Annotated in this window: 52 protein-coding genes and 2 tRNA genes (2 of these 54 running past the window's edge); 22 read left to right on the forward strand and 32 right to left on the reverse strand. The window is 65.5% G+C overall.

What is annotated here, in order from left to right; translation table 11 throughout:
* Nucleotides 1–84, forward strand: partial view of a glycerol kinase gene (locus Q9K01_RS03050; RefSeq protein ID WP_305928729.1) — the end only. 1,380 nt of this gene lie to the left of the window's left edge; only the last 84 of its 1,464 coding nucleotides appear in the window; the start codon falls outside the window, past its left edge; the stop codon is at nucleotides 82–84.
* Between the two features lie 6 nt (nucleotides 85–90).
* Here the strand turns inward: Q9K01_RS03050 and Q9K01_RS03055 are convergent, their stop codons facing one another.
* Nucleotides 91–564 carry a DUF1465 family protein gene (locus tag Q9K01_RS03055; RefSeq protein WP_305928730.1) on the reverse strand — a complete coding sequence of 158 codons (474 nt, stop codon included), beginning with the start codon at nucleotides 562–564 and terminating at the stop codon, nucleotides 91–93.
* Between the two features lie 102 nt (nucleotides 565–666).
* Nucleotides 667–864: a YdcH family protein gene (locus tag Q9K01_RS03060; protein ID WP_305928731.1), complete on the reverse strand. Its 198-nt coding sequence runs from the start codon at nucleotides 862–864 to the stop codon at nucleotides 667–669.
* A 175-nt stretch (nucleotides 865–1,039) separates the two neighbouring features.
* Here Q9K01_RS03060 and Q9K01_RS03065 point away from each other — a divergent pair, with 175 nt between their 5' ends.
* From Q9K01_RS03065 to tilS, 5 genes are all read left to right on the forward strand, one after another.
* Nucleotides 1,040–1,195: a YdcH family protein gene (locus Q9K01_RS03065; RefSeq protein ID WP_305928732.1), complete on the forward strand. Its 156-nt coding sequence runs from the start codon at nucleotides 1,040–1,042 to the stop codon at nucleotides 1,193–1,195.
* 68 nt (nucleotides 1,196–1,263) lie between these two features.
* Nucleotides 1,264–3,534, forward strand: a complete 2,271-nt coding sequence (gene ptsP, locus Q9K01_RS03070; protein ID WP_305928733.1) for a phosphoenolpyruvate--protein phosphotransferase — start codon at nucleotides 1,264–1,266, stop codon at nucleotides 3,532–3,534.
* Between the two features lie 130 nt (nucleotides 3,535–3,664).
* Nucleotides 3,665–4,507, forward strand: coding sequence for a helix-turn-helix domain-containing protein (locus tag Q9K01_RS03075; protein ID WP_305928734.1), 843 nt, complete (start codon nucleotides 3,665–3,667; stop codon nucleotides 4,505–4,507).
* A 120-nt stretch (nucleotides 4,508–4,627) separates the two neighbouring features.
* Nucleotides 4,628–5,611 carry a tetratricopeptide repeat protein gene (locus Q9K01_RS03080; RefSeq protein ID WP_305928735.1) on the forward strand — a complete coding sequence of 328 codons (984 nt, stop codon included), beginning with the start codon at nucleotides 4,628–4,630 and terminating at the stop codon, nucleotides 5,609–5,611.
* Nucleotides 5,612–5,702: 91 nt separating this feature from the next.
* The gene (gene tilS, locus Q9K01_RS03085) at nucleotides 5,703–6,584 is read left to right on the forward strand and encodes a tRNA lysidine(34) synthetase TilS (RefSeq protein ID WP_305929165.1); all 882 of its coding nucleotides are present in this window, start codon (nucleotides 5,703–5,705) and stop codon (nucleotides 6,582–6,584) included.
* Here the strand turns inward: tilS and Q9K01_RS03090 are convergent.
* The 8 genes from Q9K01_RS03090 to rimO all read right to left on the reverse strand — a co-directional run bounded on the left by Q9K01_RS03090 (nucleotide 6,581) and on the right by rimO (nucleotide 17,330).
* Complete coding sequence (locus Q9K01_RS03090; protein ID WP_305928736.1) at nucleotides 6,581–7,258, reverse strand: L,D-transpeptidase family protein; 678 nt, start codon at nucleotides 7,256–7,258, stop codon at nucleotides 6,581–6,583. The two genes, tilS and Q9K01_RS03090, sit on opposite strands and share 4 nt — an antisense overlap.
* Before the next feature lie 91 nt (nucleotides 7,259–7,349).
* Nucleotides 7,350–10,142, reverse strand: a complete 2,793-nt coding sequence (locus tag Q9K01_RS03095; RefSeq protein ID WP_305928737.1) for a phosphoenolpyruvate carboxylase — start codon at nucleotides 10,140–10,142, stop codon at nucleotides 7,350–7,352.
* On the reverse strand, nucleotides 10,139–10,732 hold the full coding sequence (gene eda, locus Q9K01_RS03100; protein ID WP_305929166.1) for a bifunctional 4-hydroxy-2-oxoglutarate aldolase/2-dehydro-3-deoxy-phosphogluconate aldolase: 594 nt from the start codon (nucleotides 10,730–10,732) through the stop codon (nucleotides 10,139–10,141). The genes Q9K01_RS03095 and eda overlap by 4 nt, the downstream gene beginning before the upstream one ends.
* A 17-nt stretch (nucleotides 10,733–10,749) precedes the next feature.
* Entirely contained in the window at nucleotides 10,750–11,736 is a 987-nt protein-coding gene (gene glk, locus Q9K01_RS03105) for a glucokinase (protein WP_305928738.1), read from the reverse strand.
* A gap of 31 nt (nucleotides 11,737–11,767) precedes the next feature.
* Nucleotides 11,768–13,585, reverse strand: a complete 1,818-nt coding sequence (gene edd / locus Q9K01_RS03110) for a phosphogluconate dehydratase (RefSeq protein WP_305928739.1) — start codon at nucleotides 13,583–13,585, stop codon at nucleotides 11,768–11,770.
* A complete protein-coding gene (zwf, locus tag Q9K01_RS03115; protein ID WP_305928740.1) occupies nucleotides 13,575–15,017 on the reverse strand; it encodes a glucose-6-phosphate dehydrogenase in 1,443 nt (480 codons plus the stop codon). Before zwf ends, edd begins: the two co-directional genes overlap by 11 nt.
* Nucleotides 15,018–15,097: 80 nt before the next feature.
* A complete protein-coding gene (locus Q9K01_RS03120; RefSeq protein WP_305928741.1) occupies nucleotides 15,098–15,898 on the reverse strand; it encodes a transglutaminase-like domain-containing protein in 801 nt (266 codons plus the stop codon).
* Between the two features lie 58 nt (nucleotides 15,899–15,956).
* A complete protein-coding gene (gene rimO, locus Q9K01_RS03125) occupies nucleotides 15,957–17,330 on the reverse strand; it encodes a 30S ribosomal protein S12 methylthiotransferase RimO (RefSeq protein ID WP_305928742.1) in 1,374 nt (457 codons plus the stop codon).
* 107 nt (nucleotides 17,331–17,437) lie between these two features.
* On the opposite strand from rimO, the gene Q9K01_RS03130 reads away from it, so the two are divergent.
* Nucleotides 17,438–17,836 carry a DUF1761 domain-containing protein gene (locus Q9K01_RS03130; RefSeq protein WP_305928743.1) on the forward strand — a complete coding sequence of 133 codons (399 nt, stop codon included), beginning with the start codon at nucleotides 17,438–17,440 and terminating at the stop codon, nucleotides 17,834–17,836.
* An 18-nt stretch (nucleotides 17,837–17,854) separates the two neighbouring features.
* Here the strand turns inward: Q9K01_RS03130 and Q9K01_RS03135 are convergent, their stop codons facing one another.
* The 3 genes from Q9K01_RS03135 to serS are packed head-to-tail and all read right to left on the reverse strand — an operon-like array spanning nucleotide 17,855 to nucleotide 21,184.
* Nucleotides 17,855–18,964 carry a potassium channel family protein gene (locus Q9K01_RS03135; protein WP_305928744.1) on the reverse strand — a complete coding sequence of 370 codons (1,110 nt, stop codon included), beginning with the start codon at nucleotides 18,962–18,964 and terminating at the stop codon, nucleotides 17,855–17,857.
* Nucleotides 18,965–18,977: 13 nt separating this feature from the next.
* Nucleotides 18,978–19,742: a 5'/3'-nucleotidase SurE gene (gene surE / locus Q9K01_RS03140; RefSeq protein ID WP_305928745.1), complete on the reverse strand. Its 765-nt coding sequence runs from the start codon at nucleotides 19,740–19,742 to the stop codon at nucleotides 18,978–18,980.
* Nucleotides 19,739–21,184 (reverse strand): serine--tRNA ligase, encoded by a 1,446-nt coding sequence (serS, locus tag Q9K01_RS03145; RefSeq protein ID WP_305928746.1) that lies wholly within the window; start codon nucleotides 21,182–21,184, stop codon nucleotides 19,739–19,741. The genes surE and serS overlap by 4 nt, the downstream gene beginning before the upstream one ends.
* Before the next feature lie 200 nt (nucleotides 21,185–21,384).
* On the opposite strand from serS, the gene Q9K01_RS03150 reads away from it, so the two are divergent.
* Nucleotides 21,385–22,692 carry a sulfotransferase family protein gene (locus tag Q9K01_RS03150; RefSeq protein ID WP_305928747.1) on the forward strand — a complete coding sequence of 436 codons (1,308 nt, stop codon included), beginning with the start codon at nucleotides 21,385–21,387 and terminating at the stop codon, nucleotides 22,690–22,692.
* A 63-nt stretch (nucleotides 22,693–22,755) separates the two neighbouring features.
* Here Q9K01_RS03150 and Q9K01_RS03155 read toward each other — a convergent pair whose 3' ends face one another.
* A complete protein-coding gene (locus tag Q9K01_RS03155) occupies nucleotides 22,756–25,119 on the reverse strand; it encodes a TonB-dependent receptor (protein WP_305928748.1) in 2,364 nt (787 codons plus the stop codon).
* A 152-nt stretch (nucleotides 25,120–25,271) separates the two neighbouring features.
* Here Q9K01_RS03155 and Q9K01_RS03160 point away from each other — a divergent pair, with 152 nt between their 5' ends.
* Nucleotides 25,272–25,901, forward strand: coding sequence for a TetR/AcrR family transcriptional regulator (locus Q9K01_RS03160; protein WP_305928749.1), 630 nt, complete (start codon nucleotides 25,272–25,274; stop codon nucleotides 25,899–25,901).
* Nucleotides 25,902–25,959: 58 nt separating this feature from the next.
* On the forward strand, nucleotides 25,960–26,184 hold the full coding sequence (locus Q9K01_RS03165) for a hypothetical protein (protein ID WP_305928750.1): 225 nt from the start codon (nucleotides 25,960–25,962) through the stop codon (nucleotides 26,182–26,184).
* A gap of 151 nt (nucleotides 26,185–26,335) precedes the next feature.
* On the opposite strand, the gene Q9K01_RS03170 is transcribed toward Q9K01_RS03165, so the two are convergent.
* Both Q9K01_RS03170 and Q9K01_RS03175 read right to left on the reverse strand, forming a co-directional pair.
* Nucleotides 26,336–26,677 (reverse strand): hypothetical protein, encoded by a 342-nt coding sequence (locus Q9K01_RS03170; protein WP_305928751.1) that lies wholly within the window; start codon nucleotides 26,675–26,677, stop codon nucleotides 26,336–26,338.
* A gap of 175 nt (nucleotides 26,678–26,852) precedes the next feature.
* On the reverse strand, nucleotides 26,853–26,984 hold the full coding sequence (locus Q9K01_RS03175; protein ID WP_305928752.1) for a hypothetical protein: 132 nt from the start codon (nucleotides 26,982–26,984) through the stop codon (nucleotides 26,853–26,855).
* A 338-nt stretch (nucleotides 26,985–27,322) separates the two neighbouring features.
* Between Q9K01_RS03175 and Q9K01_RS03180 the strand changes: the two genes are divergently transcribed.
* A complete protein-coding gene (locus tag Q9K01_RS03180) occupies nucleotides 27,323–29,185 on the forward strand; it encodes a copper resistance system multicopper oxidase (protein WP_305928753.1) in 1,863 nt (620 codons plus the stop codon).
* Nucleotides 29,182–30,267: a copper resistance protein B gene (locus Q9K01_RS03185; protein ID WP_305928754.1), complete on the forward strand. Its 1,086-nt coding sequence runs from the start codon at nucleotides 29,182–29,184 to the stop codon at nucleotides 30,265–30,267. The genes Q9K01_RS03180 and Q9K01_RS03185 overlap by 4 nt, the downstream gene beginning before the upstream one ends.
* A 229-nt stretch (nucleotides 30,268–30,496) precedes the next feature.
* Here Q9K01_RS03185 and Q9K01_RS03190 read toward each other — a convergent pair.
* Together Q9K01_RS03190 and sppA are read right to left on the reverse strand one after the other, a co-directional pair.
* Nucleotides 30,497–30,571: transfer RNA gene (locus tag Q9K01_RS03190), tRNA-Val, on the reverse strand.
* A gap of 93 nt (nucleotides 30,572–30,664) precedes the next feature.
* Nucleotides 30,665–32,545, reverse strand: coding sequence for a signal peptide peptidase SppA (gene sppA, locus Q9K01_RS03195; protein ID WP_305928755.1), 1,881 nt, complete (start codon nucleotides 32,543–32,545; stop codon nucleotides 30,665–30,667).
* A gap of 106 nt (nucleotides 32,546–32,651) precedes the next feature.
* Here sppA and Q9K01_RS03200 point away from each other — a divergent pair, with 106 nt between their 5' ends.
* Together Q9K01_RS03200 and Q9K01_RS03205 are read left to right on the forward strand one after the other, a co-directional pair.
* Complete coding sequence (locus tag Q9K01_RS03200) at nucleotides 32,652–33,671, forward strand: aspartate carbamoyltransferase catalytic subunit (RefSeq protein WP_305928756.1); 1,020 nt, start codon at nucleotides 32,652–32,654, stop codon at nucleotides 33,669–33,671.
* Nucleotides 33,668–34,900, forward strand: coding sequence for a dihydroorotase (locus Q9K01_RS03205; protein ID WP_305928757.1), 1,233 nt, complete (start codon nucleotides 33,668–33,670; stop codon nucleotides 34,898–34,900). The genes Q9K01_RS03200 and Q9K01_RS03205 overlap by 4 nt, the downstream gene beginning before the upstream one ends.
* 61 nt (nucleotides 34,901–34,961) lie before the next feature.
* Here Q9K01_RS03205 and Q9K01_RS03210 read toward each other — a convergent pair whose 3' ends face one another.
* Genes Q9K01_RS03210 through Q9K01_RS03220 form a run of 3 tightly spaced genes read right to left on the reverse strand, consistent with a single transcriptional unit; the run spans nucleotide 34,962 to nucleotide 37,688 of the window.
* Nucleotides 34,962–36,341 carry an SPOR domain-containing protein gene (locus Q9K01_RS03210; RefSeq protein WP_305928758.1) on the reverse strand — a complete coding sequence of 460 codons (1,380 nt, stop codon included), beginning with the start codon at nucleotides 36,339–36,341 and terminating at the stop codon, nucleotides 34,962–34,964.
* Nucleotides 36,342–36,377: 36 nt separating this feature from the next.
* The gene (locus tag Q9K01_RS03215; RefSeq protein WP_305928759.1) at nucleotides 36,378–36,947 is read right to left on the reverse strand and encodes a hypothetical protein; all 570 of its coding nucleotides are present in this window, start codon (nucleotides 36,945–36,947) and stop codon (nucleotides 36,378–36,380) included.
* Nucleotides 36,948–36,971: 24 nt separating this feature from the next.
* On the reverse strand, nucleotides 36,972–37,688 hold the full coding sequence (locus tag Q9K01_RS03220) for a ParA family protein (protein WP_305928760.1): 717 nt from the start codon (nucleotides 37,686–37,688) through the stop codon (nucleotides 36,972–36,974).
* Nucleotides 37,689–37,913: 225 nt separating this feature from the next.
* On the opposite strand from Q9K01_RS03220, the gene Q9K01_RS03225 reads away from it, so the two are divergent.
* Together Q9K01_RS03225 and Q9K01_RS03230 are read left to right on the forward strand one after the other, a co-directional pair.
* On the forward strand, nucleotides 37,914–39,020 hold the full coding sequence (locus tag Q9K01_RS03225; protein WP_305928761.1) for an SPOR domain-containing protein: 1,107 nt from the start codon (nucleotides 37,914–37,916) through the stop codon (nucleotides 39,018–39,020).
* Nucleotides 39,021–39,084: 64 nt separating this feature from the next.
* Nucleotides 39,085–40,368 carry a DUF418 domain-containing protein gene (locus Q9K01_RS03230; RefSeq protein WP_305928762.1) on the forward strand — a complete coding sequence of 428 codons (1,284 nt, stop codon included), beginning with the start codon at nucleotides 39,085–39,087 and terminating at the stop codon, nucleotides 40,366–40,368.
* An 8-nt stretch (nucleotides 40,369–40,376) separates the two neighbouring features.
* On the opposite strand, the gene Q9K01_RS03235 is transcribed toward Q9K01_RS03230, so the two are convergent.
* Nucleotides 40,377–40,868, reverse strand: a complete 492-nt coding sequence (locus Q9K01_RS03235) for a DUF2721 domain-containing protein (RefSeq protein WP_305928763.1) — start codon at nucleotides 40,866–40,868, stop codon at nucleotides 40,377–40,379.
* A 10-nt stretch (nucleotides 40,869–40,878) separates the two neighbouring features.
* Nucleotides 40,879–42,276 (reverse strand): ribosome biogenesis GTPase Der, encoded by a 1,398-nt coding sequence (der, locus tag Q9K01_RS03240; protein ID WP_305928764.1) that lies wholly within the window; start codon nucleotides 42,274–42,276, stop codon nucleotides 40,879–40,881.
* A 135-nt stretch (nucleotides 42,277–42,411) separates the two neighbouring features.
* Between der and Q9K01_RS03245 the strand changes: the two genes are divergently transcribed.
* Nucleotides 42,412–43,029, forward strand: a complete 618-nt coding sequence (locus Q9K01_RS03245; RefSeq protein ID WP_305928765.1) for a CHAP domain-containing protein — start codon at nucleotides 42,412–42,414, stop codon at nucleotides 43,027–43,029.
* Nucleotides 43,030–43,054: 25 nt separating this feature from the next.
* Here the strand turns inward: Q9K01_RS03245 and Q9K01_RS03250 are convergent, their stop codons facing one another.
* From Q9K01_RS03250 to Q9K01_RS03260, 3 genes are all read right to left on the reverse strand, one after another.
* Nucleotides 43,055–43,339, reverse strand: a complete 285-nt coding sequence (locus Q9K01_RS03250; RefSeq protein ID WP_305928766.1) for a DUF3297 family protein — start codon at nucleotides 43,337–43,339, stop codon at nucleotides 43,055–43,057.
* Between the two features lie 109 nt (nucleotides 43,340–43,448).
* On the reverse strand, nucleotides 43,449–43,613 hold the full coding sequence (locus Q9K01_RS03255) for a hypothetical protein (RefSeq protein ID WP_305928767.1): 165 nt from the start codon (nucleotides 43,611–43,613) through the stop codon (nucleotides 43,449–43,451).
* An 11-nt stretch (nucleotides 43,614–43,624) separates the two neighbouring features.
* On the reverse strand, nucleotides 43,625–43,876 hold the full coding sequence (locus Q9K01_RS03260; protein WP_305928768.1) for a hypothetical protein: 252 nt from the start codon (nucleotides 43,874–43,876) through the stop codon (nucleotides 43,625–43,627).
* Between the two features lie 146 nt (nucleotides 43,877–44,022).
* On the opposite strand from Q9K01_RS03260, the gene Q9K01_RS03265 reads away from it, so the two are divergent.
* Both Q9K01_RS03265 and tig read left to right on the forward strand, forming a co-directional pair.
* Nucleotides 44,023–44,107, forward strand: a tRNA-Leu gene (locus Q9K01_RS03265).
* A gap of 59 nt (nucleotides 44,108–44,166) precedes the next feature.
* A complete protein-coding gene (gene tig, locus Q9K01_RS03270) occupies nucleotides 44,167–45,780 on the forward strand; it encodes a trigger factor (protein WP_305928769.1) in 1,614 nt (537 codons plus the stop codon).
* A 96-nt stretch (nucleotides 45,781–45,876) separates the two neighbouring features.
* Here the strand turns inward: tig and Q9K01_RS03275 are convergent, their stop codons facing one another.
* Nucleotides 45,877–47,238 carry a cation:proton antiporter gene (locus Q9K01_RS03275; protein WP_305928770.1) on the reverse strand — a complete coding sequence of 454 codons (1,362 nt, stop codon included), beginning with the start codon at nucleotides 47,236–47,238 and terminating at the stop codon, nucleotides 45,877–45,879.
* Nucleotides 47,239–47,431: 193 nt separating this feature from the next.
* The gene (locus Q9K01_RS03280) at nucleotides 47,432–49,525 is read right to left on the reverse strand and encodes a TonB-dependent receptor plug domain-containing protein (protein WP_305928771.1); all 2,094 of its coding nucleotides are present in this window, start codon (nucleotides 49,523–49,525) and stop codon (nucleotides 47,432–47,434) included.
* 237 nt (nucleotides 49,526–49,762) lie between these two features.
* On the opposite strand from Q9K01_RS03280, the gene Q9K01_RS03285 reads away from it, so the two are divergent.
* From Q9K01_RS03285 to Q9K01_RS03295, 3 genes are all read left to right on the forward strand, one after another.
* Nucleotides 49,763–50,467 (forward strand): ATP-dependent Clp protease proteolytic subunit, encoded by a 705-nt coding sequence (locus Q9K01_RS03285; RefSeq protein ID WP_305928772.1) that lies wholly within the window; start codon nucleotides 49,763–49,765, stop codon nucleotides 50,465–50,467.
* A gap of 161 nt (nucleotides 50,468–50,628) precedes the next feature.
* Nucleotides 50,629–51,894, forward strand: a complete 1,266-nt coding sequence (gene clpX / locus Q9K01_RS03290) for an ATP-dependent Clp protease ATP-binding subunit ClpX (protein ID WP_305928773.1) — start codon at nucleotides 50,629–50,631, stop codon at nucleotides 51,892–51,894.
* A gap of 2 nt (nucleotides 51,895–51,896) precedes the next feature.
* Nucleotides 51,897–52,241 carry a hypothetical protein gene (locus tag Q9K01_RS03295; protein ID WP_305928774.1) on the forward strand — a complete coding sequence of 115 codons (345 nt, stop codon included), beginning with the start codon at nucleotides 51,897–51,899 and terminating at the stop codon, nucleotides 52,239–52,241.
* 15 nt (nucleotides 52,242–52,256) lie between these two features.
* On the opposite strand, the gene Q9K01_RS03300 is transcribed toward Q9K01_RS03295, so the two are convergent.
* The 4 genes from Q9K01_RS03300 to Q9K01_RS03315 all read right to left on the reverse strand — a co-directional run.
* On the reverse strand, nucleotides 52,257–53,177 hold the full coding sequence (locus Q9K01_RS03300; protein WP_305928775.1) for a cation diffusion facilitator family transporter: 921 nt from the start codon (nucleotides 53,175–53,177) through the stop codon (nucleotides 52,257–52,259).
* Between the two features lie 5 nt (nucleotides 53,178–53,182).
* A complete protein-coding gene (mtgA, locus tag Q9K01_RS03305) occupies nucleotides 53,183–53,854 on the reverse strand; it encodes a monofunctional biosynthetic peptidoglycan transglycosylase (protein WP_305928776.1) in 672 nt (223 codons plus the stop codon).
* A 103-nt stretch (nucleotides 53,855–53,957) separates the two neighbouring features.
* Nucleotides 53,958–54,896: an RNA polymerase sigma factor RpoH gene (gene rpoH / locus Q9K01_RS03310; protein ID WP_422785279.1), complete on the reverse strand. Its 939-nt coding sequence runs from the start codon at nucleotides 54,894–54,896 to the stop codon at nucleotides 53,958–53,960.
* Between the two features lie 90 nt (nucleotides 54,897–54,986).
* On the reverse strand, nucleotides 54,987–55,650 hold the 3' portion of the coding sequence (locus Q9K01_RS03315) for an RluA family pseudouridine synthase (protein WP_305928778.1). The gene runs 281 nt beyond the window's last position; only the last 664 of its 945 coding nucleotides appear in the window; its start codon lies beyond the right edge, outside the window; the stop codon is at nucleotides 54,987–54,989.

Genomic DNA, 55,650 nt, shown 5'->3' on the forward strand with positions numbered 1-55,650 from the left:
GCGCGAAGCTTTACCCCCAGTTCGACCGATGCGGTCCGACAGGAACGGCTGACGCGCTGGCGCAAGGCCCTCGCCGCCGCCTGAAGACGGTTAGCCTGCGAGCGATTGCGGCGCGAACGCCTCGGCGATGCGGTTGCGCATCGCGTCGACGGCATTGTCCTCGACCGGCTGCACTCGCGGCCAGTCGCGGTCGAGCCGAGCGACCCGTGCGTGCAGCCGCTCGCTTTCGCGGACCAGATGGCGGGTTTCGGGCAGGAGTTTCTCCATCATCCCGGGCATCGAGGGGCGTTCGGCGGGCAGCCGGCCGTGCCGGCGCAGCTGGTGCTCGTCGAGCTCGCCCGCCAGGAAGGCGCGCTGGTTGAGCAGCCAGGCGAGCACGTGCATCAGCCGCGTGGTAGTCCTCAGGCCTTCGATCGAGAGGGCGATCCGCGCTTCGTTGCGACTGCTGCCGGGCGCCATCTCGCCGCGCTGGTCGAAGGCGTCGCGGGCTTCGTCCGCCAACATCAGGGCCTCGGTGTAAAGGTCTTCGATGATGGTGCGGCGGGCGGTGGTAGTGGCTGTCATGGGACCGGTGGCTAGCGGCCCCCGGACCTCCGCTCCAGCGCGACGAACGCAGTGTCCCAATTCCGAACCACGGCCGCTTCGGGCGTCCCTCCGGGCGATCCGTCAGGCGATGATGTCGGGCAGGAGATTGTCCTCGAGATCGGCGATCTGGTCGCGGATCCGCAATTTGCGCTTCTTGAGCCGCGCGATCTGCAATTGATCGGTCGATCCCGATTGCGTCAGCGCATGGATCGCCGCATCGAGATCGCGATGTTCGCTGCGCACAACTTCCAGCCGCTTCCTCAGCTCCTGCTCGGTCACGCATCCATCCTGCCTGATGCGACGAATCCACTCGCCGCGATTACGATCCGCCCGACCGCTAAAGCAAATCGGGCTCTTCGCAAATGCAAGCGAATATGTTTCATTGCTGTGACGCGGTTCGCCCGCGCTGGCGAGTCGCTCGTTCGGGGTTATCCACCTCCTAGGAGAAAGCCTTATGCAATCACCTCATGTTGAAGCGCTTCGTACCAGGCATGCCGGGCTCGAGGCCCGCTTGCGCAAGGAACAGTCCCGCCCCGCGCCCGACGATGGGACGATCAAGCAGATCAAACGCCAGAAGCTTCAACTGAAGGAAGAAATCGCCCGCTGCTGAGCGGAAACGGGCGGATACGGGCGCTGCGGCGGCTTTGCAGTTTGGCCGGTCTGCGATAGACCGCCCCGATGACCGCCGCCGCCAGCGCCCGCCTGATCCTGACCCGCCTGCACGAGGTGATGGCCTCGCGCCTGCACGCGCAGGCCAAGCTCGATCAGGTGGTCGAAATCATCGGCGAGAGCCTGACCAGCGAGGTGTGCTCGATCTACCTTCTGCGCGAAGGCGCACTCGAGCTGTTCGCCACCCGCGGGCTCAATGCGGATGCGGTCCACGTCACGCGGCTCGGGCTGGGCGAGGGGCTGATCGGCACCATCGCCAAGAACATCGAGACGCTCAACCTCGCCGAGGCCAAGGCGCATCCCGAATTCCTCTATCATCCCGAGACCGGCGAAGAGAAATTCCACTCCTTCGCGGGAGTGCCGATCGTCTATCGCGAACGCGCGGTGGGGGCACTCAGCGTCCAGCATGTCGATCCGCGCCGCTACGAGGATGTCGAGATCGAGGCGCTGCAGACCACGGCGATGATTCTGTCCGAACTGATCGCGCACAAGGAGCTGGTCGACCTCGATCATCCTCTCGACCTCGCCGAGGCGCCGAGCGGGCCGGAGCTGATCGACGGGTTGGCGCTGGTCAAGGGCCTGTCCGAAGGGGTGGCGGTGTTCCACCAGCCGCGGGTCGAGATCGATCAGGTGGTCGCCGAAGACACCGAAGCCGAGCGCCAGCGGGTCTATCGCGCCTTCGACAAGATGCGCGACCAGATCGATGCGATGGGCAAGGAGCCCGAATTCGGCAAAGGGGGCGAGCATGACGACGTGCTCGAGACCTACAAGATGTTCGCCTATGACGAAGGCTGGAGCCGGCGGATCAACGAGGCCATCGATTCCGGCCTGACCGCCGAGGCGGCGATCGAACGCGTCCAGCAGCGCACGAGGATGCGGATGCGCGAGATCGACGATCCGCTGCTGGCCGACCGGATGCACGATCTGGAGGACCTCTCGAACCGGCTGCTGCGGATCGTCTCGGGCCAGCTGGGCACCGCGGCGCGGCAGGGCCTGCGCCGCGACACGATCCTGGTGGCGCGCAATCTGGGCCCGGCCGAACTCCTCGAATACGACCGTCGACGGTTGAAGGGCGTGGTGCTCGAGGAAGGCTCGCTGACTGCGCATATGGTGATCGTAGCGCGGGCGATGGACATCCCGGTGCTCGGCCGCGCCAAGGGGGTGCTGCGCCGCGTCAACGAGGGCGACGAGGTGCTGCTCGATGCCGACAAAGGCAGCGTCACGCTGCGCCCGAGCCCGCCGATGCGCGAGGCCTTCGACGCCCGCTTCGCCAAGAAACGCGAGCGCCAGGCCGCCTATGCCGAATTGCGCGATGTCGAGCCCTTCACCCGCTGCGGCACCCGCATCGGGGTGATGATGAATGCCGGCCTGCGAGACGATATGAGCGCGCTGGCGATGTCGGGGGCGGACGGGGTCGGGCTGTTCCGGACCGAGTTCCAGTTCCTCGTCTCCTCCACCCTGCCGCAGCGCGAGCGCCAGACCCGGCTCTATCGCGACGTACTCGACGCAGCGGGCGACAAGCCGGTGATCTTCCGCACCGTCGATATCGGCGGCGACAAGGCGGTGCCCTATATCGAGGCCTCGATGAGCGAGCGCGAGGAGAACCCCGCAATGGGCTGGCGGGCGCTGCGCCTGTCGCTCGAACGCGGCGGTCTGCTCAAAGCGCAGGCGCGCGCGCTGCTCGAAGCTGCGTCCGGGCGGACGCTCAACGTGATGTTCCCGATGGTCAGCGAGCCATGGGAATTCGATGCGGCCAAGGAGGTGTTCGACGAACAGCTCGCCTGGCTCAGGGACCGCCGCAAGCGGTTGCCCGAGGAAATCCGCTACGGCGCCATGCTCGAAGTGCCCGCGCTGGCGGAAGCGCTCGATCTGATCCTGCCCAAGCTGTCGTTCCTCTCCGTAGGAACCAACGACCTCACCCAGTTCCTGTTCGCTGCCGACCGCGCCAATCCCAAGCTCGCCGAACGCTACGACTGGCTGAGCCCGTCGATCCTGCGGTTTCTGCAGCGGATAGCCCAGGGCGTCGTCGGCCATCCCGTCGATCTGAGCGTCTGCGGCGAGATGGGCGGGCGGCGGCTGGAAGCGCTTGCGCTGCTGGGCATCGGCTATCGCCGGCTTTCGATCACCCCGGCCTCGGTCGGCCCGATCAAGGAACTCGTGCGCAAGATCGATCTGGGAGAATTGAGCGGCGCGATGCAGGGTTGGCTGGCCTCGCCACCCCTCGACATGCGCGCCGCGCTTCAGGATTGGGCGAGCGAGCGGGACATCGAGACGGACTGAATCTGACCGCTTGTCAGGACCGCTTCGGCGATCCTGTCGTTGGAGCAGCGGGGCCAGGCGGTTGACTTCGGCGCAAGCTGTCGCTTTCGTACATAGTATCGGACCGGACCCGACCGGTATTGGGGATTTGATGGAAGAAGAACCGCTCGTCGAAGAAGAAACGCACGCCCCCGCTCTTACCGTGGGCGAACGCCTGCAGGCCGCGCGCCGGGCCAAGGGGATCGAATTGTCGCAGATTGCGGCCGAGACCCGCATTCCCCAGCGCCACCTCGTCGCCATCGAAAACAGCGATTATGCGCAGCTTCCCTCGCGTACCTATGCGATCGGTTTCACCCGCACCTATGCGCGGGTGCTCGAACTCGAAGAACGCGAGCTGCTCGACCAGCTGCGCGCCGAGCTTGGCGACGATCGCAGCCGTCTGAACACCGCGCCCGCGCGCTTCGAGCCTGGCGATCCGGCGCGCGTCCCGTCGCGCAAACTGGCATGGTTCGGCGCGCTGGCTGCGGTCTTGCTGCTGGTTGGCGGCTTCGCCTTCTATCGCACCTATTTCGCACCCGGCCTCGGCCCGGCACCCCTGCAGGAGGAGCGCGCACCGGTCATCGCCGAGGTGGATCGCACCCCATCGACAGACGGGACCCCCGCGATCGACCCCGATGTCGAAGTGGTCTTCACTTCCGAAATGAACGACACCTGGGTCAAATTCTACGACGCCAGCGGCGAACGGCTCTACGAGGCGCAGATGGCGCAGGGCGAGAGCTACACCATTCCCGCCGATGCCGAAGGGCCGCAGGTCTGGACCGGCAGGCCCTATGCGCTCGCGATCACGATCGACGGCCGCCCGGTGCCCAAGCTGTCCGAGGAAGACGAGATCGTGCGCGACGTCCCCGTGACCGCCGAGGCGTTGCTGGCAAGGAGCGAACCCTCGGCAACGCCCGGCAGCGATGCCTCCACCGGCGACCTCACGGTAAACTGACGCGGCAAATTCGCCGCAGCGGCTGCGATCCGCTGGGTAAACTTGCGCTTCATCCTCTCGACAGCCAAGCATGGTTAAGGCATCGCCACGCCAACACTCGCCCGAAGGAGCCATGCGATAATGACGGTTCGGACTGCCCGGATTGCCGGGTCAAGCAATTGGGGGCTGCGGTTCGTCGGAGTCGGCGGCGCCGCGCTCGCGCTGTTGGCGATTGCTCCGCCCGCACTGGCCCAAAGCAGCAATGACGAAGCGCGCGTGCGCAAGCTGGAAGCCGAAGTGCGCGCGCTGCAGCGGCGCGTGTTCCCCGGCGGCGACGGGCGCTATTTCGAGCCCGAGATCACCGGCCAGCCGCAGGCCAGCACCACGGTTTCCCAGCCGTCGACCACCGCCGTCACCGATATTCTCGCGCGGCTCGATGCGATGGAAACCCAGATCCAGCGGCTGACCGAACAGACCGAGCAGAACACCTTCGCCCTGCGCACGCTTGGCGAACGGGTCGAGGCGCTCGAAACCCTCGATGCCGGTGCGGTGCAGGGCGATGCGCCGACCGGAGGTTCAAGCGGCCTTACCAGCGGCACTCCGGCTCGCGGCCCGGCCACGACAGCAACAGCAACGCCGACGGCAACATCCACACCCACCTCCACACCCGCAGCCGCGGCACCCGATCCCGAACGGCTCGCCGCCGTCTCGGCGATCGCGAAGCCGCAGACCGAGGATCCCGCGGATGACGAATATTCCTATGGTTTCCGGCTGTGGGAGGCGGGTTTCTATCCCGAAGCGCAGCAGCAACTGACCCTGTTCGTCGAGCAGAACCCGCAACATTGGCGCGCCACCTATGGGCGCAATCTGCTCGGCCGGGCCTATCTCGACGACAGCAAGCCGCGCGAGGCGGCGCCGTGGTTCCTGCGCAATTACCAGGCGGACAAGACCGCGGCGCGCGCGGGCGACAGCCTGTTGTTCCTCGCCGAGGCGATGATCGCGCTGGACGACACCAGCCGCGCCTGCATCGCGCTGGCCGAATTCGCCGAGACCTACCCGGCGCTCGCCGCCGGGCGGTTGCTCGACCAGTACGAGCGCAACCGGGCGCGGGTGACCTGCAATTGACGCGGCGGTCGATCCGCAACTGATCGCGCGATTCCGCCGCGATCTTGCGGCGGTCTGGCCTGAGACACACGATCGACCGCAAAAGCTCGCAATCGCGGTTTCGGGCGGGCCTGACAGCATCGGATTGCTGCTGCTGGCCAATGCGGCGCGACCCGGCGCAATCGAGGCCGCGACAGTCGATCACGGCTTGCGCCCGGAAAGCGCCGCCGAGGCGCAATGGGTGGCGAGGCTTTGCGAGACGCTTGGCGTGCCGCATGAGACGCTGCGGGTCGAGGTTGCCCCGGGCAATCTCCAGAGCAGGGCGCGCGCGGCGCGCTATCATGCGCTCGACCAGTGGATGGGGCAACGCAGCCTCCACGCCGTGGCGACGGCGCATCACGCCGACGACCAGGCGGAGACGCTGCTGATGCGGCTCAACCGCGGCAGCGGCTTGCCCGGGCTTGCCGGAGTGCGACCCAGCGGCGTGGTGCCGGGAGGCAGGGGGCTGCTGGTGCGGCCGCTGCTCGGCTGGCGCAAGGCTGAGCTCGAAGCGCTGGTGCGTACAGCCGGGATCGAACGCATCGCGGATCCCTCCAATCGCGACACGCGGTTCGATCGTGTGAGAATGAGGCGGACGCTAGCCGGGGCGGACTGGCTCGATCCGCTGGCGCTGGCACGCAGCGCGGCGCTGCTGGGCGAGGCCGAGGCGGCGCTGCAGTCCGTGGTCGAGGCGACCTGGCGCGACGGCGTGACACGCCGGCACGATGGCTGGCGCTTCGCCGTGTCGCAGACCGACTATATCAGGATCGAAGTGGTGGGACGCATTCTCGCCGAGATGAATGCCCCGGCACCACGCTCGGAGATCGCGCGACTTGTCGCGCGGTTGGCGGGTGGCGACAATGCTTCGCTGGCGGGGGTTCTCGCCACGCCCTCGCAGGAAAGCGGTGCCGAGTTGTGGACCTTCCGGCCCGAGCCGCCGCGACGGTCCGGCTAGAGCAGGCTGTCGCCCATTCCGATCTGCCGGCCCTTGGTGATTACCACCAGATCGCCCTTATGCGCCGCCTCGTACAATTTGTCGGCGAAGGGATCGGGTACCGCGATGCAGCCGTGACTGGCATAGCCGTTCTCGACCACCGAGCCGCCATGGATCGCGATACCGTCCCAGGTCAGCCGCAAGGTCCAGGGCATCGGCGCATTGCCGTATTTTTCCGAGACGTTGTGGCGTTCCTTGGTCAGGATCGGGAAATTGCCGGTGGGGGTGGGGTGCTCGTCGGTGCCTAGCATCGCCACCGCCGCACCGATCTCATACCCATCGCGGAAGACCGAGACGACCCGCGCTTCGAGATCGACGGTAACGACCAGCTTGCCATCCTGCGGCACGCCGTCGGTGTCCCAATGCCATTCGCCGTATTTCATCGGCCCTTCGATCGGCAGCACGCGCTTGATCGTGAACCGCTCGGCGGCGCGGCGTTGCGCATCGGCGGCGACCCTGGCCTCGATCGCCGGGCGCGGATCGATCGGCGGCTGCACCTCGGCAACGCCCGCCATCTCGACCGCGTCGTCGGCGGCGGCGCTCTCGGCCATCAGCCCGCCCCCGGTGGCCAGCCCGCCAAGGACCAGCAAAACCGCAAGCGTCGCGCCGCCAATCCATTTGAGGGTCGGATCCATGGCCGGGAGAATAGCGATTTCGTCCAGGAAAGCCAGCGGCCGGGCGTCGCCCGTCCCGTTGGGGGACCACCCGCAAGCCGCAGGTTAATCGCTAGCCATGCGCGCCGAACAGATTGGCGATGGCGGTGCCGATCCGCAGATTGAGCGCCTGCGCGCGCTCGATCGGGTCGATATAGTCGCGCCCGATCTGCGAATATCCCTCGCCCGCGCCATCGGGATAGTCGCTCGGCTCCGCAACCGAGAAATCCGCCAGCTGCGGGAAGCTGGTGGGATAGGCACGGCGCATCTGCGCCAGGGCCTCGTCGACGCGTAGCGTGAAGACCATCTCGAGCACATCGTCGCGGTCGATATCGTTGGCGCGGCTGAAGGCGGGTATCGAGACCGCTTTAAGAAACATGTGCTTGAGCAGCGCCAGCCGCAGCGCCTGCAGCGCGCCGATGGTGCGGCGGATCTCCTCGCGACCCTCGAGCGGAGCCTCGTCGGGCAACAGCCCGAACAGGCGGTGCAGCTTGAGCGCATCGACTCGCAACCTCGAGGTCAGCCGGCGGAACACGCCGTTGCGATCGTCGCCGGTGAGATACTCGGCCAGAGTTTCGCAGGCGGGGGCGAGATGCTGTTCCATCCCGCGATAGGGGCGGCTGGCCCAATAGGCCGAATTGAACAGCTCGCCATAGGCGGCGACCGTCTTGATGCTGGCCAGCGCGTTGGAGGCGCGTACCAGCCGCATCATCTGCCGCCCGCGCGCGCTCTCCTGGAGCAGCGCGGCAATGTCCTCGTAATTGCCTTCCGCGGCGCTGCCGATCCCGGAGATGATGTTCACCGGATAGCCGAGCTGCTGGAGTATCGCGTTGTGCGGAATTGCGCGAATCTGGCGCAGGCTCATCTCGCGATCGCCCGAGAGGTCGCCCTGCCGGCGCGAGACGCGGCTGCCTGTGGTGTTGAGCAGACCCAGCCCGAAAGCGGTCACCGCGCGCGCGTAGGTGCGGCTCTCGAGATGGTCGCGCTGGTGGCTGCGGACCGCGCGGTAGAAATCCAGGCTCAGATCGGTTCGGCGGTAGAAGGGATCGGGTTCTTCGCCCGATTTGTCGCCCCGGTCGGGACCGTCGGGGCTCAGATCGGCGATGCGCGACAAGGTCGCCAGCGCCAGTTCGGGGGTGGCGAAGAACAGATAGCCGTCGCCGCCCTGAAAGCTCGCCTCGGGTTCGAGCGCGATCCCTTCGCGGGCGAAGCGGCGCCGCGCCCAGGGGCTCAGCGGCCAGGCGAGCCGGTCGGCGAAACCGCCGGGATGCGCGCCGCGCCCCATGCCTTCGCCATGGGTGTTGAAGATCAGCGCCGCGACATCGCCGAGCCCGTTGTTCGCCATCGCTCCGGCGAGACGCCCCTGCAGTCTTTCGATCGCGAGGCTGGCGGGAATCTGGCCGATGAACCGCCCGGCGTCGGAATAGCCGGTCTGAATACAGACCCGCCCGCGTTGCCGCGCGTAAGCGCGGTAGGCCGGTTCGGCGCAGAGCGCATCGAGGAAGCGCCCGCCATGTTCGAGTGCATTCTCGGTCTCGAACAAGGGCGAGACATCCACCTTGCCGGCGATCCCGAACAGTCTCGCGAAATAGAGCGCCGCCAGCACGGTCGAGGGCTGTTCGCATTCGGCGACCAGCATCCGGATCGGGGCATCGCCATCGATGTGCTGGAGGATCTGCGCCATCACCAGGAACTGGCGGATGGCGGTGCTGCTTTCGATCGCCAGCGCGGCGAAATTGGTTCGCAGCGGCTGCACCCGTTCGAGAATATCGCGCAATACCGCCATCGCGCCCTTGCTGGCGAGATCGAGCGTATTGTCCGGGTCGATCCTGCGGCGGATCGCGTTGTGCAACTGGCTGGCGTTGACGCGGAAATGGACCCCGCCCATGCCCAGCCCGTCGGCGCGCATCGCCGCGGCAAGCGTCTTGCGGGCCATCGCGTTGTCGCTCCCGCCGGAGATCGTATCGGCGGCCTCGCTATCGAGCGCTTCGACGATGGCGGAGAGGCTGGTGAGCTTGTCGGGATGATCGGCGGTGAGGCGATTGGCGGCGGCCGACAGCGCTTCGGGATCGGTGAGGTCGCCTGCGAAATCCTCGGCCCGGGCTGCGGCGAAGGCGGCGGCGCGGCGAAGCGGGTCGAGCAGCGCATGATCGGGCGCGAAACCTGCCAGCGTCTCGGCATAGCGTTCGAGCCGCTGGGCCTTCTCGGAGAGGCGGAAGCCGATCGAATGGTACCATTTGATATCGGTCCGCCCGTCCATGTCGTAACCGACCCAGGTCGCGAAGCGGAACGGCAGCGGCGACAGCGATTGCCAGCGCTCGGGCCAGCGCTGCTGCGCCTCGCCCAGAACCCGGGTGACGATGGCGTCGCGTGCATCCTGCGCCCGCGCGATCGCTTCCATCGCGCGCCGGTGCTCGTAGGCCAGCGTGATAGCCGGGCGCTCTCCTGCGTCGGCGCAGGCTCGTTCGTCGACGGGTCGCCCGCCGCTCGCCGCCTCGGCGATCGCCTCGCTCTGGCGGGGGGTGAGCAGGAAGGTGGGGTGTGCGGTGAAGACCGCATGCAACGCGGGCGTTTCCCAGCGAGCGCGGAAGCTTGCGAAATTCTCGTCGCCGCTGGCCAGTGCAATCAGATTGTCGTCGCGGGACACGGGTGCGACCAGCGATCGCAAGCGCTCGGCGCGGCTCTGGAACGAGACGCATTCCAGTTCTTCGACCAGCGCGGCGCAATCCTCGAGCGTCATGTCGCCCGATTCGAGCTGCCGCGACAGATCGAGCGAGAGCTGGAAGACCGGGTTGAACAGTGGCGTCTCGCGGATCCGTTCGTGAAGCTGGGCGAGACGGGCGGAGAGATCGGCGGCGGTCTTCATCGGGTCAGTCCGGCGGCTTCGCGGGAGAGGCGGGTGATCGTATCGCGGTCCACCGGGCCGCGCGGCGCGACCCAGCTACCCCCGACGCACAGCACGGACTCGAGCGCCAGCCAATCGCCGGCATCCCCGGGACCGATCCCGCCGGTGGGGCAGAAGCGGCATTGCGCAAAGGGCGCGGCGAGCGCCTTGAGCGCCGGGATGCCGCCCGCGGCGACTGCGGGGAAGAATTTGAAGTGGGTCAGGCCGAGATCGAGCCCGCGCATGATGTCGCCTGCGGTGGCGATGCCCGGCAGAAACGGGATACCCTCGCGTGAAGCCGCGCGCGCCAGCGGCTCGGTCAGTCCGGGCGATACCACGAATTGCGCGCCGGCTTCGAGCGCATCGGCCAGTTCCCGCTGGCCGGTCACCGTGCCGGCGCCGACGACCGCGCCCTCGACCTTGCGCATCGCCCGGATCGCATCGAGCGCAACCGGGGTGCGCAAGGTGACCTCGAGCGCGGTGAGCCCGCCGGCCACCAGTGCCTCGGCCAGCGGACGCGCGTGTTCCAGTTCGTCGATGACGATCACCGGGATCACCGGAGCGGCTTGCATGATGGCGGCGATACTCGTCACGGTCGGGTCTCCAGATGCTCGCAGGCGAAGGCGGCAGCGGCGCCGAACAGCCCGGGCTGCGGATGGGTTATGAGCTTGACCGGGATCGTGGCCATCAGCTCCTCGTAGCGACCCTTGAGCACGAAGCGGCGCGCGAAGCCCGAGCCGCGCAGCGTCTCGCGGATGCGATAGCCCAGCCCACCGGCGATGACGACGCCGCCGAACCCGCCCTGGACCAGCGCGATATCCCCCGCCAAGCTGCCGAGCGCGAGGCAGAACCGCTCGATCGCCGCGACCGCCAGATCGTCTTCGCCCGATAGCCCGCCCTGCCAGATCGCGACGTCGTCGAGCTCCGGAGGGTCGCGTCCTTCCAGCTCGGCGAGGGTGCGGTAGATGGAGACGATGCCCGGTCCCGAGACCACCCGCTCCACCGAAACGCGGCCCAGGCGTTCGCGCAGCCGGGCGAGGATCGCGTCCTCGACCGCGTCGAGCGGGGCAAAGCCGATATGGCCGCCCTCGGTCGCGTGGACCCGGTAGCCGGAACCGGCGGAGCGCGCGAGATGAGCCACTCCCAGCCCGGTTCCCGGCCCCAGAATGCTCACCATGCCGTGCGAGGGCAGCGGGTGGTCGGGCCCGGCCAGATGGAGGAAGTGCTCCTGGTCGGCGCGCGCGACCGCATGGCCGACCGCCTCGAAATCATTGACCACGGTCAGCCGCGAGACGCCCAATCGTTCTTCCAGCCCGGAGAGCCGGACATGCCAGGAATTGTTGGTCAGCTGGATCTTGTCGCTCGCTACCGGACCGGCGAAAGCAAGCGCGGCGGCAGGGGGTAGGGGACGGTCCATCCGGGCGCGGTAGGTCTCCCACGCGGCGTCGAGGCTGGGGTGTTCGCTGGTGCGCAGCGTTTCGACTTCGCCCAGCGCGATTGCGCCATCCGCGCCGATCTTGGCGAGCGCAAAGCGGGCATGCGTTCCGCCGATATCGGCCGCGACGAGATCGGTCATGATGGTCGGCCTCCCAAGTGCTCCAGCCGCATCACAGCCCCGACAGCGCGAGCATCGAGGAGCCGCCGCGTTCCGCTTCGTCCGCATGTGCGCGAAACATCGCAAACAGTTCGCGTCCCACACCCAGTTCGGCCTGTGGATCGGGAGAGGGCTCGCGCGCAGCGAGATCGGCACTGGTCGAAAGCTCGCCGGTCACGGCGCAGACGCGCACCCTGTCGCCATCGCGCAGCAGCGCCAGCGGCCCGCCGCCGCGCGCCTCGGGGCTGCAGTGGATCGCCGCCGGGACCTTGCCGCTCGCCCCCGACATCCGCCCGTCGGTGACGAGCGCCACGCGGTAGCCGCGATCCTGCAGGACTCCGAGTACGGGGGTGAGCTTGTGCAATTCGGGCATGCCGTTGGCCCGCGGGCCCTGGAAGCGGACCACCACCACCACGTCGCGGTCGAGCTCGCCTTGCGCAAAAGCTTCGGCCACAGCGTGCTGGGTGGCGAACACGCGACAGGGCGCCTCCACCGTCCATCGTTCGCGCTCGACCGCTGAAGATTTGAAACAGGCGCGGCCGAGATTGCCCTGCAGCAGCCGCATCCCGCCATCGGGCTGGAACGGCTCGCTGGCCGGACGCAGCATCTCGGCATCGCCGCTGGGCCCCGGGTCGCGCCAGTTGAGGATCTCGTCGTTCTCGAACGGTTCGCGCGCATAGGCCGGGACGCCGCCGTCCCACACGGTCAGCAGGTCGGGATGCGCCAGCCCTTCGTCGAGCAGCGTGCCGATGACATAGGCCATCCCGCCGGCGGCGTGGAAATGGTTCACGTCGCCCGCACCATTGGGATAGACCCGCGCGACCAGCGGGACCGCGCTCGACAGTTCGGCCAGGTCGTTCCAGTCGAAGGCGATCCCCGCCGCGCGCGCCATCGCCGGGATGTGGATCGCGTGATTGGTCGAACCGCCGGTGGCGAGCAGGCCGATGGCGGCGTTGACGATCGCCTTTTCGTCGATGACGCGTGCTAGCGGGCGGAAATCGTCGCTTTCTCTACCGATTGCGGCGAGCCGGTGGACCGCAGCGCGGGTCAGCTCCTGCCGCAGCTTCTTACCGGGTTGGACGAAGGCCGCGCCGGGCACGTGCACGCCCATCATCTCCATCATCATCTGGTTGGAATTGGCGGTGCCGTAGAAGGTGCAGGTGCCCGGCGAATGATAGCTCTGCATTTCGCTTTCGAGCAATTGCGCGCGATCCGCCTTGCCTTCGGCATAGAGCTGGCGGACCGCCTGCTTCTGCTTGTTGGGGATGCCGCTGGGCATCGGGCCGGCTGGCACGAAAATGGCCGGCAGGTGGCCGAAGCGCAGCGCCCCGATCATCAGTCCCGGCACGATCTTGTCGCAAATCCCGAGCAACGCCATGCCGTCGTACATCTGGTGGCTGAGCGCGACTGCGGTAGACAGTGCGATGACGTCGCGGCTGAACAGCGACAGCTCCATCCCGTCCTCGCCCTGCGTCACGCCGTCGCACATCGCCGGGGTGCCGCCCGCCACCTGAACGGTCGCGCCGACCTCGCGCGCCCAGATCTTCATCCGCTCGGGGTAGCGGTAATAGGGCTGATGCGCGGAGAGCATGTCGTTATAGGCGGTGACGATGGCGAGGTTGGGGCCGGTGGACGCCCTGAGCGCCTGCTGGTCCTCGTCCGCGCCGGCATAGGCATGCGCGAGATTGGAGCAGGAGACCTGCGAGCGTTCGGGCATCCGCTCCCTCTCGCGCTCCATCAGTTCGAGGTAGCGCGAACGCCCGTCGCGCGAATTGGCGATTACCCGCTGGGTGACGCGGTGGATGGTGTCGTTGAGGGGCTTATTCGTCATGCCAGCTCACTCCGTCGCGTTCGACCAGCGCGATCGCCGCGCTCGGCCCCCAGCTGCCTGCGGTGTAGGGCCTCGGCGTGCCGCCCCTGGCCTGCCATTGCGCGCGGACCGCATCGATCCATTCCCATTGCGCCTCGACCTCGTCGCGGCGTACGAACAGGGTCTGGTCGCCTTCGACCAGATCGAGCAGCAGCCGTTCGTAGGCGATCCGGCGGACGGTGTCTGAGAAGGCATCGGGCATGGTCACGTCGAGCGGGACCTCGCGCAGCCGCAGCCCCTCGCGGTCGAGACCGGGCAGCTTGGCCATCAGCGAGAACTGGATGTTCTCCTCGGGCTGGATGCCGATGACGAGCCGGTTCGGCCTCGTGGTCGCGCCGCGCGCCTCGAAGATCGAATGCGGGATGCAGCGGAACTGGACGATGATCTCGGTCACCCGTTCGGGCAGGCGCTTGCCGGTGCGCAGGTAGAAGGGCACGCCCTTCCAGCGCCAATTGTCGACATGCGCCTTGATCGCGACGAAGGTCTCGGTGGCGCTGTCCTCGCCCAGCTCCTCGTCATAGCCCGGCACCGCCTTGCCCGCGACCGCACCAGCGCGATATTGCCCCGTGACGGTCTCGCCCTCGCTGGCCGGACGCAGCGCGCGCAGCACCTTGACCTTTTCGTCGCGGACCGCGGTGGCATCGAAGCTGGTCGGCGGCTCCATCGCCACCAGCGCCAGCAGCTGGAGCATGTGGTTCTGGACCATGTCCCGCAAAGCGCCGGTCTCGTCGTAGAAGCCCGCGCGGCCTTCGAGCCCCACTGTCTCTGCAACGGTGATCTGGACATGGTCGATATAGGTGGAATTCCACACCGGCTCGAACAGCAGATTGGCGAAGCGCAGCGCCAGCAGGTTCTGCACCGTCTCCTTGCCGAGATAGTGATCGATGCGGAAGATGCGGTCTTCGCCGAATTCGCGTGCGACCGCGTCGTTGATCTCGCAGCTCGAGCCGAGATCGGTGCCGAGCGGCTTTTCCAGGCCGATCCGCGTGCGCGGGCCGGTCAGCCCGGCATGCGCCAGCCCTTCGATGGTCGCCTCGAACAGTTTGGGCGCGGTGGAGAGGAAGATCGCGAGCCCGTCGCAATCCTCGCCGACCCGCTCGGCCAGCCGTTTGTAACCATCCAGCGTGGTCGCATCGACCGCTTCATAGACCAGCCGATCGAGGAACTCCGCCACCCCGTCGCGGCGCGCAACGGGCAGATATTCTTCCAGCGCCTCGCGCGCGAAATCGCGGAACTCGTCGTCGGACATCTCGGTGCGTGCGGTGCCGACGATTGTGAGGTCGGGGGCCAGCAACCCGTCGGAATGCAGCGCACACAGCGAGGGGAGCAGCATCCGCTGCGCGAGGTCGCCCGTCGCGCCGAACAGCAGCAGCCGGTCCGCAGTGAAGCTCATCGCGGTGTCGTATCCTCCTTCGTTCAGTTTGCCTTTGCTGGCGTAACACCCTGCAAAGGGTCATGCCAACACGCGTGCTCCTAGTCGGTCCGGGTAACGCTGACCGAACTGCGGCGGAACTCGTTGGGTCCGAAGCTGGTCAGAAAACTGACATCGGCGGCATCGCGGCCGACGCCGATCTTCACGGTCTCGGCGGGATCGGCCATGTTCGTGGCATCGACCAACTGCCAGGTGCCGCCACCGGGCTTCTCGGGATCCTTGAGGAAAACTTCGGCGACGGCGTGGAAATCGGGCGGCTCCACCCCGGGAGCGTAGCAGGCGACGAAGCGCGCCGGGATGGTGCTGGCGCGCGCCAGCGCCACCAGAACATGCGCATAGTCGCGACAGATTCCGCGCCTTTCGACGAAGCTGTCGAGCGCAGTCGTGCGCGAATCCGAAGTGCCCGGCTCGTAGCTGAAGTGATCGGCGATCCAGTCGCGGATCGCTGCGATCCGCGCGCCGCCCTGCGTGTCGCCGAATTCGGAGTTCACGAAGGGCTGGAACTTGTCCGCCTGGCAATAGCGCGAGTCGAACAGATATTGCACCGCCTCGCCGGGCATATCGTGCGGATCGACCCGACCGAGGCTGCCGAGCTCGGGCAGTTGGCGCTGCGGACGGACAAGCGCGGTGTATTCCACCTCGAAATCGCCCTCGGCGCGTAGCCAGATACGCTCGCCGATCGCGTCCTGTGCCGGAACCCTCGCGCAATGCTCGGCCTCGCTCATCCGCGTGGCGCTTTCGACGATCTCCTGCTCGGGGATCGCTGCCGCCTCGAACTGGAGCAGGACGTCGGCCGGCCGGTCGAGCGTGAAGGCAAAGCTGGTGGCAATTTTTATGGACATGCGGCTTGGCAACGCCCCCCGAAGACGCGGGTTTCTGACATTGCGAAATATAGTCCGATCAGGCGGGGACGCCGAACAGATCGTGCGCATCGGCATCCTCGATCTCGACCTCGATCACCGCGCCCGACGCCAGCGTCGCCGGGACGTTGCGCAGATAGACCTGGCCATCGATCTCGGGCGCATCGGCCTGGCTGCGCGCGGTGGCGCCGATATCACCATCTTCGTCGGGCTCGCCCACTTCGTCGACGATCACCGGGATGCGCCTGCCGATCTTGGCGGCGAGCCGCTCGGTGCTGATCCGCTCGGTCACTTCCATCAGCCGCGCGTAGCGTTCTTCCTTGAGTTCCTCGGGGACGTGATCGGGCAGCGCATTGGCGCGTGCGCCCTCGACCTGTTCGAAGCGGAAGCCGCCGACCCGGTCGAGCCGCGCTTCCTCAAGCCAGTCGAGGAGATAGCGGAAATCTTCTTCGGTCTCGCCGGGGAAGCCGACCACAAAGGAGGAGCGGATCGCGATCTCGGGGCAGATTTCGCGCCATGCCTTGAGCCGTTCGAGGACCTTGGCCTCGTTGGCGGGGCGGCGCATCGCCTTGAGCACTCTGGGGCTGGCATGCTGGAACGGGATGTCGAGATAGGGGGTCAGCAGCCCCTCGGCCATCAGCGGGATCACCGCATCGACATGCGGATAGGGGTAGACGTAATGCAGCCGCACCCAGGGGACCTGCCCGTCCGGCGTGCGCAATCCGCCCAGCTCGCGCGCCAGATCGGTCATGTGCGCGCGCACTTCCCGCCCCTTCCACTCGCGCGTCTCATGGCGGGTGTCGACCCCGTAGGCCGAGGTGTCCTGACTGATCACCAGCAGCTCGCGCGTCCCCGCCGCGACCAGCTTCTCCGCCTCGCGCAGCACCGCGTCGATCCGCCGGCTCGCTAGCTTGCCGCGCAATTGCGGGATGATGCAGAAGGCGCAGGAATGGTTGCAGCCCTCGGAAATCTTGAGATAGCTGTAGTGCCGCGGGGTCAGCTTGATGTCGGGTTGGGGGATCAGATCGACATAGGGACCCTGACTCGGCGGAGCGTGGGTGTGAACCGCCTCGACCACCGATTCGTATTGATGCGCACCAGTGATCGCCAGCACCGCCGGATGCGCGGCGCGGATGGTCTCTGCCTCCTCGCCCATGCAGCCGGTCACGATCACGCGCCCGTTCTCGGCGATCGCCTCGCCGATCGCCTGCAGGCTTTCCTCCTTCGCGCTGTCGAGGAAGCCGCAGGTGTTGACCAGAACCACATCGGCGCCGGCGTAATCGGGGCTCATGGCATAGCCGTCGGCGCGCAGCCGCGTGAGGATGCGTTCGGAATCGACCAGCGCCTTGGGGCAACCCAGGCTGACCATGCCGATCTTCTTCTGGTCGGGAAGGATGGTGGTGGCGGTGTTCATGATTGCGCGCGCCCCTACACCTGTCCGGGCAATTGCGCTAGCGTCGCGCGCTTATGCGCTTCCGAGGGGCGCATATCGGGCGCGCAACTCGCAGCATGGGGTTCGGCATGAACGAAATGAATTTTTTCGCGGTGCTGCTGGGGGCGCTGGCTTTCTTCGTGGTCGGGATGCTGTGGTACGGTGTGCTGTTCGGCAAGGTCTGGCAGAGAGCCGCGCGTCTGAGCGACGAGACGGTGCGTTCGGGCAATATGCCGCTGATCTTCGGGCTGACCTTCCTGTTCGAACTGCTGATCGCCTCGACGCTGTGGCACGGGATTGCGCGCAGCGGCGCCAGCGATCGCGCGACGATGATGATGGCGATCGGCTTCGGTGCGACGGTGATGGTCCCGGCGCTGGGGATCCACTATCTCTATCTGCGCAAGACCCTGACGCTGTTCCTCATCGATTCCGGCCATATCGTGACCGGAATGACGGCAATGGGCGGAGTCTTCCTCCTGTTCCGCTAGGCAGGCCAGCGCCCGGGTCTATTCGCCCGGCTGGGGGCGACCGTCGCCCTTTGTCTCTCCGTTGGGGGTGGGCACGATCTCGACCAGGATGTCGCCCTGCTGCAGGATCTGGCAGGCCTCTTCCCAGAACCCGAGCGCCTGACCGTTGCGATAGACGCGCAGGCCCCGCCCGCCGGTCTTCAGATCACTCAGTGCGATCCCATCCTCTTCGGCGGTGATTGCGCGCTCGACCAGCTGGACCCGGCCCGCGACCGAAGCCAGATCCGCGAGATAATCGGCGATATGCTCGCCCTTGGCAGAGCCCGCGAGCAATAGCCCGGTGAAGCGGACCGGATTGATGACATTGTTCGCGCCCGCCTGCAGCGCGAGCGATTCATTGTCGTTCGCCCGTACCACAACGCTGATCGGCACCTCGGGCGCCATTGCGCGCACGGTCAGCGTTATCAGGATCGTAGTGTCGTCGCGCCCGGCCGAGATCAGCACGTTCTGCGCCTGGTCGATCCGCACCGCCTTGAGCGTCTCGTCGCGCGATGCATCGGCGGCCATGATGTTGCACCCCAGCGCTTCGGCATCGGCCAGCCGCTCCTCGCTGGGGTCGATGACAACGATGCAATTGGGGTCGGTTCCGCGATCGATCAGTTCCGCGACCGCTTCCGAGCCGGAGACACCGTAGCCCAGCACCACGATGTGGTTCGAGAGTTGCTCCTGGATACGAGCCATGCGCCATTTCTCCCAGCTGCGTTTCATGATGAAATTGTAAGCCGTCCCAACGAAGATGAAGAACACCGCGAACCGGATCGGCGTGACGATCACCGCCTCGACCAGGCGCGCCCGATCGCTGATCGGGGCGATATCGCCAAAGCCCGTGGTGGTGATCGAGATCATGGTGAAATAGACCACGTCGAGAAAGCTGACTTCGCCGTCGAGATTGTCGACCAGTCCCTCGCGGTCCCACCAGTGGATCATCACCACGATGAAGATCAGGAACAGCGCCAACCCGAGCCTGATGCCCAGGTCGCCCCAGACCGGAATCTTTACCGCTCGCCGCAGAGGCGTATGGCGCGCGCCGCGATAGACCCGCCCGGCTTCGGTCGGTGTGAGCGTATCGAGTTGCTTCTTGTCGCTCATCCGACCGTGTTTCTCACGGCTGGTAGCGATCGGCAAGCGCGCCCAGCGACGAATGGTGGGTCAGGTCGAGCTGGAGTGGGGTGACCGAGATGAAGCCGTCGTCGATGGCTTCCAGATCGGTGCCGTGGTCGAGCGTGTGCTCGATCGGCTCGAGCCCGAACCAATAGTACTGGAACCCCCGCGGATCGCGGCCCTCGACCACCGTCCCGCGGGCGTAGTCGTGGAAACCCTGCCGCACCGCGCGGATGCCGGCGACCTTGGCGCTTGGCAAAGCGGGGAAGTTGACATTGACCAGCGTCCGCTTGGGCAGCGGTGTATCCAGCAGCGGGCCGAGTACCTTGGCACCCCAGCCGCGCGCCGCATCGAAGGTATCGGCTCCGGCCTCGCCGCTGCGGCTGGTGACTTGGCTCAGCGCGATCGAGCGAATACCCGCCAGCGCGCCTTCGATCGCCGCCGAGACGGTACCCGAATAGGTGACGTCGTCGCCCAGATTGGCGCCCCGGTTGACTCCCGAGAGGATCACGTCGGGCGCTCCGTCCATCACCTTGCGCAGGCCCAGCGTGACCGAATCGGTCGGCGTGCCGGTGACCGAGAAGCGCCGTTTGCCATGCTGGCGCAGCCGCACCGGGCGGGTGAGGGTGAGCGCATGACCCATCCCCGACTGCTCCTCGTCGGGAGCGCAGATCCAGATGTCGTCGGTGAATTCGCGCGCGATCTCCTCGAGAACCTCGAGCCCGGGCGCGTGGACGCCGTCGTCATTGGTGAGGAGGATCTTCACGAGAGCGGCTCCAGTTTCGTGACGCCCGCCATATAGGGGGCGAGGACCTCGGGCACCGCAACGCTGCCGTCTTCCTGCTGGTAATTCTCCAGCACCGCCACCAGCGTGCGTCCGACCGCGAGGCCCGAGCCGTTGAGCGTGTGGACGAACTGGGTCTTCTTCTCGGCTTCGGGGCGGTAGCGCGCATTCATCCGCCGCGCCTGAAAGTCGCCGCAGTTCGAGCACGAGCTGATCTCGCGATAGGCGCCCTGGCCGGGCAGCCAGACCTCGAGATCGTAGGTCCGCCGCGCGGTGAAGCCCATATCGCCGGTGCACAGCAGCATCTTGCGATAGGGCAGGTCGAGCGCCTGCAGCACGCCCTCGGCGGCCTGCGTCATGCGCTCGTGCTCGGCCTCGCTGTCTTCGGGACGGGCAATGCTGACCAGTTCGACCTTCTCGAACTGGTGCTGGCGGATGAAGCCGCGGGTGTCGCGCCCGGCGGCGCCCGCCTCGGAGCGGAAACACTGCGTGAGCGCGGTCATCCTGAGCGGCAGCGCGCCCTCGTCGAGGATCTGCTCGCGCACCGCATTGGTCAGGCTGACCTCGGCGGTGGGGATCAGCCAGCGGCGTGTTTTCGGGCTATCTTCTGAGACCTTCTTCCAAGCGGCCATCGCCTGCTCAATCGTCACTGCCTTTAGCTCTTTGGCTTCGAAGTCTTTCGGATCTTCTTGACGTTCTTCGTCGCTCAAGCGCGCAACTTCTTCGAATACCGACCGCATATAGCCATCGAGGTTCAATTCCGTGCGAAACAGATCATCGGCGAACTTTGGTAACTGACCAGTACCAAAGACGGCCTCATCGCGCACCAGCAGCGGCGGCGCGCACTCGGTGTAGCCGTTCTCGCCGGTCTGGCGGTCGAGCATGAACTGACCCAGCGCACGGTGCAGCCGCGCCATATCGCCGCGCAGGAAGGTGAAGCGCGCGCCCGCGATGGCTGCGCCGGTCTCGAAATCGAGCCCCAGCGGCGGTCCGAGATCGGCGTGTTCCCGCGGCGTGAAGGCGAACTCGCGCGGAGTGCCCCAGCGCGCCAGCTCGACGTTCGCCGCCTCGTCGGCGCCGTCGGGGACATCCTCTGCGGGGAGATTGGGGAGCGCGGCAAGCAAATCGTGGAGTTCGGCGCCGAGCTTGCGGTCTTCCTCCTCGAGCGCTGGCATCGCCTGCTTGATCTCGGAGACTTCGGATTTGAGGCTGTCGGCGGTGTCCTTGTCGCCCTTGCCCATCGCCTGACCGATCGCCTTGGATGCTTCGTTGCGGCGGCTCTGCGCCTCCTGCAGCCTTGTGGTGATTTCGCGGCGGCGGGCGTCGAGCGCCAGGATGCGATCCGCAGCGGGCTCGGCGCCGCGGCGCTGGAGCCCCGCATCGAATTCACCCGGATGCTTACGGATAAAGGCAATGTCGTGCATGGCCAGCGCCTATGCCCGCTCGGTCCCCGCTTGGCCAGAGGGCTTGGCCGGAGGAGGGCCTGGACACAGGAACGCTGCCCGCGAAGGGGCCTGCGAAAGATCGCCGGGCACTCCCGCGCGCGTCGGCAGTTGAGCCATCTATGGCATCGGTGCTGTTGCGGCGCTGCCGTATCGAAACCGCAGCTCAAGGCCGACAAGACGTGCAAACCATTCCCGACAACCCGCCGCGCCGCACCCGCTTTATCGACGGTCTCAACCTCGCGATCCGCGCAGGTCGCGCTGTCGGAGCGGTGGCCCCGGCGCGACTGGAAAAGGATATCCTGCTCGACGAAGCGGTAGACGCGACGGGCCTAACCGATTTCGGCGATCGCTGGTTCGAGAGGCCGATGGAGGTACTGCTCGATTCGATACGCACGGAGGCGCGCCTCAATCCGGCGGGCGAATTCGCGGCGACGAACCAGTTTCGCCATGTGCTGCGCGATCGGCTGCGGACCCAATGGTGGTTCGAGCGCCATCCGGAGATACTGACGCGCCCGATCCGCAGGCCGGTGGTCATCGTCGGGCCGATGCGCTCCGGCACCACGCGGCTGCACCGGCTGCTCGCCAGCGACCGGCGGTTCAGCCATCTGCGCAGCTTCGAGACGATCAGCCCGGTTCCGCGCCCCGGCTATGAAGAGGTGCTGGCGGGCAAAAAGGACGATTTCCGGCCGATCCTGGCGGAGCGGATCATGAAGGTCGCCCGGCTCGCCAATCCGCGGACGCTGACCATCCACCCGACGGGTCCGTATGAGCCCGAAGAGGAGCTCGGTCTGCTGGTCGCGAGCATGTGGGGGATGAAGCACGAGGCGCAGTGGCATGTGCCGACCTATGGTCGTTGGTGCGAGCGCCAGGACGCCGCGCCCGCCTATCGCCATATGGCGGACCTGCTGCGGCTGGTCGGCTGGTCGCAGCAGAGCAGTTCGCTGCGCCCCTGGATACTCAAGACCCCGCAGCACATGCTCGATCTGCCCGCACTGCTGGAGGTTTTTCCCGACGCGCGGCTGATCTTCACCCACCGCGACCCCCGGCAGGTGGTCGGGAGCGCTGCCTCGCTCGCCTGGAACCAGACGGTGATCTATTCCGATCATGTCGATCCGCGCGGCGTGGGCGAGGAATGGCTGCGCAAGACCCGGCTGCAGATCGAGCGGATGCGCGCCGCGCGCGATGCGATCCCGCCCGATCGCATGATCGATGTGCATTACAGCGCGATGGACGACGACTGGCGCGGCACGATGGCGCGGATCTATCGCTTTCTCGATCTCGAGATGGAACCGGCGGTCCCGGGGATGGAGCATTTCATCGACCGCTCACGCCGCTTGAAGCAGCGGCCGCATCGCTACAGTCTGGAACAGTTCGGCCTGTCGCCGCAGCAGGTGAACGAGCAATTGGGCGACTACGTGCGGCAGTACGACATCCAGGTCGAAGGTGCCGATCGGCAAGCCACGGGCGCGGCGGTTGCCATGAACTGATTCCCGGAAAAACGGGGCCGCGGCAGCGCCCGGCCCCGTTTTCCTCGATGGACTGGTATGGTCCTAGAACTTGACCTCGGCGGTCACGAAGAAGCGCCGCGGATCGCCGTAGAAACCGGTCAGCGTCCCCTCGCGCCCCAGCGTCGGGGTGAAGGGCACATCGCGGCCATTTCCGGCCACAAAATTATAGCCGGCCACGATGTAGCGCTTGTCGAACAGGTTCTTGGCATGGGCGCCGATCGAGAAGCGGTCGCTGTCGTCGGTGTAGACGATCGATGCGTCCACCAGCGCGAAGCCGTCCTGGTCGAGGAAGTCGTTGGCCACCTCGAACTGGCTGGCGTCCGAGCGCAGCGAGATCGAACCGAGGAAGTCGACGATCCCGCTGGCGACCGGCAGGCCCAGGTTGATGCCCATATGCGCGGTGATGTCGGGGGTGTTCTGAAACACCCGCTGGTCGGCGACATCGACGCCGAGAGCATCGATGAAAGTGTTGTATTGGGCATCGAGCAAGCCGAGCGACCAATTGAAGCCGAAGCGGCTGCCCAATCCGGCGAAATCGCGCCCGACCACAGCGTTGCCTTCAAATTCCACGCCGTTGACATCGGCGCTGGCGGCGTTCGACGTGATGCCGATGAAGGTCTCGTTGACGCCGTCGCCATTGGCGTCGATCCCAACCGATCCGGGAATCTGGACATCGCTGTAATCGCCCTTGAAGACGGCGAGCGAGAGGAACAGCCGGTCGTCGAGCAGCGAGGCCTTGTAGCCCAGTTCGTAGCTGTCGACTGTTTCGGGGGCGAAGCGCAGGAAGGCGAACTCGTCGTCGTAGTCGATATCGCCGTCGTCATCGAGATCGGGCGCCGCCGAGGTCTGTCCGCGCGGGTCGAAGCCGCCGCCCTTGAAGCCCTTGGAATATGTGAAATAGAGCGTGTGATTGCGCGACGGTTTGTAGGCGATCGAGGCACGCGGAGTGAATTCCTCGAAGGTTTCCTCGCCGCGGAAATCGCTAGTGACCGCGATCGGGATCGCGGCAGTCGGGCCGAACAAATCCGAATAACCGCCGATGAAGGTGGTGCGCAACACACGGCTGTCGCGCGTATCCCAGGTATAGCGACCGCCCAGCGAGACGCTGAGCTTGTCGGTGAGATCGTAGGTGAAATCGCCGAACACCGAATAGGTCTCGGTGCCGACATCGCCCAGGGTCTGCGCATTGAGCCCCGGGAGGCCGAGCAGCGCGCCGGTCGTGAAAATCGCCACATCAAAGGCGGTGAAGGCGTTGGCACTGAGATAATAGGCGCCCAGAACGCCGTTCAGACGATCGCCTTGATAGAGCAGCTGCAGTTCCTGGCTGAACTGGTCGTTCTCGTAAATCGCCGGCACATCGAGATCGGCAGCCGGGAGGCTATCGAAGTCGATCGGCGATGTCGAAGTGTCTTCTCGATAGCCAGTGATCGACTTCAGCGTGAGAGTGTCGGAAACCTCGAGTTCGACCGTGAGGCCACCGCCATAGGCTTCGACTTCCTGATCGACCACGTCGAGCCCGGCGCGAGTGTCGTAGGGATCGTCGAGCACCGGGGCGCCGGTGACGAGGCTGGGGATCAGTCGGCTGCCCTGGCGGGCCTCGCTCTGGTCCTTCACATAGTCGCCCGAGAGCCGGACGAACAGCGGGCCGTTGTCGAATTCGATCGTCCCGCGCGCCGCCCAGACGTCCTTATTGTAGTTTTCGGTGCCGAGCGTGAGATTGTCGCCGAAGCCGCCGCGTGACAGGCGGGCTCCGCTTGCCCCGATGCTCAGATTGTCGCTCAGGGGGGTCGATGCAGTGACGATAAGATCGGCCTGATCATAGGAGCCATAGGTGCCGCGCAGCTTCAAGCTGGTTTCATTCGGCAGGCGCGCGGTCACATACTTGATCGCACCGCCGATGGTGTTGCGACCGTAAAGCGTACCCTGCGGCCCGCGCAGCACCTCGATGCGCTCGACATCGTAGATATCGAGCACGGAGGCCTGTGGCCGATTGAGATAGACGTCGTCGACATAAAGCCCGACCCCCGCTTCGAACCCGGCGACCGGATCCTGCTGACCGACACCGCGGATGAAAGCGGTGAGGGTGGTGTTGGTGCCGCGGCTGACCTCGAGCGTCAGATTGGGCACTTCCTGGGCGATCTCGGTGAGGTCCTGGGTGCCGCTGCGTAGCAAATCTTCGCCGGAAAGAGCGGTCACCGAAAGCGGGACGTCGATCAGACGTTCCTCGCGTCGCCGCGCGGTGACGATGATGACGCCATCGTCGCCGGGAACCGCTTCTTGCGTCGCGGTCGCCTCGGGCTCGGCCGTTGCAGGAATGGTGGTCTGCGCCAGGGCAGGCGCGGCACAGGCCAGCGCGGCGCCACTTGCCAACAGGCCGGCACAGATACGCGAACGGTTGAAACTCATCGACTCTCTCCCCTCTGGAACTCTCTCGCATGTCGCAATAATGAAACCTGAACCACCTTTCAAGTTTGTTCTTGCGCGGGCCCACTTTCGATGCGAGATCGGTCGCTATCGGCACGGGATCGGCATCGTAAGAGCGAGGGAAAGGGGCTGAGATGGAAACCGCAACGCGCGACAGCGACAAGGCGCCGCGGACCGAGCGTGGCCGCCGTACCTTGCGCAAGCTGCTCGATGCGGCGGCGAGCGAATTCGGCGAGCGGGGTTTTCACGAAGCTTCGATCAGCACCATCACCCGCAGGGCGGGGGTCGCGCTGGGCAGCTTCTACACCTATTTCGACAGCAAGGATGCGATCTTCCGGGCGCTGGTGAGCGATATGAGCGATGCCGTCAAAATGGCGGCACGCGAAGCGATCTCGCCCGACATGCCGCCGCTCGAGATCGAGCGCGCCGCGCTCGAGGCGTTTCTGCGTTTCGCGGGCGAGCACAAGGAAATCTACAGGATCATCGACGAGGCCGAATTCGTCGACCCCGAGAGCTATCAGGGTCACTACCGCACCATCGCGCAACGGATCGCGGATCGGCTCGCCAGCGGCGGGGCAAAGGGCGAGATGCGCTCCGGTCTCGGCGAAGTCGAAGCCTGGGCGGTTATGGGTATGAATGTGTTTCTCGGTCTGCGCTATGCCATCTGGGCGCAAGAGGGCGATCCCGAATGCGCCGCGGTCGTGACGCGTGCCAATCTCTTGCTGGCCAAGGGCCTTGCCAGCAACCGGCCCGACCCCGTTTAGCCGCTCTTCCGGAACGGCTTGGGCGCCGGGCCGTTGGTCGGGCAAAGGAGATTACACTATGATCGGCAAGATTATCGGAGCGTTCGTGGGCGACAGGCTGGCCAAGCGGACCGGCGGAATGAGCGGCGCAAAAGGCGCGGCATTGGGTGTCGTAGGAACGGCGGTTTTGCGCCGTATCAGCCTGCCCGCAATGGCCGCGATCGCGGCGGGCGGTTACGCCGCGAAGAAGCTCTCGGAGAAGAACTCAGGCACAAGGTCCGGCGGAGCCGAGACCACCAGCTAAGCCGGCTTTCAAACTCGATCGGAATCGCAGGTGTCGAAGGATATTCGGCACCTGCTTCTGCTTGCACGATCGCCTTCTAAAGCAGATCTGCCCTCGCATGGCCGACCTTGCGGCAATCCGGCGACCAGGCGGCCAAAGCAGCGGCCTGCGACTACGCTGCTTGCGCCCAATGGCGCGCGATCGGCTGCGACCAGCGCACCAGTCGCGGCGCCTCGCACTTGGCGACCAGCCATTCGGCGAAGCCTAGCGCCTGGCTTTCCTCGCCGCGAGCGATCGCCTGCATCATCGATTCGAGCAGCCGCTCCTGCGGGGTCCGCTTGAGCGAACACGGAGCGCTGACCTCGAGCGGGCGCCGCCCGGCGCGGCTGAGCAATTGGGTTACCCGCTCGACCGACCAGCGAATCTGGTGTCCCGCCGCGCGTGGCGGCAGATCGATCACGTCATTGGCCGGCTGCATCGGAGCAGGACCGGCGAGGCGAAACAAATCGAGCATAAGCGAAACCCATCTCCTGTCGGAACCATCTCCTGTCGGAAATGAGAATGACTTGCAGTAGCGGAAAATTCAAGCCCAATTGCATGTCACGTACGAAAAACCGGGTCGACCCTTTCGAGGCACCCGGTTTTAGATTCGCCGTGTCCACCCGGTCGAGCGGAGGCGAGGATCGCGATCAGGCGACCTGGCGCCGGACGTCGGCTGCGACGAACTCGCCGCACCAATCGTCTTGCGCCACGTTGGGCCAATGCGCCTTCTTGTCGCCCTCCGCAGGGGATGGCGCATAGCGGCGGCATTCGCTGCTCATGGCTTGGTAAAACTTGCAGTTCTCGCAATGCATCGCGGAGCTCCTTATCTGTTGCCCTGATCTGTCGTGTTCGCCTATCTAACACGCCGATAGCGAAGGCGATCCAAAAAATCAAATAAATTCAACGACTTAATACTGATAATCAGTAGCGTGGCGCTGGCGCTACTGCGAATTGGAGGCAGTAGGAACTGGCCGACCTATTCGTTATTCGCCAAAAGGCGCTGGAATCGCTGGTATATCGTGCGCGGAAGAGGTTGCGGGAAGCAGCCATCTTCGAGTGAGGCAAAGGGCCTTGGACCGCGTAGGACAGAGCGAACTTCTTCAAGCAGGACTTCACGATGCAAGCAATGAATCGCCGAAATTTCATGGGTTCGGGCATCGCAACTGGCGGTCTGCTGGCTGCCGGCGCTGCGGCTCCAGCCTGGGCGCGCGGTGCGTCGCTTCACCATGGCGGCATGATCCGCACCGGCTTCGACGAGGTGTCGGGTCGCGACATTCGCCTGACCGTCGGCGAGGGCATGCGTGTCGTGCAGGGCCGTCGGGGTCATGCGGTTGCGGTAAACGGCACAATTCCGGGCCCGCTGGTTCGACTGAAGGAAGGTGAACCGGTCCGCATCCATGTCACCAACGCCCTTCAGGAAGATACATCGGTCCACTGGCATGGTCTGCTGGTCCCGTTCCAGTTCGACGGCGTGCCCGGAGTGAGCTTTCCCGGTATCCGGCCTGGAGAGACATTCGTTTACGACCTGCCTGCCATCCGCCAGTCGGGCACTTACTGGTGGCACTCGCATTCCGGTTTGCAGGAGCAGTCGGGTCATTACGGCCCGCTGGTGGTCGACCCCGCCGGGCCGGATCCGATCCAGGCCGACCGCGACTACGTGCTCCTCCTTTCGGAATTCACGCCGCTGCATGGTCATACGATCATGGAGAAGCTCAAGAAGGGCGAAGCCTATTTCAACATGCAGCAGCGCAGTTGGGCCGACGATTACGAGCTGACCGACGAAGAGCGGCGGATGTGGGCCAGAATGCGCATGATGCCGACCGACATCACGGACGTGTCTGGCTCCACCTACACCTACCTCGCCAATGGCATGGGGCCCGAGGAAGGGCTCGAATATCTGTTCCGGCCCGGCGAACGCGTGCGCTTCCGGGTGATGAATGGCAGCGCGATGAGCTTCTTCAACATCCGCATCCCTGGCGCGAAACTGACGATTGTCGCCGCCGACGGGATGGCGGTGCGCCCGGTCGAAGTCGATGAGTTCCAGATCGGCACGGCGGAGACCTACGACTTCCTCGTCGAGCCGACCGGCGAGGCGATGGCGGTGGTGGCCGAGAGCATGGACCGCTCGGGGATGGCGCTGGCACATCTCGTCAGCCGTCCCGGCGCGCGCGCTGCCGTTCCTGCTTTGCGCGAACCGCCGCTGCTGACGATGGCGGCAATGGGCATGGCTGGAATGGACCATGGCGGCATGGATCATGCTGCTATGGATCATGGGGGCGACACGGCCCGCATGGGTCACGGGTCGATGGACCATTCGACGATGGGGCATGGGGCGATCCCCGCCAAGACAACCGCGCCCGAGACGATGAGCGCGGCGGGCATGGGCGGCATGAACATGCGCGACACCTCGCTCCTACCGCCCGACGTCCACGTCGGGCCGGGTATCGACATGGTCTCGATGAACCCGGTCGATCGGATGGGCGATCCGGGCATCGGCCTCGACGAGGTGCCGCACCGGGTGCTCACCTACGAGGATCTCGTGGCGCTCGAGGCCAATCGCTACGCCCGCACGCCCTCGCGGCAGATGGAAATCCACCTCACCGGCAACATGGAACGCTACATGTGGTCGTTCGACGGGAAGAAGTTCTCCGCCGTCACCGACGATCCGATCCGCTTCGCCTATAACGAGCGGGTTCGCGTGAAACTGGTAAACGACACGATGATGGCGCATCCGATCCACCTCCACGGCCACTTCTTCGAGCTGGTCAACGGAGCGCCGGCGGAACACCAGCCCCTGAAGAACGTGGTGATCGTCCAGCCAGGCGGCAGCGCCACCTTCGACCTCACCGCCAATGAAGAAGGCGACTGGGCGTTCCACTGCCACCTTCTGTACCACATGCATTCGGGCATGTTCCAGATCGTGACGGTCGCACCGAAGGGCTCAGAAGCCGAGGAACCGCGCGTGGGGAGCGATCGATGAGAACTGTGCTCTTTACGCTGTTGCTGACCACCGCTGCGCCGGTCTTCGCGCAGGATCACGCTGGCCACGCCGAACATGAACCTGCCACGAAATCCGCAGAGACGGATTGCGAGCAGGAGGCCGAGCGCCACCGTGCGATGGGTCATCCCGTGCCTGAGGGGCAGTGCGAACCCGAAGGCCCCGCGGGGATGGATCACGGGGCGAGGGACCATTCCCCGATGGACCACGGCCAGATGGAAGGCATGGACCATTCCCAGATGGACCACAGCCAGATAGAAGGCGTGGACCATTCGCAAATGGGTCACGGAGCGATGGAGCAACCCGGCGCGGCCGAGATTCCATTCTCCCCTCCGCCATCCGAGGCAGGCTCCGGTCCGCCGCGCGCCGCCGATGCGATCTGGGGCGCGGATGCGATGCGCGCGAGCCGCGACGGTCTCCCGTCCGAACTCGGGGACACCCTCTACTACTGGGTGCAGGGCGACCGGGTGGAATACCGCGCGCGTGAAGGCGAAGACGGATATCTGTGGGATGTGCAGGGCTATTACGGCGGTGATCTCGACAAGTTCTGGTTCAAATCGGAAGGCGAAGGAAGCTTTGGCGAGGAGATCGAGAGCGCCGAGGTCCAGGCGCTCTACAGCCGTGCGATCGCCCCATTCTTCGACCTGCAAGCCGGTATTCGACAGGACCTGGCCCCGATGGGGCGCACCCATGCCGTGGTCGGCATTCAGGGGCTTGCCCCTTACCTCTTCGAAGTGGATGCGGCTGCTTTCCTGTCCGACAAGGGCAACCTGACAGCCCGTATCGAGGCCGAACTGGACCAGCGAATTACGCAGCGCCTGATCTTGCAACCCCGTGTGGAAGCCTCGTTTTCGGCCCAAGACGTTCCCGAACTGGGGATCGGCGCGGGCCTGGATGCGATCGAAGCCGGTCTGCGCCTGCGCTACCATTTCGCGCGCGAGTTCGCGCCCTACATCGGGATCGATCAGGAATGGCGCATCGGCCAGAGCGCCGATTATGCGCGTGCTGAGGACGAAGATCCAAGCGTGACGAATTACCTCGCCGGCATTCGGTTCTGGTTCTGAGGAAGAGGGAAATTCGATGCCAATCGCGATAGTTCGGAGCTAGATCGCTGCGGGTTCGCATGGTCCGCTTCCCACCCAATTCGCTACTAATATTTGGGCAAGCCGTCTGGCTAGAAGCAATTGGTAAAGAGCCTATGCGAATACCGCTACCGATGTTCGGCACCTTGCTCTGTCGTTTCCATGTCTTTCCATGGACACGCAGCTCGCATCTTACGACTCATCGAAAAGATGGTGGGCGCGGCAAGGATTGAACTTGCGACCCCACCCGTGTGAAGGGTGTGCTCTACCACTGAGCTACGCGCCCGCCCAGGCTTCCCCGGCACCATTGGCGACCGGATCGGGCAGGGGGGCGCCTTTACTCGGGAGCGGCGCGCTTGGCAAGCGGTTGCAGGCCGGATCAGCTAGCGAAAAGCGCCATCAGCCTGGCCAGCCAACCCGTCAGTTCGCGACCGTCCGCAGCGTCATGCCTTGCCTGCGGTGGGCATTCGAGACAATAGGCCTGCGCCCCGCGCATCGTCAGCAGTCTTTCGAGATCGCCAATGAGTTGCCCGCCCAGTGCTTCCTGCTGGCGGGAGAACAGCGTCGCGACATCGGCGCGTGCATTTTCGCCATCGGAGACCAGCCACTGGCGCAGCAGCGTGTCGTATGTGCCGGGCTCGTGACCCAGATAGTCCACGAACCATTCGCCTTCATCGAGACCCGCCTGTGCGGCGGCCCAGGTCACTGCAGTGTCAAGGCCGCCATACTGGTCGACCAGGCCGATCTGGCGCGCGGCACCGCCATCCCAGACCCGCCCCTGACCGATCCGATCGACTTCCTGCGGGGACAGATTGCGCGCTGCGGCGACTTGCGCGATGAAATCGGCATAGCCGTCGGCGACCGAGGCCTGCAGGATGGCATCGACCTCGGGGGTGAACCCGCCGATCAGATCGGGCTGTCCGGAGAGGGGGGTGGTCCGCACCCCGTCGACGTTGACCCCGATCTCGTCCGCCAGATTCTCGAAGGTCGGAATGACGGCGAAGATGCCGATCGAACCGGTTACGGTTTCCGGCTCGGCGAAGATCCGGTCTGCGGGTGTCGCGACCCAATAGCCCCCGCTTGCCGCGACGTTCGCCATCGACACCGCGATGGGAATGTCGCGTGCCTTGTGGCGCAGGATGGCGCGGCGGATGTCCTCGCTCGCCAACACCGATCCGCCCGGCGAATCCACTCGCACCACCAGCGCGGCCAGATCGGCCTCGAGCGCTTCGTCGAGCAGCTCGGCAATCCGCTTCCCGCCCGCGACGCCCGGTCCGGCGTCGCCATCCACAATCTCGCCCGCGATCGTGACAACTCCGATGGCGGAGCCGGTCTCGGGGATCGCGGTGTCCTGTAGCCACGGTTCGAGCTCGGTTTGCGGGAAGGCGTTGAGCGCGCTGGTCCATTCGTCCTTGCCGACCAGTTCCACCATTCTGGCGTCGAATTCCTGACGGCTGCCAAGCTTGTCGACCAGTCCGGCGGACAGCGCCGCCTTGGCGAGATCGCCACCAGAGGCTTCGATCCAGGCTACCGGGTTGCGAGTGACCCTGGCGATATCCGCCTGCGGGCGCGCCTTCTTCACATGCGCCTGCCATTCCTCCCACAGCGCCCCGTAGAGCGCGGCGTAGTTCTCGCGCGCGGGTTCGGACATCGAATCGCGGGTGTAGGGTTCGACCGCGCTCTTGTAGGTGCCCACCCGATAGACGCGCGCGTTGACCTTCAACCTATCGAGCAATTCGCCATAGAAGAGCTGTCCGCCACCAGGTCCGGCGATCACCGCGCCGCCCAGCGGATCCAGCCAGATCTCGCTGGCGTGGCTGGCCAGCATCACCCCGTCGTCGGCATAGGCGGTGGCGAAGGCGAGCACCGGCTTGTCCGTCGCGCGGACCCGATCGAGCGCTTCGCCCACCGCCTGCAGATGCACCTGCCCGCCACCCAGGAACCGGTCGAGGTCGAGGACGACCGCTTCGATTCGGTCGTCGCCGGCCGCCGCGTCGATCGCGCGGACCAGCTCGCGGGCCTCGAATTCGCCGACCGGCGCGGTTTGCGCCAGCAGCGCGGCGAAGGGATCGATCTCGGTGCGTTCCTCGACGATCACCCCGTCGAGTTCGAGAACCAGCGCGCCTTCGCGCACCTGCGCCGGACTGGGCCTTGCGGTCAGGACCGCGAACAGCAGGCTGAAGAACAGCAGCATGAAGACGAGCACCAGCCCGTCCTTCAATCCAACCAGCAAGCGCCAGACCCGGCCCGCGAATTTCATAGTCGATCCTTCAGGAGTATGAGGACCCTAACTAGGCGCTCGAAGCCGAAACGCCATGCAATTGTGCTTGAGCGGGCGATGCCGCTCGACTAGGGACTTGCCTTTAATGACATCGCCGCCGCTCCGCCCCGCCGTCGGCCGCTATCCCGCGGGCCGGCAAGCCTTTCCGCATCGCGACCTGACCGGGATCGGCCAGCTCGAGCGGCACGAGATCCTCTATCTGCTCGACGAGGCGGAACAATGGGTCGAACTCAACCGCCGCTCGAACAAGCATCACGATGCGCTGGCGGGCCTGACGATCATCAACGCCTTCTTCGAGAACTCCACCCGCACGCTGCTGTCGTTCGAGATCGCCGGCAAGCGGCTGGGCGCGGATGTGGTCAACATGCACGCCGCGCAATCGAGCGTGAAGAAGGGCGAGACGCTGATCGATACCGCGATCACGTTGAACGCAATGAACGCCGATGCCATCGTGATCCGCCACGGATCGAGCGGCGCCACCCAGCTAATCGCCAGCAAGGTCGATTGCCCGGTGCTCAACGCGGGCGACGGCCAGCACGAACACCCGACGCAGGCGCTGCTCGATGCGCTGGCGCTGCGCGAGGCGCTGAGCGACCGGGGCGAGCCGAGCGAGGATTTCACCGGCCTCACCGTCGTGATCTGCGGCGATATCATGCACAGCCGGGTGGCGCGCTCCAACCTGCTGTGCCTGCAGGCGCTGGGGGCCAGCGTCCGGCTGTGCGCGCCGCCCGCGCTGATGCCGCTGGGGGTCGAAGCCATGGGCGCAGAGGTCTTCCACGATTTCGACGCGGCTCTGCAAGGCGCGGATGTGGTGATGATGCTGCGCCTGCAGAGCGAGCGGATGAGCGGGCAGTTCATTCCTTCCGAGCGCGAGTTCCACCACCTCTACGGCCTCACCAGAGCGCGACTGGATGCCGCCGCGCCCGAGGCGCTGGTGATGCATCCCGGACCGATGAACCGTGGGGTCGAGATCGACAGCGATGTCGCGGATATGGGCGATCGCTCGCTCATCACCCGCCAGGTGGAGATGGGGGTCGCGATTCGGATGACCTGTCTCGACGTTCTCACCCGCAGTGCGCGCGGTGTCGAAGGCTGGGCGGTATGAAGCAGGCGAGACCACTGACCATCGCGGGGGGGCGGCTCGTGCTCCCCGATGGCGTGCGCGAGGGAGCCCTCCGGCTCGTCGACGGCCGGATCGATAGCCTGGGCGACATCGCGCCGCACGATGGCGACGAGGTCCTCGAAACCACGGGGAAGCTGGTGGCGCCCGGACTGGTCGATTACGGCGTCTTCGCGGTGGACAAGCCGGCGTTTCATTTCGGTGGAATCACCCGCGCGGCGCTGATGCCCGACCAGTCGCCGCCGCTCGATCTGCCCAGCCGGGTCGCCTATATCGCCAAGAGCGGCAAACCGGGTTTCTGGGTGCATCCTTTGGCCGCCGCGACCCGCGGGCTCGAGGGCACACAGCTCGCCGAGATCGCGCTGATGTGCGAGGCGGGCGCGCGGGGGATATCCACCGGGCGGCGCTGGATCGCCGACACCGGGGTGATGCTCCGGCTGCTGCACTATGCCGCCATGCTCGATCTGACGGTGGTGACCCATGCCGAGGATGGGGCGCTGACGGGCGATGCAGTGGCGACTGCGGGCGAGATGGCGACGCGGTTCGGACTGCGGAGCGCGCCCGCCGAAGCCGAAGCGCTGGCGCTGACACGCGACATCGCGCTTGCCGAGATGGCCGGAGCGAGAGTGCATTTTCGCCAGGTGACGACGCGCGCCGGGCTGGCGCTGGTGCGCGCGGCGAAGGCACGGGGGCTGGCCATCACCGCCGGGGTTACACCGGCGCATTTCATGCTGTCCGATCTGGCTACCGCCGAGTTCCGCAGCTTCATGCGGCTGTCGCCCCCGCTAAGAGTCGAGGACGACCGCCGGGCGGTGATCGAGGCGATCGCCGACGGCACCATCGACGTGATCGCCAGCGGCCACGATCCGCGCGGGCCCGAGCAGAAACGCCTGCCCTTCGCCGATGCCGCACCGGGGATGGCGGGGGCCGAGACGCTGCTTGCGATGGTGCTGACGCTGGTGCGCGACGGCGTCATCGACACGGCGCGCGCTTTCGATCTGGTCGCGGCGGCGCCCGCGCGCTTGCTGGGCGTCGAGGCAGGAGCGTTGGTCGAGGGCTATGACGCCGATATCGCGCTGATCGATCCCGATAAGCCCTGGGTGGTCGACAGCGGCAAGATGAAAGCGACCGCGGGCAACACGCCGTTCGATGGCCAGCCGACGCAAGGCCGGGTCACCGCTCTGTTCAAAGGCGGGATGCGGATCGGCGGCTAGCCGAAACCGAAAGCCCCTCCCGGCGACGAGAGGGGCTCAGGGTCTGTTCTAAAACTGAAATTCAGCGCGAGGCGACGCGGACGTTGTTTTCGATCGTCCCCGGCAGCGTCCTGCTCGCGGCATAGGCGATGCAGCCTGCCCCGCCGCGCTTGACCGACTGGCACAGACCTTGCGCCGAACTTCTGGCGAAGCCGCCGGCCGCGACGCGGTAGTAGATCTTGCCCTTGACCTTGGCCTTGGTGATCACCTTCTCGGCACCATCGAGTTCGGGGTGGCGCTTGAGGAAGACCTTCCAGGCGGTTTGGGCGTCGGACATCGAAAAATAGGAGCCGAGCTGCACCCGGTAGTCGCCCGAAGCCATCGCGAGAGCGGGCTGGGCCGCAGGAGCCGGGGTGCGAGCTTGTGCGGTCGGGCGCGCCGCTGCTGGCACCGAACGCGCAGTGGCGGGAATGTTCTGGACCACTTCGCGGCTCACGAAGCGCCCGCTGGGGGTCGCGGTTTCAGGCGGCGCGACCGAAGTGCGACCGAGCATGGCGCGCTGCGCGGAGGGCGCCACGGCAAGTGCCGGGGCCTGACGCTCCGCCGGGCGATCCGACTGCGAAACCGGCGGTAGCTCGCCAGTGCCGAAGCGGCTGGCGAAATCGCCTTTCGGCGCGGTTTCGATCGGTTGCTCCTGCACAAGCGTTTCGGCCGCGAGTTGATCGACGCTGTCGAAATTGCGCAGCGCGAGCATGGCTGGCTGGCCGGGATCCTGCACCATCTTCACGCTGAGCAGATCGGCGATCCGGCGATGATACATCTCCGGCGTCGAAAGCACCGCCCATTTGCTCATCGTATCGCCAAGCTTGTCGGCCGGGACATCCTCGGCGGCCATGATACGCGCGTTGCGCCAGTCGCCCTGCAGCGCGAGACTGTAGGCCAGGTTCTGGCGCACCTTCATGGTATTGGTGCCGCTGCGCAGCAGATTGCCGAGCACATGCACGGCTTCCTGCGGGCGACCGGCCAGCGCGATCGCCAGACCGTAATCGGCGGGATCGAGCGCATCCTTGTGGCGGCCGAGCGTGGCGAGCGCGGCGGCCTGCTGACCTGCGGCGATCTGCGCCAGCGCAAGCCGCGTGAGCGTGCGCGAGGAACTGTCGCCCAGCGCGACCGCCTCGGTCAGCGTAGTGGCAGCGGACTGGAACCGGCCCGCTTCGATATAGGCGATGCCGAGCAGAGCGCGCGCGGCGGGGTCGCGCGGCGTCGCCAGCACGGCGGCTTCGGCATGGGTGACGGCGCGGTCGCCCTTACCCTTGGCGAGCGCTTCCTGCGCCTTGGCGGCGGAAACCTGGGCCGGCGGTGCGACATTGGTGGTGCACCCCGTCAGCGCCAGAGTGGCAAGCGCCGTGGTCAGGGTCAGGCCCAGCATCCGGTTGCTTTTCGCGGTCATCGTCTTGCTCATTCTACCCCTCCTGAGGGTTCGGATATGCGGCGCGTGTCAGTCGCGTTTCACCTGCGCGGCGAGATGGTCGATGTCGGGCATGTCGGAGAGCAGCGCGTCGAGCGCCTCGGTCACGAGTTGCTGGGCGCTGCGGCCTCTCACCGTGCAGGCGAGGCGCAGCTTGAGGTGGCGGTCCTGATCGAGCCGCAGAGTGAAGGCCGCACGCTTGCCGCCGCCAGTGGAGGAAGCGGTGTTGGCGGGCGTCCGGGGGCGCGGCTCCGGAGCGGTGCGCGCCATCGGCGTTTCCAGCTTCTGCGCGATTCGTTCGATCGTGTCGCGCACCGGGCTGTGCGCCTTGCGCTGCAACAGCGGTTCGGATCCGGTCTGGCGATAGCGCGAATCGTCGCCGGTGGCGGGGGACAGCGAAACCACCTCGCCGCGCGATTCGGACGGCTTGACGATCGGTTCTTCGCCCATGTCGTTCCAGCCCAGGTCTTCCAGGCTGGCGGCGGCTTCCTTGCCGTCGACGACGCCCGGCGCGCCGTTCTGCGGGCGCATCGCCGGGCGGGCGCCGCCCTTGCGGGCCAGCAGCGTGGAGGAAAGAGAGGCGAAACCGGTGTCGCTCATGGCGTAATCCTGCAGCCTTCCCGATTACTGGGCCACGCGGCGACCGAAGCCGCCGGCGGGTCGGTGGGCACCGGCGATCTGCGCCTGGTGATTGGGCGCTGCGAAGATCGTCCGGCGGAAGTTCTTCTCCAGCCGATCGGAAACATATTTCCACAGCGCGGTCACTTCGGCAGCGCTGCGGCTGTTTTCGTCCACTTCCATCACCGTGCGGCCGTCGATCATCGAGGCGGCGAAATCGGTGCGGTGGTGCAGGGTGATCGGGGCGACGGTTCCGTGCTGCGACAGCGCGACCGCGGCCTCGGAGGTGATCTTGGCCTTGGGGGTCGCGCCGTTGACCACGAACACCAGCGGCTTGCCGGCGCGCTCGCACAGATCGACCGTGGCGCCCACGGCGCGCAGATCGTGCGGGCTGGGACGGGTGGGAACCACGATCAGCTCGGCCACCGCGATCACCGACTGGATCGCCATGGTGATGGCGGGCGGCGTATCGATGACCGCCAGCTTGAAGCCCTGCTGGCGAAGCACGTTGAGATCGCTGGCCAGCCTCGCAACGGTGGTCTGCGCGAAGGCGGGATATTCCGCCTCGCGCTCGTTCCACCAATCGGCCAGCGAGCCTTGCGGATCGATATCGATGAGGACGACCGGGCCGGCACCCGCCCGCTGCGCCTGAACTGCCATATGCCCGGACAGGGTGGTCTTGCCCGATCCGCCTTTTTGCGATGCCAACGCCAGTACTCGCACGGATTGGTCCCCCTGAATTGCGCCCTAGAACGTCGTCGAATTCGCTCGCCACACGCGAGGTATCCACCCGGAATTCGCAGACTACCCTCAATTTTGGGTTAACGGGGGCGTGTAAAACGCGCCGTCCAGGTGCACAAAGGACGGCCAAGATTTTGCTAACGCGGGTTTTACTATATGTTCAGTTGAGTAAACCTAGGCGAAAGCACGAAATCCATGGAGACGGCGATGCGCAACCCGATAACAAGACGAACCGGCCTCACTGCAGGCGCCCTGACCCTCGCCGGGCTGCTGATGGCCGGTGCCACCCCGGCGCTGGCCGATGTCAAGCAGGGTGTCGATGCCTGGGCGGCGGGCGACTACGCCACCGCGGTTCGCGAATGGTCCGGCCCCGCCGCGCAGGGCGATCCCGATGCGCAGTTCAACATGGCGCAAGCCTATCGGCTGGGTCGTGGGGTTCAGGCCGATCCGCGCCAGGCCGAGGCACTCTATGCCGCCGCAGCAGCGCAAGGACATGTGAAAGCCGCCGACAACTACGGGCTGCTGCTGTTCCAGGACGGCCGCCGCGAAGAGGCGATGCCCTATGTCACCGCTGCCGCGGAGCGCGGCGACCCGCGCGCGCAATATCTGGTCGGGGTCGCTCATTTCAACGGCGATCTGGTGGAAAAGGATTGGGTTCGCGCCTATGCGCTGCTGACGCTGGCTAACGGCGCCGGCCTGCCGCAGGCGCGCGCCGCGCTGGTGCAGATGGACGAATACATCCCGCTCGACCAGCGCGAGCAGGCGCAGCTGCTCGCGCAACAGCTCGACGCGCGGGCGAACGCCAATCGCGCGCAACAGCTCGCCACCGTCGATCTCGAGCGCGGACCGGTGCAGACCGCGATGGCGCCCGACATCGTCCCCGCCGTACCGGAGCCGCCGATGGTGTTGCCGGCGCCCACCTCGGCTCCGGTCACGACCGTCACTGTGGATCGGGCAGGAGCGGATTACACGCTTCCGCATGCGGAGCCCGTAGCGGTGCCGGTCGCGACCCGCGCCCCCGCGCCCGCTCCGGTCACGGTCACGACGGCCGAGCCGGTGGCCGCTGCTCCTGCGATGACCACTGCGGCCGGCCCCTGGAAGATCCAGCTCGGCGCCTTCGGGCAGCCTGGCAATGCCGACCGTCAGCTCGAGCGCATGCGCAGCCGCAGCGTGCTGTCCGGAACCCGGCTGGTAAAGGAGCCCGAGGGTCGCCTGACCAAGGTCATGGCCGTGGGCTTCGCAAGCCGCGCCGCGGCGCAGCAGGTGTGCAACTCGCTGAAATCCGGCGGCCAGGACTGTCTGGTCACCCGCTAGACCACTGAAGCGCCTTCCCTCGCGCGCCGCCCTCGCTAGAAAGGGCGGCGCGAGGGGGAAAAGCATGACCGATACCGACATTCCTGCCGAGACCAGCGCCGCGCCCGACCAGCCCAGGCCGGTCGCCGAAAGCGGCGAGCGCATCGCGAGCCTCGATTTCATCCGCGGCCTGGCGGTCATGGGCATCCTCGCGGCCAACATCACCGTCTTTGGCCAGCCCTTCGTCGCCTATACCTGGCCGGGCGGGTTCCTGGTGCCCACCGGGGATCCTGAGGGCTGGTTGTGGGCGCTGCAATTCGTGCTGATCGACGGCAAGATGCGCGGGCTGTTCACGTTGCTGTTCGGCGCCGGGCTCTACCTCTTCCTCGAAAAGGCTTGGGAGCGTGGGCGAGGGCGCGGGTTGCAGGCGCGGCGGCTGGCGTTCCTGCTGTTGTTCGGGCTGATCCATTTCTTCTTCATCTGGAAGGGCGATATCCTCACCAGCTATGCGCTGTGCGGGTTCGCGGCGCTGCTGTTCGTGCGGATGCAGCCGGTGAAGCAGATAATCCTCGGATTGCTCGGCTATTTCCTGGGTGCGCTGGCCTTCACCGCGCTGTTCGCAGGAATGGTCGCTTTCGATCGGATGGAGCCGACCGATGCCGAAACCGCCGCCCAACAGGTCGAGATGCGCGCAACCAAGATCCAAAGTATCGAGGACGGAGAAATCGAAACCGCGCTCATTTCCTCAGGCGACTACCCCGGCCTGGTCGCGCATAATTTCGCCGAGCATTGGTCCGATCCGCTGGTCTTCGTGCTCCAGCTCCTGTTCGAGACGCTGCCGCTGATCCTGATCGGCATGGCGCTCTACCGGATGGGCTTGTTCGATGGCCGCATGCCGGCGCACAAGCTGCGGCGCTGGGGCTGGATCGGCTTGCTCGGAGGCGGAGCCCTATCGGCGGTGATCGCCTGGTGGACGGTGAGCGAAGGCTTGACCTATTTCGGCACCTTCCTCGCCTTCGTGGGACTGGCAGGTTTCGCCAATCTGCCGATGGTGCTGGGCTTGGCGGCGCTGCTGTCGCTGGCGGGAATGCGCGCGAGCGGCTGGCTGGCCGAACGCGTTTCCGCAGCAGGGCGTGCTGCCTTCAGCAATTACATCGGCACTTCCGTGGTGATGCTGTTCGTATTCCACGGCTGGGCCGCAGGCCTCTATGGCGAGCTCAACCGGCCGCAGCATTGGCTGGTGGTACTGGCGGTGTGGGTGCTGATCCTCGCCTGGTCCAAACCCTGGCTCGACCGGTTCCGCTATGGTCCGCTGGAATGGCTGTGGCGCTGCCTCACTTATGGACGGACGTTTCCCTTCCGGCGCTGACGGGCGCTTCAGGTTTCGTCTTCGAGCGCGATGCGCCGCGGCCCTCGGGTGGCCAGCCGGGTTTCCAGCAGGAAGAACACTAGACCGCTCACCAGCAGGCTCATCGTCACCACCCAGGCGAGTGCAATCAGGGATCCAATTCGCGCTTCGATATAGGCGCTCACGAACAGCAGGGCGATCACGATGCTGATGGTCACCGCCGATGCGGTGCTGAACACCAGCGCCTTTTGCGAATGGCGCCGCCGCTGACCCAGCCACGCCAATTCGCTCGCCTCGCCGCTGGCCACCCCGTCATCGATCCGCCGGTTGATCCGCTCGATGCGCTCCGCAACCCAGATCAGCCGACTCATCATGACGTTCATGATCGCGCCGATCGCGCTGAGCAGGAAGGCAGGTGCGAGCGAGAGCTGCACGATCTGCTGGACGCGCGGAGTGCTGGCGGTGCGCTCGAGCAGTTCGAAGGCGAAACTGCCGCCGACGGTGAGGATATCGATCGTCATTCTTTGGCGGTCATTCCTTGGCGAAGGGGTTCTTGGGGCTCTTGAGCGTCAGCCGCACCGGCACCGCATCGAACCCCAGCTTGGCGCGGATGCCGTTGACCAGATAGCGTTCGTAGCTGGTCGGCAGCGCATCGAGCCTGGTGCCGAAGATCACGAACCGCGGTGGCCGGGTGCCGACCTGGGTGATATAACGCAGCTTGATCCGGCGGCCCTTGGGGGCGGGCGGCGGGTTGGCGTCGAGCGCATCGTCGAACCAGCGGTTGAGAGCGGCGGTGGGCACCCTCTTGGACCAGCTCTCGCGGATCTCGAAGGCGGCGCTCAGCATCGTGTCGAGGCCCTTGCCGGTCTTGGCGCTGACCGCGAGCAGCGGCACGCCGCGAACCTGCGCCAGCCCGTCGTCGAGCGCGGCGCGCACGCCATTGAACAGTCCGCTGGCGTCCTCGGCGATATCCCATTTGTTGATCGCCACCATGAGCGCGCGCCCTTCCTGGAGCACCATGTCGGCAATCTTGAGGTCCTGATGCTCGAGCCCTTGCGTCGCATCGAGCAGCAGCACCACCACTTCGGCGAAATCGACGGCTCGGTGAGCGTCGGCGACCGACATCTTCTCCAGCTTGTCCTGCACCTTGGCGCGCTTGCGCATGCCCGCGGTGTCGACGAGATGGATATCGCGCAGTTCGCCCGTTTTCGGGTCGTTCCACTGATAGTCAATCGCGATCGAATCGCGGGTGATCCCGGCCTCGGGTCCGGTCAGAAGGCGGTCCTGCCCCAGCAGGCGATTGATCAGCGTCGACTTGCCGGCATTGGGCCGGCCGACGATGGCCAGCTTGAGCGGGCCGAGCGGGGCGTCCTCGCCCTCCTCGACATAATCGATCCGCTCGGCGGCGGCATCGGCCTTCTCGCCGATGATCGGCCACAGCGCGGCGAACAGATCGGCGATCCCGTCGCCATGCTCGGCGGACAGGCCGACCGGCTCGCCGAAGCCCAGATTGTAGCATTCGAGCACGCCCGCCTCGGCGGCACGACCTTCGGCCTTGTTCGCCACCGGTACCACGGGGACATGCTGTTCGCGCAGCCAGCGGGCGATTTCCTCGTCGAGCGGGGTCAGCCCGGCGCGCGCATCGACCACCATCAGCGCGGCATCGGCGCCTTCGAGGCTGACCTCGGTCTGCTTGCGCATCCGCCCGGGCAGGCTGGCGGGATCGTCGTCTTCCCAACCCGCGGTATCGACCACCGTGAATTCCAGACCCGCCACCGTCGCATCGCCAAGCCGCCGATCGCGGGTGACGCCGGGCTGGTCGTCGACCAGCGCCAGCTTCTTTCCGACAAGCCGATTGAACAGAGTCGACTTACCCACGTTCGGGCGTCCTATAATGATCACGGTCGGTTTGTTGGATGGGAGTTTCATAATCGCTCGGCAGGTGGCCTTTGCGGCTCGGTTTGGCAAGAACAAGCGCAAGAACGAACGGAGCGGCCGGGGTTAAGATCGGTTAACTGCTTTCGACAGGCATGTCGCAATTCCCATGGGAGCACTATCGCTCGCATGAGGAAACCCATCGCCTTTGGCCTGACTGGCCTCGCCATGCTGACAGCGGCTCCCGCGCTAGCGCAATCCCGCGACGATTTCGGCTTCGAAGCGCGACAGCCGGGGCATAGCGGCGAGTTAGCCCCCTATCTGCAATGCGTGCCCTATGCCCGCGAGGTTTCGGGGATCAGGATTTTCGGCGACGCACATACCTGGTGGGAGCAGGCCGAGGGTCGCTATGCCACCGGCCATGCGCCCCGGGTCGGGGCGGTGATGGCGTTCCGGCCGCACCGGTCGATGCAATTGGGCCATGTCGCCGCGGTCAGCCGGGTGGTCGACAGCCGCTCCGTCCTGCTCGATCATGCAAACTGGTCGCCGATCGACGGTCGCCGCGGCCAGATCGAACGCGATGTGCTGGCGGTGGATGTCTCGCCCGGCAACGACTGGAGCGCTGTTCGCGTCTGGTATGATCCACTCGGCGCGCTCGGCACCACCGAGTGGCCAGTCGAAGGCTTCATCTATTCCGATCGTGCGCGCGGCGCTCCCATGCGCATCGCCCAAGCACCGAGCCAGGGACCGACCCGGCTGAAAAGTTCGCGCCGTTTCCTCAGCGCCTTCAACGAATTCTCGAACTGAGAACCCGATGCAAGCTTGGGGCGGATCAATCCGCCTTGGCGACCGGTGGATCGTCGCCCAGATCCTCGTACCAGGCTTCGACAGGTCCGGTCAGCTTGATCGTCAGCGGGTTGCCCTTGCGATCCATGGTCTTGCCCGCCTGGACCCGAATCCAGCCTTCCGAGATGCAGAACTCGTCGACATTGGTGCGCACCGCGCCCTTGAAGCGAATCCCGATGCCGCGCTTCAACAGCTCGGCATCGAAAAACTCGCTGCGCGGATTGACCGACAGGCGGTCGGGCGGGGTGTCTTGGGACGCTGTATCGCTCATGCCGCGCCCCTAAGACGCGGCGCAGGGTCTCGCAAGTTCAATCGGCTTGCACGAGACTTGCACTATCACAGCACGCGCCGGTCACGGCCGAGCTAGCGCCTTGCCAGGCTCAAATCTCGTCGGGATTGCGCCCCGGATCGTCTGTATCGGGCTGCGGAGGCTGGATTTCCGGGGGCTCGCGCATCGGCGCCTCGTTGGGCGGACCGCCCGGCGGCAGCTCGTTGGGAGCGCCGGGTTCGATCGTATCGGGTGAAGGATCGGGTTGGGTAGCCATGATGGGTTTCCTTAGTCGGGGGGAAGATTGGTTTCGGGATACATGGAATCGAGCCTTTCCTCGCCGGCACCATCCCGCTTGCTCCGCTTCGCCATCCGGTCCGACATCTCTTCGTTTATCTTGCTGATATCGCTGCGGTTGCCGAGGACTTCGCCTGCGGCGTCCCCGTCGCCGTCGAGCTCGGAGGCGGTTTTCGCATCGACGTCGGGATCGATCACCGGCGGGGTTTCCGGCGGGGTTCTGGGTCTGTCGTAGTCGGTCATATGTGCCTGCCTTTCACCCCTCAACGGTGGACCGGCCCCTGCCGTTCCTGCCATCCATCGCCGCGCTTGCCCTTTTTGGCGCTTCCGATTAGAGGCACGCGCCTACACGCGCGGCGTGGCTGTCGACGCGCGGCTTCGTTTGGGTTGCGGGCGTGGCGGAATTGGTAGACGCGCTGGTTTTAGGTACCAGTATCGAAAGATGTGGGGGTTCGAGTCCCTTCGCCCGCACCAGCCGCCCTCCGGCAGCCTCTCGCCCAGCACCGGTTAGACCCATTCAAGAGTACCCATACATGCAGATCATCGAGACGACCAACGAAGGCCTCAAGCGCGGCTACAAGCTGACGGTCCCCGCCAAAGACATCGACGCGCGCGTTTCCGCCGAGGTCAAGAAGCTCGCCCCGCAGGTCCGCATGCCCGGCTTCCGTCCCGGCAAGGTGCCCGCCAATCTGGTGCGCAAGATGCACGGCGAGCAGATGCACGCGCAGGTGATGAACGATACGATTCGCGAATCGATCGACAATCTGATGCGCGAAAAGCAGCTCCGCCCCGCGATGCAGCCCAAGATCGATCTCGACGAGAGCTACGAACAGGGTAAGGACGTCGAGCTGACGGTCGAGCTCGAAGTGCTGCCCAAGGTCGAGACCCCCGATATCGACGGGCTCAAGCTTGAAAAGCTGACCGTGCCGGTGACCGACGAGCGCGTCGACGAGGCGGTCGAGCAGCTGGCGTCGAACAACAAGAGCTACAAGGACGCCGCGAAGTCGAAGAAGGCTGCCGAGGGCGATCAGCTGATCATCGATTTCGTCGGCAGCATCGACGGTATCGAATTCGAAGGCGGCAAGGCCGAGGGCGCGCCGCTGGTGCTGGGTTCGGGCCAGTTCATCCCGGGCTTCGAAGAGCAGCTCACCGGGGTGAAGACCGGCGACGAGAAGACCATCACGGTCACCTTCCCCGAAGATTACCAGGCGCCGCATCTCGCCGGCAAGGCTGCCGAATTCGCCATCACCGTCCAGCAGGTGAAGGTCGAGGAAGATACCAAGCCCGACGACGAGTTCGCCAAGAATCTCGGCCTCGAGAGCCTCGACAAGCTCAAGGAACTGCTCCGCGGCCAGCTCGAACAGGAGACCGCCGGCCTCACCCGCACGCAGATGAAGCGCGCGCTGCTCGATCAGCTCGCTTCGGGGCATGATTTCCCTGTGCCGCAGGGCATGGTGGACGCCGAGTTCGAACAGATCTGGGCACAGCTCCAGCAGGAAGCCTCGCAGTCCGACGATCCCGCCGAAGCGATGAAGGAAATCGAGTCCGAGAAGGACGATTACCGTCACATCGCCGAACGTCGCGTCCGGCTCGGCCTGCTGCTTTCCGAAATCGGCCAGAGCAACGGGGTCGAGGTCAGCGGTCAGGAAATGTCGATGCTGATCCAGCAGGCGGCGCAGCAATACCGCGCCGAGGATCGCGAGCGCTTCATCCAGTATGTCCAGCAGGAGCCGATGGCCGCCGCCCAGCTGCGCGCCCCGCTCTACGAAGACAAGGTCGTCGATTTCCTCTTCGACAAGGCCGAAGTGACCGAGCGCGAAGTGACCCGCGAGGAACTCGAGGCGGCGATCGAAGCCGACGAGGACGCGGAAGAGGCGAAGCAGCCCGCCACCAAGAAGAAGGCTCCGGCCAAGAAGGCACCGGCGAAAAAGGCCGCTGCCGAGAAGGGCGAGGACAAGCCATCCGAGGAAGCCAAGCCCGCTGCGAAGAAGAAGGCTTCGCCCAAGAAGGAAACGGCTGCAAGTGAAGCCGCCGACGAGCCTGCTGCCAAGAAGGCTCCGGCCAAGAAGGCTCCGGCCAAGGGCGGCGCTGCGGACAAGTCAGCAGCCAAGAAAGCTCCGGCCAAGAAGGCTCCTGCCAAAAAGTAGGTCTGCATCGAGCAGACATGAACAGGGCGGCAGGTCGATGAGACCTTGCCGCCCTTTTTCTATGCTCGGATGAGGGCAGGGCGGACCTGACCTGAGTCAATCCGTTTGCGGAGCGGGCTCGATTTCGGCTTCCGCACTTTTGGCGGGGCGCGGGGCGAGATGGGGCATTTCTTCCTTCTGCCCGGTATGAATGTGCCCCCCGCGGCCCTCGACATAGGCGATCAGCGGCCCGGCCAGAACGCCGTGAACGAGGATCGAAACGAGTATCGCAAAACTCGCGGTGGCCCAAAGCAGCGGCAGTCCTTCGAAATCGCCGTGGTTCTGGCCGTAAGCGAGATAGTAGATCGATCCCATCCCGCGCACCCCGAGAAATGCGACCGCGAAAGTTCCAGCCAGCGGCAGCGGGGACCAGGTCTCGGACAGCATTCCCGCCAGGGGGCGGATTACGAACACCAGCGCCAGCCCCATCAGGGCCGCTGGCCAGGTGAGCGCGTTGAGCACCCCGCTCGCTAACATCACCCCGAAGCCGAGCAGCACCGCGACCAGCACGATCTGTTCGATCTGGTCGATGAAATGATGACTGATCTTGTGATAGCGGCTCGCGTTCTCGCGCTGTCGCGCGGTGACGGCGGCGACGAAGACGGCGAGAAAGCCATAGCCATGAATGAGTTCCGCCGAGCCATAGGCCAAAAGCAACGTACCAAGCACGATCAGCCCTTCGCGCGTGGAATATTTGGGTGTTGCATCCTCGACTTCCTCGATCGGCGCATCCGCCTCGCGCTCGAAGACGTACCAGGCGCCGAGCCGGCCGATGCCCCAACCGGCCGCGACGCCCGCGACTATCCTGTAGACAAGGTCGAAAGCCGCCCATTCGAGCGTCCAGCTACCCAGCGCCGACATGCCCAGAGCGGCGATCGCCAGATGGGTGAAGGGAAAGGCCAGCCCGTCGTTGATCCCGGCTTCCACGGTAAGGCTGAAGCGCACGTCGTGACGCTTGCCTTCGCCCGGCGGCCCGACCTGGACGCTGCGTGCCAGTACGGGGTCGGTCGGCGCCAGCGCCGCGCCGAGCAGGATCGCGCTGGCCGGGGCGAGGCCGATCGCCCACCAGCCGAGAAACGCCACTGCTGCGATCGTCAGCGGCATGGCGACCACGAGCAGGGGCCAGATCTGGCGCCAGTTGCGCCAGCTGACCGGCCGATCGATCGCGATGCCGGCTGCGGCCAGGCTGGCGATTACGATGAACTCGGTCACATATTCAAGGGTCAGAGCGTCGAACCCGTCCCATGCCGGATTGAAGAACGGCAGTCCCAGCGGCAGCGAGGCGAGCAGGAATCCAGCCCCGACGTACAGGATGGGCAGCGACATCCACATCTTCGCCAGCCAGCGTTCGAGCGTCACCGCCAGCATCAGCCCGACGCCGAAGATCACGAACATCATGATGCGAGGGTCGAATTCCACGGATTATCGCACGCTACGCTTGGTCATCGGGCATCAACGCGCGACGACTGGTTTCGGGGTCGAGGCGCCTCGCAGCGCTTCGACAGCATTGCCGACCTGCTTGATGGCCGTGGTCGGCGGCAGAGTGCTACACTGCATGTCTTCACAGTGCCGATCCGGAGCGGCTTTGCAAGAACCCTGAGAACAAGGATCCTCAGAAGTCGCCGCTCACGACGAAACGAAAGATCGGCCCGATCCGGCGATCGGCGGATTCGTGGAACAGCACGTCGCCGCCCTCTCGCGACCCGTCATATACGGTTCGGCGGTAATAATTCCGTCCGCCGAGCAAATTGCCCGCGCGGGCCTGAACCGTCAGCCCCAGGACGTCCTTGTGCTCGACGAAGAGCGTGCCGAAGAAGGGACCTTCCCATTCGCGTCCTTCCTCATAGCGCCGGGCATAGGGGGCATTGTCGAAATGGCTGAGGTCGGCACCCCAGGCCCAGTCGCTTTCGGGGATGTCATGGCGAAACGCTACTTCGAGCGCGCCTTCCTGATCGTGGGAAAAGCCGCGGCTCAGCCCGGTGAAGGGATCGGCGACATCCATGAAGCGCTTCACCGCCTGAATATCGAAGCGTGCCCCTTTCCAGCCGATCGGGTCCATATTGATCGTGGCGTTCGCCTCGAGGTGCAGGCGTTTCGCGTCGCCGATATTGCCGCGCGCCTCGCCGCCGTTGGCGAGAGGGAACCAGTCGATGAAATCCTCGAACCAGGCCTGCCTGGCCTCCAGCTTGATCGATCCCCAGGGGCCGAACCGCCTGTTGGCTTCGACTTCGATGTTCCAGCTCTGGTAAGGGACCAGTTCGTTGTTCCCGCCGTTCGCATTGTCGTCGTTGAGCGAGACGCTCGCGAGGAAATCGCCGAAGGACAATTGGCTTACCCGCCGCGCGAGAGTGATCGAGAGGTCGAACCCGTCGGACGGCTTCCAGGTCGCAGCGAAGGATCCCTTCGGGCGCTGGAAACTGCGCGCATTTGCGGCAACGCCGGTCTGTTCGATGGTGGAGAATTCCATCGCGCCGATCGCCTGGACCGAGAGCGTCGGCAGAATCTGCCGCGAAAAGCTGAGACTCGCTTCGTAGCGGTTTTCGATCACGCCGCCGTTGCCACCCGGAAAAGGCAGTGCAAGGAATTCGCCGCCGGGAGCCAGTTCAAAGAGCGCCGAGGTGCGATCGAGCCGGTTGAAGGCGGCCTCGCCGGAGAGCTGCCAGTCGGCTTCCCACAGCTTCCAGCCATATTCGAAGCGGCCGATCCGTTCTCCTGCGCCGTTGGTCTGGTCGAAACGGTACCCCGTCGCCTGGCTGTCATCGTCGAAACTGTCGATCAGCGTGGCGGTGTAATTGTCGCGCTCATAGCGTTCGAGACCGATCAGCTTCATCGTGCCCGGGCCGAAAGGGAACTGGATATCGCCGCCGATCTCGTACTCCGGCCCGTCCTCATGGACATGCGAGGCGCGGGTGCGGACCGGACCGGCGACCGGATAGCCGACCTCCGGCTCATCGCGATAGAAGAAGTCTTCCCCATAGCTGAGGTTCAAATTCGCGAGGACGCCGCTGCCGAAATCGTAAGCGAAGATCGTCGCCAGCTTCGGGTTGTCGAATTTGCCCGAGAATTTCGTATATTGCCGTTCGATCAGGGCGCCACTGCGATCGGTGAGGACCACAGGGCCGTCGGCGCCGAAGCGGTCGTTGTCGTTCGAGACCGAAACCGTGTAATCCAGGCGACCGCTGCTACCGGTCATGGAGGCCTCGCCGCCAAACAGCTGGGCTTGGGTATTGTGCAGTCGAAAGCCCGTGTTCCAGCGGAACTGACCCGAAACGCCAGCGCTCTTGTAGATCACATTGGCCACAAGCCCGGTGAGGCCGGGAATGTTCAGCGTATTGCCGTCGACGAGTTCGATACGCACCACGTCGGCGGCGGGAATGCGGCGCAGCTGATCCTCGACGCTCTCGGACTTGCTCGAGAAACGCTCGCCGTTGACGATCACGTTCTGCGTGGCCTGACCGAGGCCGCGTTGACCCTGATTGTTGCCGCCGGAGATCGTGAACCCCGGAATACGCGTGACCATGTCGAAAGCGTTGCGAGGCGCGAATTGCGCAAAATAGGCTGGTTCGAAGACCCGCGCTCCCGCCGCCGGTGCGGCCGCATCGGGAGTTTCTGCGCTACCCGCCGGTGGCGTCTGCGCATGGGCCGGAGCGGCAGCGGCAACAAGGGCGATTGATGAGGCGGCAAGGAGGAGCGTGCGCAGGGCCATTGATAATCGTTCTTCCGGTCGTTGATCCGGACCGTCGTCTACAACTGTAAGCGAAGATTCCAATTCAGCCTCGACCGCCAGCCGATTAGACCCGACCAACGGATTCGACCCTTCTCTCCGGGCTCGAAGGCGATCGCCGGGCGACAAGCTGCGGAACGCGGGGTCGAAGCCCCTTGAATTCATCCCCACAGTCGCGACATAGCGGTTTCATTCACTCACGACAGGATTCTCAACGACATGATCGATCTGAGCGCGCAACTTGGCGATACCTACGGCTCGCAGGGGCAGTTTTCCCGCGACCCGGTGACCGGCGCGCTGGTTCCGGTGGTGGTCGAGCAGACCAGCCGCGGCGAACGCAGCTTCGACATCTTCAGCCGCCTGCTGCGCGAACGGATCGTGTTCGTGACCGGCCAGGTCGAGGACGGCATGGCCTCGCTGATCACCGCGCAGCTGCTGTTTCTCGAGAGCGAGAACCCGTCCAAGCCGATCAGCATGTATATCAATTCGCCCGGCGGTGTTGTGACCGCCGGCATGGCGATCCACGACACGATGCAGTACATCAAGCCGCGCGTCTCGACCGTCTGTCTCGGCCAGGCCGCCAGCATGGGCAGCTTCCTGCTCGCCGCGGGCGAGCCGGGGATGCGGATCGCGCTGCCCAACGCGCGGATCATGGTCCACCAGCCTTCGGGCGGTGCGCGTGGCATGGCCTCGGACATCGAGATCCAGGCGCGCGAGATCCTGCGGATCAAGAAGCGCATGAACGAACTTTACGAGAAGTACACCGGCCGCAGCCTCGAGGAGATCGAGAAGGCGATGGACCGCGACACCTTCCTCGAAGCCGACGAGGCCATGACCTTCGGCATCGTCGACAAGGTGTTCGAGACGCGGCCCGAGAACGAGGAAAGCGACGAAAAGCCCGGCAGCGGCGGCGCTCCGAGCTGATCTGCATTGCTTAACGGGCTCTAAAGCGTAGCATTTTGGCAACCTTGCCGCTTCAGCTTGCGGCAAGGCGGTTGCGCTATAGCTATTTATGAAGGAAACCGACCTGTCCGGCCCATGGGGGCCGAGTCAACCAGCTGGGTCAGGCGGGGAATTATCAAGGTATGACCGAATTGAGCGGAACCGATAGCAAGTCGACGCTGTATTGCAGCTTCTGCGGCAAGTCCCAGCATGAGGTGCGCAAGCTGATCGCGGGCCCGACCGTGTTCATCTGCGACGAATGCGTCGAACTGTGCAACGACATCATCCGCGAAGAGACCAAGGCCGGCATCGCCGGGCGCAAGGAAGGGGATATCCCCGCTCCTTCGGAGATCTTCGCGACGCTGAACGATTACGTCATCGGCCAGGACCGCGCCAAGCGCGTGCTCTCGGTTGCGGTGCACAATCACTACAAGCGCCTCAAGCATGCCGGAAAAGCGGGCGATGTCGAGTTGGCCAAGTCGAACATCCTGCTGGTCGGGCCGACGGGCTGCGGCAAGACGCTGCTGGCGCAGACGCTGGCGCGCACTTTCGACGTGCCCTTCACTATGGCCGATGCCACCACGCTGACCGAAGCGGGTTACGTGGGCGAGGACGTCGAGAACATCATCCTCAAGCTGCTCCAGGCTTCCGACTACAATGTCGAGAAGGCGCAGCACGGCATCGTCTACATCGACGAGATCGATAAGATCACCCGCAAGGCGGAAAATCCCTCGATCACCCGCGATGTCTCGGGCGAGGGCGTCCAGCAGGCGCTGCTCAAGCTGATGGAAGGCACCACCGCCAGCGTTCCGCCGCAGGGCGGGCGCAAGCATCCGCAGCAGGAATTCCTTCAGGTCGACACGACCAACATCCTGTTCATCTGCGGCGGCGCCTTCTCGGGCCTGGAAAAGATCATCGGCGACCGTTTGCAGAAGCGCAGCATCGGCTTCGGCGCGCATGTCGCCGATCCGGACAAGCGCCGCGTGGGCGAATTGCTCGAGAAGAGCGAGCCCGAAGATCTGCTCAAGTTCGGCCTGATCCCCGAATTCGTCGGTCGTCTGCCGGTAATTGCAACGCTGCGCGATCTCGATGTCGACGCGCTGGTGACGATCCTGACCGAGCCGAAGAATGCGCTGATCAAGCAATACGCCAAGATGTTCGAGCTCGAGGACGTGGAGCTTACCTTCACCGACGAAGCGCTCAAGGCGATCGCCGACCGCGCCATCGCCCGCAAGACCGGCGCCCGCGGACTGCGCTCGATCGTCGAAGGGATCCTGCTCGACACGATGTTCGACCTGCCCGACATGGACGGGATCACCGAGATCGTGGTCGACAAGGATGTGGTCGAGGGTCGCAAGGATCCGGTCCGGGTTCACGGCGGCAAGAAGGACAAGGAAGAAGCGGCCTGACGATGGCGGCATGGCTACCCCTCTGGGTCGCCATGCCGTTCGTCGGACTGCTGCTTCTGTCCGGTCTCTGGGCCGGCCGTCGCTACGCACGGTTCGAGCAGCTTCCCGGGCATTACGACATAGCGGGCAATCCCACTCGCATGGCTCCGCGCCGGACGATGGTGTGGATGCTGCCGATGCTCTTTTCGCTCGTATTGCTAACCATCGCGACATTCACCGCCTTGATCCCGCGCGAGATGCAAAATGGCGAACCGGCGATCGGTGCCTTGTTTGGCGGGGTCAGCTTGGTCGCAGCGCAGATGTTCGTCCTATGGCTGACCGAACGGTGGGCCCGCCGCCAGCCGTAGCCGCGGCGCACACCCTCAACATCCGCCCGGACAATCCTCGCGGCTGATCTCCACCTGCACGGTCGTATGGCCGATGCGGTGGTGGTGTTCGAGTTCTTCGGCGATTTCCCGCAAGAACGCGTCGCCCGGATGGCCGCCGGGCATTACCAGATGCGCGGTCAGCGCGGTCTCGGTGGTGCTCATCGGCCAGATGTGCAGATCGTGGACCGCCTCGACCCCGGGGAGCCCTGTCAGATAGCCGCGCACCGCGCTTTCCGAAATCCCCCGCGGCACCGCCAGCAGGCTCATTTTCACGCTGTCCTTGAGCAGGCCCCACGTGCCCCAGGCGATCACCAGCACAATCAAGAGGCTCACGGCCGGATCGATCCACACCGCCCCGGTCCACAAGATCGCCACGCCGGCGATCACCACGCCCAGGCTCACCAACGCATCGGCGGCCATGTGGAGGAAGGCGCCGCGGATGTTGAGGTCGTTCTCCCGGCCGCGCAGGAACAGCAGCGCGGTGCCGGTGTTGATCGCGATCCCGATACCCGCGACCACCACCATTGTCATCCCTTCGACGGGAGCCGGTTCGGCCATGCGGGCGATCGTCTCGTAGAGGATCGCGCCCACCGCGATCAGCAGCAGCGCCGCATTGGCCAGCGCGGCGAGGATGGTGGAGCTCTTGTAGCCATAGGTGAATCGGTCGGTGGGGGGGCGCTTCGCCGCCACGCTCGCCGCCCAGGCGAGCATCAGCGCGAGCACGTCCGAGAGGTTGTGACCGGCATCCGCGATCAGCGCCATCGAGCCCGAAAGCCAGCCATAGGTCGCCTCGATCACGACGAAAGCCGTGTTGAGAACGATGCCGATCAGGAAGGCGTTGCCGAAATCGGCAGGCGCGTGGCTGTGCCCATGCCCAGCGTCGTGCTGGTGGCTGTGCGAGTGACCGGCGCCCATGGGAGTTACTGGTAGACGCAGGCGTCGAGCGCGTCACGCCCGACCACGCCGATCCTTGCGGAGATGGTGTTGCCGTGGCGGCGCAGCCAGCCCGAGGGGTTGACCACCGATCGCTCTTTGGGCTGCGGCAGCGCGGCCGCCATCCGCGCCGCTTCCAGCTGCGAGAGATCGGCGGCGGATTTGTCGAAATAGCGCTGGGCGCCCGACTCGGCACCATAGGTGCCGATCCCGGTCTCGGCGACGTTGAGATAGACTTCCATGATCCGCCGCTTGCCCCAGATCTGTTCGATCAGCAGCGTGAACCAGGCCTCCGCCGCCTTGCGGGCATAGCCGCCGCCCTGCCACAGGAAGACGTTCTTGGCGGTCTGCTGGCTGATCGTCGAGCCCCCGCGGATCCGGCCTCCTTCGGCATTCCTGCGGATCGCGGTCTCGATCGCCTCGCGGTCGAAGCCGTCGTGGCTGCAGAACTTGCCGTCCTCCGCCGCGATCACCGCGCGGACCAGATCGCGATCGATATCCGCCAGCGGCTCCCAGTCCTTGGTGATCCCGTTCTCGTCCATCAGCATGGTCGCGGTAACGGGCACGGGGACGAATTTGAACAGCACCACCAGCGCCAGGCTCAGCGCGACGAAGCCGACGATCAACTTGACTAGGAATGTAGCGACGCGCGCGATCATCGGGGCGGGTTAGGCAACAAGCCTGGCGCACGCAACGAAAAGGCGGCCGCTCCTGCGCTCGATCGCAAGACGGCCGCCTTCGTTGCGTGGTGTTCGAAAGCTGTCAGGCGGCGATCGGCATCAGCCTCTCGCCGGCGATGGCCTTCATCGCCTTCTGGAGCTTTTCGAATGCACGCACCTCGATCTGGCGGATGCGTTCGCGGCTGACGTCGTAGACCTTGCTCAATTCCTCGAGCGTCTGCGGATTGTCGGTCAGCCGCCGTTCGGTCAGAATATGCTTTTCGCGATCGTTGAGGCTGTCCATCGCCTCGACCAGCATCTCGTGACGCACGGTCTTTTCCTCGACCTCGGCGACCGTCTCGTCCTGGAGCGGTCGATCGTCGGTCAGCCAGTCCATCCATTCGCCCGAACCGTCTTCGCCATTGCGCATCGGCGTGTTGAGCGAGCCGTCGCCGCCCATCATCATCCGCCGGTTCATGTTGATCACTTCCTGCTCGGGAACGCCGAGCTCGGTGGCGATCTTGGTCACATCCGCGGGGTGGAGGTCGCTGTCCTCATAGGCCTCGAGCTGCTTCTTCATCCGTCGCAGGTTGAAGAACAGCTTCTTCTGCGCGGCGGTGGTGCCCATCTTTACGAGACTCCAGCTGCGCAGGATGAATTCCTGGATGCTGGCCTTGATCCACCACATGGCATAGGTCGCGAGGCGGAAGCCGCGATCGGCCTCGAATTTCTTGACGCCCTGCATCAACCCGACATTGCCTTCGGAAATCAGATCGGAAACCGGCAGGCCGTAGCCGCGATAGCCCATGGCTATCTTGGCCACGAGCCGCAGGTGCGAGGTGACGAGCTGCGCCGCAGCGTCCGAATCCTCATGCTCCTCGAAACGCTTGGCGAGCATGTATTCCTGCTCTGCCGTCAGCACCGGGAACTTCTTGATTTCGGAGAGGTAGCGGTTGAGGCTCTGCTCGCCGCCGAGCGCCGGGACGCTCAATGATTTGGAATTGCTCACGATTACCCTGACCTTTCTAGCGTCAGCCTCCATGCGCCAGACCCCTGCCGGGCATCTGGCCGTTCGGGCCACTGGTTTGCTTATAGACTATGGAAGCGCGCCTGAAAGCGCCTTTCATCGATTTCAACGAGCGGTTTCGTCGATCAGTTCCCGCATGTCCCGGGGCAATTCGGCGGTGAATTGGACCTTCTCGCCGGTCGCCGGATGGATGAAGCCGAGCTCCGCAGCATGCAGTGCCTGGCGGGTGAAACCGAGTTCGGAAAGCAGCGCTCGCAGCGCCTTCGGTGTGCGTCCGTAGATTGGGTCCCCCAATAGCGGATGCCCGATTGACATAAGGTGAACCCGGACCTGATGCGTCCGCCCGGTCTCGAGCCGGCATTCGATCAGCGTCGCGTGATCGAGCCTCCGGATCGCCCGGTAATGGGTGATCGCGTGCTTGCCGCGTTCGGCATCCTCGGGAAGCACCGCCATCTTCTTGCGGTCGCGATCCGAGCGGCCGAGACGCGCCTCGATCGTGCCCGAGGGCGGGTTGGGGTGGCCGGCGCAGACCGCCAGATAGCGGCGATGGATCGAATGATCGGCGAATTGCCCGGCCAACCCCTCATGTGCCGCGTCGGTCTTGGCGACCACGATCAGCCCCGAAGTGTCCTTGTCGATGCGGTGGACGATGCCGGGGCGCGCCACCCCGTTGATCCCCGACAACCGCCCGGCGCAGTGGAACAGCAGCGCATTGACCAGCGTTGCGTCGCGATTGCCCGCGGCGGGGTGGACGACCATTCCTGCGGGC

This window comes from Qipengyuania benthica (assembly GCF_030717865.1).
GTDB lineage: Bacteria > Pseudomonadota > Alphaproteobacteria > Sphingomonadales > Sphingomonadaceae > Qipengyuania > Qipengyuania benthica.

Coding starts and splice junctions, on each gene's coding strand:
- Q9K01_RS03055 (WP_305928730.1), bottom strand. CDS start 564: ATGACAGCCACTACCACCGCCCGCCGCACCATCATCGAAGACCTTTAC.
- Q9K01_RS03065 (WP_305928732.1), top strand. CDS start 1,040: ATGCAATCACCTCATGTTGAAGCGCTTCGTACCAGGCATGCCGGGCTC.
- ptsP (WP_305928733.1), top strand. CDS start 1,264: ATGACCGCCGCCGCCAGCGCCCGCCTGATCCTGACCCGCCTGCACGAG.
- Q9K01_RS03075 (WP_305928734.1), top strand. CDS start 3,665: ATGGAAGAAGAACCGCTCGTCGAAGAAGAAACGCACGCCCCCGCTCTT.
- Q9K01_RS03080 (WP_305928735.1), top strand. CDS start 4,628: ATGACGGTTCGGACTGCCCGGATTGCCGGGTCAAGCAATTGGGGGCTG.
- Q9K01_RS03090 (WP_305928736.1), bottom strand. CDS start 7,258: ATGGATCCGACCCTCAAATGGATTGGCGGCGCGACGCTTGCGGTTTTG.
- Q9K01_RS03095 (WP_305928737.1), bottom strand. CDS start 10,142: ATGAAGACCGCCGCCGATCTCTCCGCCCGTCTCGCCCAGCTTCACGAA.
- eda (WP_305929166.1), bottom strand. CDS start 10,732: ATGCAAGCCGCTCCGGTGATCCCGGTGATCGTCATCGACGAACTGGAA.
- glk (WP_305928738.1), bottom strand. CDS start 11,736: ATGACCGATCTCGTCGCGGCCGATATCGGCGGAACGCATGCCCGCTTT.
- edd (WP_305928739.1), bottom strand. CDS start 13,585: ATGACGAATAAGCCCCTCAACGACACCATCCACCGCGTCACCCAGCGG.
- zwf (WP_305928740.1), bottom strand. CDS start 15,017: ATGAGCTTCACTGCGGACCGGCTGCTGCTGTTCGGCGCGACGGGCGAC.
- Q9K01_RS03120 (WP_305928741.1), bottom strand. CDS start 15,898: ATGTCCATAAAAATTGCCACCAGCTTTGCCTTCACGCTCGACCGGCCG.
- rimO (WP_305928742.1), bottom strand. CDS start 17,330: ATGAACACCGCCACCACCATCCTTCCCGACCAGAAGAAGATCGGCATG.
- Q9K01_RS03130 (WP_305928743.1), top strand. CDS start 17,438: ATGAACGAAATGAATTTTTTCGCGGTGCTGCTGGGGGCGCTGGCTTTC.
- Q9K01_RS03135 (WP_305928744.1), bottom strand. CDS start 18,964: ATGAGCGACAAGAAGCAACTCGATACGCTCACACCGACCGAAGCCGGG.
- serS (WP_305928746.1), bottom strand. CDS start 21,184: ATGCACGACATTGCCTTTATCCGTAAGCATCCGGGTGAATTCGATGCG.
- Q9K01_RS03155 (WP_305928748.1), bottom strand. CDS start 25,119: ATGAGTTTCAACCGTTCGCGTATCTGTGCCGGCCTGTTGGCAAGTGGC.
- Q9K01_RS03160 (WP_305928749.1), top strand. CDS start 25,272: ATGGAAACCGCAACGCGCGACAGCGACAAGGCGCCGCGGACCGAGCGT.
- Q9K01_RS03165 (WP_305928750.1), top strand. CDS start 25,960: ATGATCGGCAAGATTATCGGAGCGTTCGTGGGCGACAGGCTGGCCAAG.
- Q9K01_RS03170 (WP_305928751.1), bottom strand. CDS start 26,677: ATGCTCGATTTGTTTCGCCTCGCCGGTCCTGCTCCGATGCAGCCGGCC.
- Q9K01_RS03175 (WP_305928752.1), bottom strand. CDS start 26,984: ATGAGCAGCGAATGCCGCCGCTATGCGCCATCCCCTGCGGAGGGCGAC.
- Q9K01_RS03180 (WP_305928753.1), top strand. CDS start 27,323: ATGCAAGCAATGAATCGCCGAAATTTCATGGGTTCGGGCATCGCAACT.
- Q9K01_RS03185 (WP_305928754.1), top strand. CDS start 29,182: ATGAGAACTGTGCTCTTTACGCTGTTGCTGACCACCGCTGCGCCGGTC.
- sppA (WP_305928755.1), bottom strand. CDS start 32,545: ATGAAATTCGCGGGCCGGGTCTGGCGCTTGCTGGTTGGATTGAAGGAC.
- Q9K01_RS03200 (WP_305928756.1), top strand. CDS start 32,652: ATGACATCGCCGCCGCTCCGCCCCGCCGTCGGCCGCTATCCCGCGGGC.
- Q9K01_RS03205 (WP_305928757.1), top strand. CDS start 33,668: ATGAAGCAGGCGAGACCACTGACCATCGCGGGGGGGCGGCTCGTGCTC.
- Q9K01_RS03210 (WP_305928758.1), bottom strand. CDS start 36,341: ATGAGCAAGACGATGACCGCGAAAAGCAACCGGATGCTGGGCCTGACC.
- Q9K01_RS03215 (WP_305928759.1), bottom strand. CDS start 36,947: ATGAGCGACACCGGTTTCGCCTCTCTTTCCTCCACGCTGCTGGCCCGC.
- Q9K01_RS03225 (WP_305928761.1), top strand. CDS start 37,914: ATGCGCAACCCGATAACAAGACGAACCGGCCTCACTGCAGGCGCCCTG.
- Q9K01_RS03230 (WP_305928762.1), top strand. CDS start 39,085: ATGACCGATACCGACATTCCTGCCGAGACCAGCGCCGCGCCCGACCAG.
- Q9K01_RS03235 (WP_305928763.1), bottom strand. CDS start 40,868: ATGACGATCGATATCCTCACCGTCGGCGGCAGTTTCGCCTTCGAACTG.
- der (WP_305928764.1), bottom strand. CDS start 42,276: ATGAAACTCCCATCCAACAAACCGACCGTGATCATTATAGGACGCCCG.
- Q9K01_RS03245 (WP_305928765.1), top strand. CDS start 42,412: ATGAGGAAACCCATCGCCTTTGGCCTGACTGGCCTCGCCATGCTGACA.
- Q9K01_RS03250 (WP_305928766.1), bottom strand. CDS start 43,339: ATGAGCGATACAGCGTCCCAAGACACCCCGCCCGACCGCCTGTCGGTC.
- Q9K01_RS03255 (WP_305928767.1), bottom strand. CDS start 43,613: ATGGCTACCCAACCCGATCCTTCACCCGATACGATCGAACCCGGCGCT.
- Q9K01_RS03260 (WP_305928768.1), bottom strand. CDS start 43,876: ATGACCGACTACGACAGACCCAGAACCCCGCCGGAAACCCCGCCGGTG.
- tig (WP_305928769.1), top strand. CDS start 44,167: ATGCAGATCATCGAGACGACCAACGAAGGCCTCAAGCGCGGCTACAAG.
- Q9K01_RS03280 (WP_305928771.1), bottom strand. CDS start 49,525: ATGGCCCTGCGCACGCTCCTCCTTGCCGCCTCATCAATCGCCCTTGTT.
- Q9K01_RS03285 (WP_305928772.1), top strand. CDS start 49,763: ATGATCGATCTGAGCGCGCAACTTGGCGATACCTACGGCTCGCAGGGG.
- clpX (WP_305928773.1), top strand. CDS start 50,629: ATGACCGAATTGAGCGGAACCGATAGCAAGTCGACGCTGTATTGCAGC.
- Q9K01_RS03295 (WP_305928774.1), top strand. CDS start 51,897: ATGGCGGCATGGCTACCCCTCTGGGTCGCCATGCCGTTCGTCGGACTG.
- Q9K01_RS03300 (WP_305928775.1), bottom strand. CDS start 53,177: ATGGGCGCCGGTCACTCGCACAGCCACCAGCACGACGCTGGGCATGGG.
- mtgA (WP_305928776.1), bottom strand. CDS start 53,854: ATGATCGCGCGCGTCGCTACATTCCTAGTCAAGTTGATCGTCGGCTTC.
- rpoH (WP_422785279.1), bottom strand. CDS start 54,896: ATGGAGGCTGACGCTAGAAAGGTCAGGGTAATCGTGAGCAATTCCAAA.